Below are 56682 nucleotides of genomic sequence, written 5' to 3' on the forward strand. Positions count from 1 at the left end.
CTGCGGCCGCTCGCTGCCGCACGTCGCCGACGGCGCCGATCTGTCGGTCAACACCACCGACCACCTGATCGCCGACATCGAGCGGCTGCAGGTGTTCCTCGGGGTGGAACGGTGGATGGTGTTCGGCGGGTCGTGGGGGTCGACGCTGGCCCTGGCGTACGCGCAGCGTCATCCCGGCCGGGTCACCGAACTGGTGCTGCGCGGCATCTTCCTGCTGCGCCGCAGCGAGATCGACTGGTACTACAACGGCGGTGCCGGACAGGTGTTCCCGGAGGCCTGGGAGGGTTTCTGCGCGCCGCTCGCGGCCGCGGAACCGGGCGAGCATCCCGTCGACACCTACCACCGGTTGCTGCACTCCCACGACCCGCGGGTCGCGCTGGACGCGGCGGTGGCGTGGTCCACCTGGGAGGGCGCGACGAGCACCCTGCTGCCGCATCCCGAGCGGGTCGCCGAGACCGCCGAGTCGCGGTTCGCGTTGGCGTTCGCCCGCATCGAGAACCACTACTTCCACCACCGCGGGTTCCTCGACGAAGGGCAGCTGCTGCGCGACATCGATGTGATGCAGGACATCCCGGGGGTGATCGTGCAGGGCCGCTACGACGTGGTGTGTCCGGCCCGCAGCGCGTGGGATCTGCACCGGGCGTGGCCGTCGTCGCGGCTGATCGTCGTCGACGACGCCGGGCACTCGGCGCACGAGCCGGGGATCGCCCACCATCTGCTCGAGGCCACCGACGGGTTCCGCTGACCCGGATCAGTCCGCGGTCGGCTGCTCCGGGAGCCGGCCGAAGCCGACGACGGCACCGTCGCCGGCCCAGTCGAGTTCGTGCACGCGGATACGGCCCATCTCGTTGCCGCCCACGGTGATCGCGCGGTCCCCGTCGACGGCGACGACGATGTTGGTGTGTTCGCGCTGCCCGAACCCGACGGCGCTGTGGTACAGCACCACATCGCCGACCTGCGGCCGGTGACCGCTGCCCGCGGGTTCGAAGCGCCCGGTCTGCTCGTAGTACTCCTGCAGGGTGTACACGCCGGGGATGCGCCAGTGCCCTGAGTGCGGATTCGCGAGCGGCACACCGGCTTCCCGCATCACCCAGCTGACGAAGTCGGCGCACCAGGGTTCCTCGACGCCCTCCGAGTAGAAGGTGCCGGGATGCTGCGCGTCGTGCTGGTCGGCGAGCAGGTCGACGATCCGCAACTGGGTCGACGTCAGTGCCGCGCGGTCGATCTCGGGGAAGTCGGCGCTGTCCCAGGGGAGCAACCGGTGCGGGGCGAGCGACCACACCAGCAGGGCCAGGGCAGCGAGCACCGGCACCACCACGGCGGCGACGAACACCGGTCGCCGCCGCGCGGGCGCTCCGCTCGACGGCTCACCGCTCGACGGTTCAGCGCTCCCCGACGGCTCAGCGTTCATGGTCGAAACGGATCTTGCGGGCCCGCGGGTCGGCGAGGGTGAGCCGGACCGGTACGGTGCGGCCTTCCTCCGGGGCACCTCCGCACGGACCGATCACGGTCTCGGCGGCGACGAACACCTCCGCGTCGCGACGGTCCGTGGCCTCCTTCAGCACCGTGGCCTCGAAGATCTCCCCGACGCGCGGACCGAGGACCACCGCTTCGGTGAGGTCGATGCAGGCCCGGTCGACCTTGCCCGCGAGCGAGTCGGTGGACGACATGATGCGCGGGAGGGTCGCGAGTTCCTCACGGACCGGGGCGGGCACCGGTCCGCCGGCCGACACGGCCAGGAACACCTCGGTGGCGTAGCGGTCCGACAGGCGCCGCAGCGGCGCGGTGACGTGGGCGTAGGGCGCGCCGATCGCGCCGTGCAGGGTGGACGACGGCAACTCGCCGTCGAACGCCGTGTAGGACGCGCCGCGCAGCAGCCGCGGGGCCTCGCTCATCAGCACCAGGGTCTCGGGGGCGTTCGCGTCGAGTCCGGCGAGGAACGCACCGACACCGAGGTCGGCGGGCCAGCGCACGCCGAGCGACCCGGCAGTGCGGCGCAGCGCGGCGACGGCTTCCGGGTCGGCGGGCGGCAACGTGCGCAGCAGCCCCACCCGCGCGTCGATCATCAACTGTGCCGCGCACATCCCGGTGAGCAGCGAGACCTGCGAGTTCCAGTCGTCGGCCGCGGTGCGGGGCTCGATCTGCAGCTTCCAGCCGTCACCGTGGGCGACGACGTCCTGGGTGGGCAGTCGCAGTTCGATGGCACCGCGTCGCAGCGCGGCATCCTCCCGCAGCCGGCCGAAGTCGGGCAGGGCGGCGATGGAGGGGTGCAGCGTGCCGCGGTCGGCGTCGTGCTGGACCCCGGCGTAATCGAACCGCGCGACCGAACGGATCAGGGCGCGCCGCACCTGCACCGCGACGGGTTCGGCACGCTCGTCGGTCTCGATGCGCCACACCACCGCGGGCCGGATCTCGCCCGGCAGCAGGCTCGCGGTGCCCTCGGACAGTTCGCGCGGATGCAGCGGGATCGACCCGTCGGGCAGGTAGTAGGTCTGCCCGCGACTGTGCGTCTCCGCATCGAGGGCGCCGCCCGGTTCGACGAGGGCGTAGACGTCGGCGATCGCGTAGTGCAGGACGAAGCCGTGTGCGGTGCGTTCGAGGTGCAGCGCCTGGTCGAGATCCATCGAACCCGGCGGGTCGATGGTCACGAAGGGCAGGTCGGTGCGGTCCTCGCGCGCGTCCGCGTAGCGGTCCGTGGCCAGGCGGGCCTCGGCGAGGGCGTCGTCCGGGAAGTCGCCGGGCAGCTCGAACTCGGCACGTACCTCGGCGAAGTCGATCGCCGGGGCGAAGACGATGGGGGTGGTCACCACCGTGGTCACCTACCCCGCCCGGCGCTCAACCGTTCTGCCACTCGTCGTCCGCCGCGTCGGCCGCCTTGTTCCGTTCGGCGGCGATCTGGAGGGCGCGTCGCGCGGTCTCCTCGTCCGGATAGGGCCCCATGCGGTTGAGGGCGTTGGGGTCCTTGCCCTGGGTGACCTGCCCGGTCCGTACGTCGTAGTACCAGCCGTCGTCGTCGCTCATGGCTCCCAGTGTGCCCGAATAGCGGCATTGTGTGCGGGGAACTCACCGGGGAGGTGCCGCGCCGGACCCCCGGCAGGTACTGTCGTCCGACACGCACATCCGCTGCATTGACGAAGGAGCACGCTTCATGTCCTACATCCTCTTCGACACGTTGCTGCCCTGGCTGGGAGCGGAGGCGTCCTCGTACTGGGCGCATCTGCTGGTGATCGATCCGATCTGATCCGCCGGGATGCGCGGCGTGGGGACAGGGAGCGTGAGCGAACGAGCCGGCCTGTAAGCCGGATCCTGTCCCCCGCCGAGGGCGGGGTGGCGGCCATCCATCTGGGCACACCGTCGCCGGGTACCTCGAGCGGTCCACCCGCAGGCTCGGGCGAGCAGCCCTCGAACACCTGCGCAGACGCACCGCAAGCGGTGCGCCCTTCGACCTTGCTCCGGGCGGGGTTTACCGAGCCACCCCGGTCACCCGGGGTGCTGGTGCGCTCTTACCGCACCGTTTCACCCTTACCTGCCCCGAAGGGCAGGCGGTCTGTTTTCTGTGGCACTGTCCCGCGAGTCACCTCGGGTTGCCGTTAGCAACCGCCCTGCTCTGTGGAGTCCGGACTTTCCTCGACCCGGGGCCTGACACCGTGTGGTGCCGGTTCCCCGTGCCGCGACCGCCCGGCCGACTCGTTCGCTCGACCAGACTAGCCCCCGCCCTGTCGCGGTCGCCAACTACGGTGCATCCATGACTCGATATGCGGCCCTTCTGCGCGGGATCAACGTGGGCGGGATCCGGATCCGGATGGCGGATCTGAAGGACGTCTTCACCGGGCTCGGCCTGACCGAGGTCCGCACGGTGCTCGCCTCCGGGAACGTGCTGTTCGAGTCGCCCGACTCCCCCGAGACCCTCGAGCCCCGGATCGAGGCGGCGCTGACCGAACGGTTCGGCTACGACGCCCACGTGTTCGTCGTGGAGCGGTCGTACCTCGAGCGGGTCGTCGACGCGTTCCCCTTCGACGAGACCCGCGAGGGGTGGCACTCGTACGTGGTCCTCGTCTCCGATCCGGCGGTGCTCGCGCAACTGGACACCCTCGCGGACGGTCTCGACCCGCAGCTCGAGCAGGTCGCGACCGGCGAGGGCGTCCTCTACTGGCAGGTCGAGAAGGGCCGCACCCTCGACAGCGTCGTCGGCAAGCGGTCCGGTTCGGCGAAGCACAAGGCGACGACGACGGTCCGCAACATGAAGACCCTGCGGAAACTGCTCTGATCACGACGGCTCGTCCCATTTTCCGTGATCTGCCCGACCGTGCATACCGATTGCAGGTATCTTCCCCCGCATCGACGACCCGTCCACGAGGACACAGGGGGCAGAATGCGCATCGGTGCCGGAGTGCTGGCCGCGGCCGCAGCCGCGACTCTCGTCGCGGCGGGAGCGACGGGCGTGACACACGCCCACGCCGACCCGGTACCGGACTTCTACACCCCACCGGCCGCCTTCCAGGACTCCGCGCCGGGTGAGATCCTGCGCACCGCCCCGTCGGTCGCCGCGGTCGTCCCGAACACTCCGGCGGTGATCGACGCGTCGGTGACCCGCGTGATGTACCGCAGCACCGACGCGCGCGGCGGCCCGGTCGCGACGGTCGGCACCGTGCTCGTCCCGTCGCAGCCGTGGACCGGGGACGGACCGCGGCCCACCGTCGTGCTCGGCCCCGGCACCCAGGGTATGGGCGACCAGTGCGCCCCGTCGAAGCTCATGACCTTCGGGCAGGAGTACGAGTACATCCACATCGGGCCGATGCTCGCCCGCGGCTACGCCGTCGCGGTCACCGACTACGAGGGTCTGGGCACCCCGGGTGTGCACCCCTATCTCAACCGGGAATCGCAGGGCCGGGCGATGCTCGACCTCGCCCGCGCCACCCGCTCGCTCGACGGGCTCGGGGTGGATCCGGACGGCCCGATCGCGTTCTGGGGCTACTCGCAGGGCGGGATGTCCTCGGCGTCCGCCGCCGAGCTCCTCGCGTCGTACGCGCCGGAACTGCCGGTGGTGGGCGCGGTCGCCGGCTCACCGCCCGCCGATCTCGCCGACCTCGCGGTCGCCGGCGACGGATCCTCGCTGGTCGGCGGCATCGGTTGGGTCGTCGACGGGTTCGTCTCGGCGTATCCGGAGCACCGCGACGAGATGCTGTCGGTGTTCAACGATGCCGGCCTCGACATCCTGCGGCGTGCCGAGACGGCGTGCGTCTTCGACGCCCTGCTGCTGAACCCGTTCATGCCGACCTCGGCGTACACGCGCGACGGCCGTCCCATCGCCGCTCATCTCGACACCGAACCGTGGGCGTCGGTGGTGGAGGAGCAGCGGCTGGGCAACCGCATCCCGTCGGTCCCGGTGTTCGTCGCGCAGAGCACGAACGACGACTTCGTGCTCGTGCAGGGCGTCGACGGCATGGTCGCGAAGTGGTGCGCAGGTGGTGCCGACGTCACCTACCGTCGCTACGACGTGCCGCCGGTGCTCACCAAGACCGGTGCGGGGCACCTGATCGGGATGTTCCCGTCGCTGGTCGAGGGCCTGGACTGGCTCGACCAGCGGTTCGCCGGCGAGCCTCCGGCCTCGGGCTGCGGGGCCTGAGACCCGGGGGTCCGGGAAAAAATTCTGCGGCCCGTGTAACGCCTGTCGCGTGGGCCCGATAGACAGGGTGAGTGGCCGCGCAGGCAATCCCCCGACATGCTTGCGCGGCCACTTTTCGTCTGTCTGCTCCCCTGTTACAGGTGCGAGGTGTCGTTGACCAGCCGCACCGACGAGCCACCGTCCGGATAGAACTCCGCGATGCTCAGCGAGGCCAGGTCCAGGTGCAGGCGGTACAGCAGCGACGGCCCGGATTCGAGCGCGAGCTGCAGGAACGTCTTGATCGGCGTCACGTGGGAGACGACGAGGACGGTCGAGCCGCCGTACTCGGCGAGCAGGTCGTCGCGGACCACCTCGATCCGCTTGGCGACCTCGTCGAAGCTCTCCCCCTTCGGGGGCCGCACCGAGGTGTCGCCCAGCCAGCGACGGTGCAGCTCGGGGTCGCGCTCGGCGGCCTCCCCGAAGGTGAGCCCCTCCCAGTCCCCGAAGTCGGTCTCTATGAGACCGTCGTGCACGGTCAAGGGCAGGCCGAGGGCGTCGGCCGCGGCCGTGGCGGTCTCCCGGGCCCGTCCGAGCGGCGACGACACGACGGCGGCGACACCGCCGCGCGCCCCGATCCGGCGGGCGGCGGCCAGTGCCTGTTCGCGTCCGAGTTCGGTCAGCGGCGGGTTACCGCGCCCCGAATAGCGGCGTTCGACCGACAGCGGGGTCTGGCCGTGCCGCAGCAGCAGCAGACGCGTCGGAGTGCCGGTCGCACCGGTCCAGCCGGGCGAGGACGTCTTCCCGGGATCCGGCGCGGTGGTCCCGCGGGAGTCCTGCACGACGGGATCCTGTGCCGCATCCCCGTCGGCCGACTCGGCGGCCGCATCCCCGCCGGCCGACTCGGCGGCCGCGTCCATCGCCTCGTTGGCGAGGCGGTCGGCGTGGGCGTTCTCGGCGCGCGGGATCCAGGTGAAGCTCACCCGCGCGAAGCGTCCGGCCAGGGCCCGGGCCTCGGCGGCGAGCGGCTTCATGTCCGGATGCTTGACCTGCCAGCGACCGCTCATCTGCTCGACGACGAGCTTGGAATCCATCCGGACGTCCACCTCGTCGGCGCCGAGTTCGGCGGCGGCGGTCAGGCCCGCGATGAGCCCCTTGTACTCGGCCACGTTGTTGGTGGCGCGGCCGACGCTCGCCTGCCGTTCGGCCAGGATCGTGCGGTGGTCGGCGTCGAAGACCACGGCGCCGTAGCCGGCAGGGCCGGGATTGCCCCGGGAACCGCCGTCCGCTTCGACGACGACCCTGGTCACAGGCCGGATTCCTTGGTGCGCACCATGATCGCGTCGCACTCGGGGCAGCGCACGAGCACCTCGGCGGGGGTCGCCGCGATGCGGGCGATCTCACCGCGATCGAGCTCGAGACGGCAGGCGCCGCAGCGGCGGCCCTGCAGCAGGGCGGCACCGATACCCGCCCGCTCCCGCTGCTTCTCGTAGAGGGCCACCAACTCGTCCGGGAACACCGCGAGCAGGGCTTCGCGGTCGCTGCGGCAGCGCTGCTCGGCGACCTCGATGTCGGCGAGGGCCTCGTCGCGGGCCCGCATCGCGTCGGCGATCTGCTCGTCGATCTGCGAGACCTGGGCGCCGGCGTGGTCGTGGTCGGCCTTGGACGCCTCGCGGCGTTCCATCACCTCGAGCAGGTCGTCCTCGAGGACGGACTGGCGGCGTTCGAGGCTGCCGAGCTCGTGCTGCAGTTCGGTGAGCTGCTTGGATCCCACCGAACCGCTCTGGAGCAGCGACCGGTCGCGGTCCGCACGCTTGCGCACGGCCTCGATCTCGCTCTCGAGCTTGCGGATGTCGCGGTCCAGATCGTCGAGGACGATCTCGACGGCGACCGCGGCGTCCTTACGGGCGTTGCGTTCGACCTGGAGCCGGTCCACCTCCTGCTGTTCGGGCAGTGTCCGACGGCGGTGCGCGAGGCGGTTGAGCTCGGCGTCCACGGCAGCGAGGGACAGGAGCTTGGCCTGCACGGTGGGTTCGACGTTCACTCGGGTGGTTCCTGCTTTCGGTGATGATCGGGATGTGTCGGGCGGTGCGGCCACCGGCCCTGCACGGGCGTGTCGTAGCTGATTACCGTACCGCGCGGGCCGCGGTCGTCCAGGGATCGGTACGCAGTTCGCTCACTCGCGACTCCCAGCCGTCGCGCTCGGCGAACGCCCCGTCGAGGACGCCGCGGGCCTGGGCGCACCAGGGATACTCACTCGCCCAGTGTGCGACGTCCACCAGCGCCGGGCCACCCGCACGCAGATGTTCGTCGGCGGGATGGTGCCGCAGGTCGGCGGTGACGTAGGCGTCCACCCCGAGGGCGGCGACGGTCGCCAGGAAGGAGTCACCCGAGCCGCCGCACACCGCGACGGTGCGGATGGGCCGGTCCGGGTCGCCGGCGCCGCGCACACCCCATTCGGTGGCGGGCAGGGCCGCGGCGACGTCGGCGGTGAACTCGCGCAGCGTCCGGGTCTCCGGCAGCTCCCCCACCCGCCCGAGCCCGCGGTCGCTCGGCAGGTCGGCGAGTTCGAGGACGTCGAAGGCCGGTTCCTCGTAGGGATGCGCCGCCCGCAGGGCTGCGAGGACCGCCTTCCGCAGCCGCCGCGGGGCGACGACCTCGATGCGGTCCTCGGGGACGGTTTCGAGGTCCCCGACCGAGCCGATGGCGGGGTCGGCGCCGTCGACGGGCCGGAACTGCCCGGTGCCGCTGGTGCTCCAGCAACACTCGCGGTAGTTGCCGAGTGCTCCGGCGCCGGCGGCGAACAGCGCGGCGCGGACCGTGTCCGCGGCGTCGGTGGGGACCATGACGACCCACTTGTCGGTGGCCGGTTCCGGCTTGGGTTCGAGGGGGCGCAGCCCGGTCAGGCCCAGCACCGCGGCGAGCGCGTCGGACACGCCCGGGTTGGCGCGGTCGGCGTTGGTGTGGGCGGTGAACAACGCGCAGCCACCCCGGATGAGGCGGTGGATCAGAGCGCCCTTCGGGGTGTGGGCACCGACGGTGTCGACGCCGCGCAGCAGCAGCGGGTGGTGCACGAGCAGCAGCTGCGCACCCCAGTCGAGGGCCTCGTCGACGACCGCGGCGGTCGCGTCCACGGCGAGGAGCACCTTGCGGACCGGCTCGGCCGGGTCCCCGGCCACGAGGCCCACCGAATCCCAGCTCTCCGCGAGCGACGGGGGGTAGGCCGTCTCGAGAACGTCGATCACCTCACGCAGCGTCGGCGCCGTCACGTGTCCTCCTCGATTGCTGTACGTGTCCGGTGCAGGAGCCCTCCTGCCGGGCCTCCCACCCGCACGACCCTACGCGGCGCGATGGGCCACGCCCGGGGACAATGGCCCGGTGACCGTTCTCGCAGACACGCATCCCCTCGTCGTTCCCGCTCCGGTCGTGCTGTTCGACCTGGACGGTACGCTCACCGATTCCGCGACCGGGGTGATCAACGGGTTCCTGCACGCGGCCGAGAAGGTCGGCTTCGCGGCGCCGGAGGGCGCGCTCGAACGGCTGCTCGGACCGCCGATGCGCGACACCCTGCAGACCCTCGGTCTGGACGAGCCGCGGATCGCGGCGGGTCTCGCCGCGTACCGGGAGTACTACTCCGCCACCGGCTGGGCCGAGAACGCGGTCTTCGACGGGATCGAGGCGCTGCTGGAGTCGGTGCGGGCGGCGGGCAGCCGGCTGGCGGTCGCGACCTCGAAGTCGCAGACCTTCGCCGAGCGCATCCTCGAGCACTTCGGGCTGGCCGGGTACTTCGAGTTCATCGGCGGGGCCAGCGACGACGGCAGCCGCAGGCACAAGTCCGACGTGGTCGCGCACAGCCTCGCCGCGCTCGGTGTCGTCCCGCGCGACGTCGCGGGGGGCGGCACCCCGGGTGTGGTGATGGTCGGCGACCGCGAGCACGACATCCACGGCGCGGGCCGGTGGGGCATCCCGACCGTCTTCGTGGAGTGGGGTTACGGCACGGACGACGAGGGTCGCGCGGCGGCCCGCACGACCGCGAACGTCGACGAACTGCGCGAGGTGCTCACCGGTGGACGCTGAACACATGCTGCACGTGACGTTCGTGTGCACGGGGAACATCTGCCGGTCCCCGATGGCCGAGAAGATCTTCGCCGAGCACCTGCGCCGGGAGGGTCTCGACCACAGGGTGCGGGTGTCCAGCGCGGGCACGCACGGCTGGCACGTCGGGTCCGAGGCCGATCCGCGTACCAACGCGGTGCTGCAGCAGCACGGCTATCCGACGGGTCACAGTGCCGCGAAGCTCGGCGCCGAGCACCTGTCGGCGGATCTCGTCGTCGCGATGACCACCACGCACGAGCGCACGCTCGCGCAGCTCGGAGTGCCGTCGGACCGGCGGGTGCTGCTGCGCTCGTTCGACCCGGACGCCGACGACGACTCGGTGCCCGACCCCTACTACGGGTCGCTGGCCGAGTTCGAGCTGGTCCGCGAGCAGATCGAGGCTGCGGTGCCGGGTCTGCTCGACTGGGTGCGACGGCAGTGAGACGTACTTCACCGGCTACCGTGGATCTGTGCGCCGATTGACGTTTCTCCTCCGCCCGGGCTGGCTCGTCCTGGCCCTGGTCGTCGTGGGCTTCGCCTATGCGTGCTTCACGGTGCTCGCACCCTGGCAGCTCGGCAAGAACACGGACACCGAGGAGCGCAACGCACGGATCTCCGCGTCGATGGCCCAGGATCCGGTGCCCGTCGGCGACCTGCTGGGCGGTGACGGGCCGACGATCGACGACGAGTGGCGTCGTGTTGTCGCGGAGGGCAGCTACCTGCCGGACTCGGACGTGCTGGTGCGGTTGCGCAGCGTCGAGTCCAAGCCCGCCTACGAGGTGCTGACCCCGCTCGCGCTGAACGACGGCCGCACGATCCTGGTCAACCGCGGTTACGTGCGTCCGGTGCAGGGCACCGAGGTGCCCGAGATCCCTCCGGCGCCGACCGGACCGGTCACCCTCGACGCCCGCATCCGCATGTCCGAGGGCACGGTGCCGGGCAAGGACCCGTTCACCGACGCCGGTTACCAGCAGGTGTACTTCATCGATGCCCCGCAGGTCGCGTCGCTGACGGGTCTCGAGCTCGAGGACGTCTACCTGCAACTCGACGCCGACCAGCCCGGTGGGCTCGGTGTGGTGCCGCTCCCCCAGCTCGATTCGGGTCCGTACCTGTCGTACGGGCTGCAGTGGCTCGCGTTCGGGATCATGGCGCCGCTCGGCCTGGGCTACTTCGTGTGGGCGGAGCTGCGGGAGCGCCGCAAGGCGAAGGCCGCGGCGGCCGGGACCCCGGAGGCGCCCGTCGAGCCGGCTCCGCGCACCACGGCCGAGAAGCTCGCCGATCGATACGGCCGCCCCCGGTGACCGCCCTGCCCCGACTCGAGGAGTCCCCGATGTACGTCACCGTCGACGACTATCTGGCCGACAAGGATCCGGCGGCCGTCGACGTCTTCCGGCGGGTGCGCGCGATGATCCTGGACCTCGGGGACGACGTCACCGAGCAGGTGCACTCGTCGGAGATCTCCTGGTCCCGCACCCGCGTCTTCGCCGCGGCGTTCGTCTATTCGTCGCGGCTGGAGGTCGCGCTGGATCTGCCCAAGCGCGTCCACCATCGCACGCTGCGCGAGGTGTTCCCGAACAAGGGCCCCGTCACGACGCACCGGCTGAGCGTGTCGTCCGTCGACGAGCTCGACGACCATTTCATCGCGCTGCTCGAGGAGGCCTACCGCACCGCCGCAGGCCGTCCCTGACTCCGATCCGGTGTTCTCGACTTCCTCATACGCAGTCGAGAACACCGGATCTCGTCGATCGCTCGGGTGACGAGCCGCTTCATTACTACGGATTACTACGGAGTTGTCACAAGTCGCACTCGGAACGGCTCTGCCCGACCGAATCGCAACCCCCCGCCGACGGCCGTCCGTACCGTTCCCGGAAACGGGCACCGCCCGCCGTGCGTGTCGAGTGGACGGGGAAACCGATGTCCCAACCTCCAGAATCGTCCCAGCCGTCTCCGGGCTTCTATCCCGATCCCAGTGGGGTGATGCGGTGGTGGGACGGCAAAGCGTGGACCGACCGGACGCAGGGCGGTGTTCCTCCGCAGGCACCCCCGCCCAAGAAGTCGCACACCACGCGGAACATCCTGCTCGCGCTGCTCGCCGTGGTCGTTCTCGTCGTCGGCGGATGTGTCGCCTTCCTCGGAGTGGCAGCCAACGAGGTGAACGAGGCCATCGAATCCGGGCAGGCGGAGAACGCCCGGCCGGGTGGCCCCGACAATCCCCTCACCATCGTCGAAGGCCGGCCCTTCGAGGTCGCCGGATTCCGGTACGCACCCGGCTGGGCGGTCGCCGACGACGGGTTGGGTGGCGTCACCGTCGAGAACCTGAAAGTGACGAACTCTCGTGACGACCGGGACGGTGCCCTCGTGGAAATCAAGTTCATGGCGGGCAACGAGGTCGTGGCACTGGTCGACTGCACGACGGAACAGATCCCGGTGGGACAGACCACGACGCTGAACTGCATCAGCAGCGACGACTTCCCGACGGACTACGACCGGATCACCATCAACGACGCGTTCTGAGCCGAGCCGGGAGTTGTGTGGGTCCGGCCCCGCTGAGCGAGGTCGGATCCACCGAAATCGACGTCACCTCTCCGCTGCCGAGTCGAGCAGGCCGCGGTCGGCACTGGCACGGCGGAAGAACCTGTCCGCCCCGAACCACGGGACGACGCGCTCGGCAAGCCGGGGCGCGATCTCGGCGAGCGCCAGGACCGGGCGCACCGGGATCCCGTTGACCTGGACCTCCGGCAGGTCCCGCCGGATCGCGACGAGCGCTTTCCCCGCCACCCGATCGAGTGTCGTGTGGCCGAGCGCCCGCGGCGGCGTCAGCCCCTCGTCCAGGTAACGCTGGAACATTCCGTCACCGGCGACGAAGCCAGGACAGACGACGGAGAACCCCACAGGGGTGCTCGCGTACTCGGTACGCAGGGACTGGACCAGCGTCACGAGACCGGCTTTGCTGGCGCAGTACGGACCCTGATAGGCAGCGCCCCGCTTCCCGGCGACAGAGCTCATGAACACGACGTGCCCCGCCCCTCGCTCGAGCATCCCGGGCAGCACGCGGTGGGTGAGCAGCATCGGCGCGGTGAGGTTCAGGTCGACCGTCGCGGTCAGGTCCTCCCGGGTGCGACGGGTGAACGACGCGCAGCTCTCGACCCCGGCGTTGTTGATCAGCAGGTCGACGGGGCCGAGCGCCTCCTCGGTGCGGTCCACCACGCTGTCGACCCGATCGAGGTCCGCGAGGTCGGCGGGCACCACTGCGGCCCGGACACCTCTGTCGCGCAGGTCCCGGGCCAGCGCCTCGAGGACGTCGGCGCGTCTGCCGGACACAGCGACGTCCACGCCTTCCGTCGCCAGCGCCCGGGCGACGGCGTGCCCGATTCCACCGGAAGCTCCGGTCAGCAGTGCGACCTTGTTGCGCAGGCTCTTCATGGGATCACATCCCTCGTGCGGCGGCTTCACCCACGATCCCATGTTCCGGTACCGACGCCCAGAAAAATCCGGTGGTTCCCGCCCCCGCTCGGCGCGGGCCGGAACCACCGGATTCGATGTCTGGATGTGGGCGCGGAGGGTTTCGAACCCCCGACCGCTGGTGTGTAAAACCAGAGCTCTACCACTGAGCTACACGCCCGGACGGTCGACGGCTGTCGCCGCCGACGTCGCCTCAGGACTTTAGCGCGGCGAGCGCTCTGGCCCAAGCGCCCTGGTCACGGGGCTCTCCGGGCTGGTTCTCCTCGGAGAACCGGATGATGCCGTCCTTGTCGATGACGAAGGTGCCACGGTTCGCGAAGCCGAGCTTGTCGTTGAAGACCTCGTAGGCCTGCGCGACGGCGCCGTGCGGCCAGAAGTCGGACAGCAGCGGGAAGGTGTAGCCCTGCTCGGCGGCCCACACCTTGTGGGTGGGCGATGCGCCCACGGACACGGCGAGGACGGCGGTGTCGTCGTTCTCGAAGGTGGGCAGGTCGTCGCGGACGGCGCACAGCTCGCCCTGGCACACACCGGTGAAGGCGAGCGGGTAGAACACCAGGAGCACGTTCTTCTTGCCCCGGAAGCCGGACAGCGTGACTTCCTGGTTGTTCTGGTCCTTGAGAGTGAAATCGGGGGCTTCGGAGCCCACAGCGAGAGCCATGCTCGGAACAGTCCTTCGTTCGGTGGGGATCTTCGGTCAGCGGCGGGGGCGACCGGACTTCGGCTGCACCAGCCGGCTGCCGATCCAGTCTCCCAGGTTCGCGGTCGACGTCTGGGTGAGGCCGGCGGTGGTCGCGGATTCGGCGATCTCGCTGGGCTCGACGTGGTCGGGGCGACCGGTCTTGGGGGTGAGCACCCACACGACACCTTCGTCGGAGAGCGGGGTGATGGCGTCCATCAGCGTGTCGACGAGATCGCCGTCGCTGTCGCGCCACCACAGCAGAACGACGTCGACGACCTCGTCCGAGTCCTCGTCGAGGAGTTCCGTGCCGGTGATCTCCTCGATGGCGGCTCGCAACTCGTCATCGGTGTCCTCGTCCCAACCGAGTTCCTGCACCACGTGGTCGTGAGTGATACCGAGCTTCGAGACGTAGTTCTTGGCATCCGCCGCGGCGACCACGGTGGCTCCTCCTAACGTTCGTGGTGCGCGATGCGGGTCCGCGTACCGGTGTGTGTCGAGCAATTGGTCAAAGCGAACATCGTCGGCGGGCTCTGCGCAACCCGAATCGCGGGGAAACAGAGGAGAATCTTTCCCACCGGACCGTACGCCCCTCTCTCACGAACCTCCCACACTGTCGGTTCCGTCGTACTCCGACGTGATCCTTCCGGACCGATGGGGGAAGATGAGGGGTGCATCATGTTCAGATGTCGATTGCGTCGGCTCCCACAAGAGCCGACCTACGGAGAGGGCGCCCCACCTGCGCGCCCACCACGATGAGGAGCAGACGTTGACAGACCTGATCCACGGATCCGACTCCCGTGAAGGCGCCGCACCGGGCGCGTCGGGAACGGGTCCCTCGGCCAAGCCTGCGGGCAAGGACAACCGTGTCCGGGTCATCCGCGAGGGTGTGGCCTCCTACCTGCCGGACATCGACCCGGCGGAAACCGAAGAGTGGCTCGAGTCGTTCGACGGGATGCTCGACGCGGAGGGCCCGACCCGCGCACGTTACCTTCTTCTGCGCATGCTCGAGCGCGCGAACGAGCGCAAGGTGTCGCTTCCCGCTCTGACCTCCACCGACTACGTCAACACCATCCCCACCGAGAGCGAACCGTGGTTCCCCGGTGACGAGGAGGTCGAGCGCCGCTACCGCGCCTACATCCGTTGGAACGCGGCGATCATGGTCACCCGCGCGCAGCGCCCGGGTGTCGGCGTGGGTGGCCACATCTCCACCTACGCGTCGTCGGCGGCGCTCTACGAGGTCGGTTTCAACCACTTCTTCCGCGGCAAGGACCATCCGGGCGGCGGCGACCAGGTGTTCATCCAGGGCCACGCCTCCCCCGGCATCTACGCCCGCGCCTTCCTCGAGGGTCGCATCAGCGCGGACCAGCTCGACGGTTTCCGTCAGGAGCACAGCCACGCCTCGTTCGGCGGTGGCCTGCCGTCCTACCCGCACCCGCGGCTGCTCCCGAACTTCTGGGAGTACCCGACGGTGTCGATGGGCCTCGGTCCCATGAACGCCATCTACCAGGCGCGGTTCAACCACTACCTGCACGACCGCGGCATCAAGGACACCTCCGACCAGCACGTGTGGGCGTTCCTCGGCGACGGTGAGATGGACGAGCCCGAGTCGCGGGGCCTGGCGCACGTCGCCGCGACCGAGGGTCTCGACAACCTCACCTTCGTCGTCAACTGCAACCTGCAGCGTCTCGACGGCCCGGTCCGCGGCAACGGCAAGATCATCCAGGAGCTGGAATCGTTCTTCCGAGGCGCCGGCTGGAACGTCATCAAGGTGGTCTGGGGCCGCGAGTGGGACGCCCTGCTGCACGCCGACAAGGACGGCGCGCTCGTCAATCTCATGAACGTCACGCCGGACGGCGACTACCAGACGTACAAGGCGAACGACGGTGCGTTCGTGCGTGAGCACTTCTTCGGCCGCGATCCGCGCACGAAGGAGCTGGTCAAGGACCTCACCGACCAGGAGATCTGGAATCTCAAGCGCGGCGGCCACGACTACCGCAAGATCTACGCGGCCTACAAGGCGGCGATGGAGCACAAGGGTCAGCCGACGGTGATCCTCGCGCACACCATCAAGGGCTACACGCTCGGTAAGCACTTCGAGGGCCGTAACGCGACCCACCAGATGAAGAAGCTCACCCTCGAGGACCTGAAGTACTTCCGCGACCTGCAGCGGATCCCGATCTCGGACGCCGAGCTCGAGAAGGATCCGAAGATGCCGCCGTACTACCACCCCGGTTTCGACGCCCCCGAGATCCAGTACATGCTCGAGCGGCGCAGGGCCCTCGGCGGTTTCCTGCCGGAGCGCCGCACGAACGCGAAGCCGCTGAAGCTGCCCGAGGACAAGACCTACGAGGTGGTCCGCAAGGGTTCGGGCAAGCAGGAGGTCGCCACCACGATGGCGGCGGTGCGTGTGCTCAAGGAACTGTTGCGCGACAAGGAGATCGGCCCGCGCATCGTGCCGATCATCCCGGACGAGGCCCGCACCTTCGGTATGGACTCGTGGTTCCCGTCGCTGAAGATCTACAACCGCAACGGCCAGCTGTACACCTCGGTGGACGCCGACCTCATGCTGGCGTACAAGGAGAGCCCGGTCGGGCAGATCCTGCACGAGGGCATCAACGAGGCCGGTTCGACGGCGTCGTTCACGGCGGTCGGCACGTCCTACGCCACGCAGGGCGAGCCGATGATCCCGGTGTACATCTTCTACTCGATGTTCGGTTTCCAGCGCACGGGCGACGGCCTGTGGGCGGCGGCCGATCAGATGGCCCGCGGTTTCGTGCTCGGCGCCACGGCCGGTCGCACCACGCTGACCGGTGAGGGTCTGCAGCACGCCGACGGGCACTCGCAGCTGCTGGCGTCGACCAACCCGGCGGCGGTGACCTACGACCCGGCGTTCTCCTACGAGATCGCGCACATCTTCCGCGACGGTCTGCGCCGCATGTACGGCGGGACCGAGGGTGTCGACGGGTTCGGCGGTGAGGACGTCTTCTACTACATCACCGTCTACAACGAGCCCTACGCGCAGCCGGCCGAGCCGGAGGATCTCGACGTCGAGGGCCTGCTCAAGGGCATCTACCTGTACAAGCGGGGCCAGGAGTCCGGTCCGAAGGCGCAGATCCTGGTGTCGGGCGTGATGATGCCCGAGGCGCTGCGCGCGCAGGAACTCCTCGCCGACGAGTGGGGTGTCTCGGCGGACGTCTGGTCGGTCACCTCGTGGGGCGAGTTGCGCCGGGACGGTGTCGAGTGCGACCGGCAGGCGCTGCTGAACCCGGGCGAGGATGCCCCGGTGCCGTACGTCGCGTCGGTGCTCAGCGACGCGGCCGGTCCGTTCGTGGCGGTCTCCGACTGGATGCGTGCCGTGCCGGACCAGATCCGCAAGTGGGTTCCGGGCGACTACACGGTGCTCGGTGCCGACGGGTTCGGTTTCTCCGACACCCGTCCGGCGGCGCGTCGTGTGTTCAACATCGACGCCGAGTCGACGGTCGTCGCGGTGCTCGCGGCCCTGGGGCGCGACGGCGCGATCGATCGCGAGAAGGCGGTCGAGGCGGCACGCAAGTACCGCATCGACGACGTCACCGCCGCGCCGGTGTCGATGGCGGATCCCGGCGTCGCCTGAGGTCACCACTCCACGGAGGCTCGTGACCCCGGACACCGGGGCCCTTGGGTAGTTTCGACCCATGGTCGACGAGCCGCCCCGCCGGATCACACGGGTACCGGGTGCTCCCCGTGAGCGCCCGGTACCCCTTCGGCGTCCCGAGCGGGCGCCCCTGCCCGACGCATTGCTCCGCCGGGTCAAGCAGTTCTCCGGACGCCTCGCCACCGAGGCCGTGCACGTCATGCAGGAGCAACTGCCGTTCTTCGCCGATCTCGACGCCTCCCAGCGGGCGACGGTCCAGCTGGTCATCCAGACGTCGGTGGTCGATTTCCTCGAATGGGTCCGCGATCCCGAGAACGACATCCGGTTCGGTTTCGACGCGTTCCAGGTCATCCCGCAGGAGCTGGCCCGGAGCCTGACCCTGCGGCAGACGGTGGAGATGGTCCGCGCCGCGATGGAGTTCTTCGAGCAATGGCTGCCGGCGCTGGCCCGCAACGAGGAGCAGCTGACCGCGCTCACCGAGGCGATCCTGCGGTACGGCCGCGAGCTCGGCTTCGCCGCGGCGGCGGTCTACGCGAGTGCCGCGGAGTCGCGCAGCGCGTGGGACACCCGACTCGAGGCCCTGGTCGTCGACGCGGTGGTGCGCGGTGACCCCGGCCCGGACATGCAGTCGCAGGCGGCGACGCTCAACTGGGACGCGACCGCCCCGGCGACCGTCATCGTCGGCACTCCTCCGCCCGAGGAGGGGGTCTCGGTGGTCACCACGGTGCACGACATCGCCCAGCTGCACGGACGGGCCGCACTGGCCGTGGTGCAGGGCGAGCGGCTGGTGATGGTGGTCAGCGGGGAGCTGCACGGTTCGCCGGAGGCACTGGAGTTCCGCGACGAGCTGATGCGGGCCTTCTCGGAGGATCCGGTGGTGATCGGCCCGACGACCCCGTCACTGGCGTCCGCGCACGCGTCCGCGGTGGAGGCGCTGGCGGGGATGGAGGCGGTGGCGGGCTGGCCGGGAGCTCCGCGACCGGTGCACGCCGGTGAGCTGCTGCCCGAACGCGCGCTGCTCGGCGATCCGGCGGCGATCGCCGCGCTCGACGACTACATCGTGGCGCCGTTGTCGGCGGCCGGGCCGGCGCTGGCCGACACGTTGGACGCATACCTCGACAGTGGGGGTGCTGTCGAGACCTGCGCGCGAAAGCTGTTTGTTCATCCAAATACCGTGCGGTATCGATTGAAGCGGATCACAGAAGTGACGGGTCGGGATCCCACAAATCCGCGCGATGCGTACGTGTTGCGGACAGCCGCTACCGTGGGCCGACTGGCACGAACGCATAACGAAATGAGAACACCTGCACCACCGGTCTCCCGCTTCACAATTCGCAAATCGGACACGTAACACTTCCGGCCCTCGGACCGATTGCCCACGCCGACGTGCAGATTTGTGGGAACCCTACAAAAGTGAGGCCGACGTTTCATCGTCACCGACATCTCGCGGCGGCGGGTCCGGGGTGTTCTCTTGGGATCGTGATTTCGCTGCTCGCCCCCGGTCAGGGGTCTCAGACACCCGGAATGCTCGCCCCGTGGCTCGAGCAGTCCGGCGCGCGTGAGCGCATCGAGAAGTGGTCGAACACGTCCGGACTCGATCTGGAGCGACTCGGCACCACCGCCACCGCGGAGGAGATCACGGACACGGCGGTGACCCAGCCGCTCGTCGTGGCCTCCGCACTGCTGGCCTTCGAGGAGCTCGAGCGGCAGGGCCTGGTCCCCGCGGACACGATCGTGGCCGGACACTCGGTCGGCGAGCTCGCCGCCGCCGCGGTCGCCGGAGTCATCACCGCCGACGACGCCGTCGCGCTCGCCGCGATCCGCGGCGCCGAGATGGCCAAGGCCTGTGCACTCGAACCCACCGGTATGTCCGCCGTGCTCGGCGGCGCCGAGGACGAGGTGCTCGCGCGCCTCGAGGAACTGGATCTGACCCCCGCCAACATGAACGCGGCGGGCCAGATCGTCGCGGCCGGGCGCCTCGACGCGCTCGAGGAACTCGCCGCGAACCCGCCGGAGAAGGCACGCGTCCGGGCACTCCCGGTCGCCGGGGCCTTCCACACCCGATTCATGGCCCCGGCGCAGGACGCCGTGGCCGCCGCCGCGGCGAAGATCACCCCCGCCGATCCGACCCGCACGTTGCTGTCGAACTACGACGGCAAGCCGGTCACGTCCGGGCGCGAAGCGCTCGAGCGGCTCGCCGCCCAGGTCACCCGGCCCGTCCGGTGGGATCTGTGCACCGCTCACCTGCGGGAGGCACAGGTGAGCCGGATCGTCGAGCTGCCCCCGGCCGGCACGCTCGTGGGTATCGCCAAGCGCGAGATGCGCGGCACCCCCACGGTCGCCCTCAAGACCCCCGCGGAGATCTCCGCTCTGGCCGAATCCCTCCAACTCGGTTAGGTTGCTGCGCGCGCCGTCGCACAGCACGGGCACCTCACCGGGACATCCCGGGCCCCGGACGGAAACATCCGGCCGGGTCGATACGACAAAGTCGACAGACGAAGAAGGGAGCCACGTCGTGGCCGCCACTCAGGAAGAAATCATCGCCGGTCTCGCCGAGATCATCGAAGAGGTCACCGGTATCGAGCCCTCCGAGGTGACCATCGAGAAGTCCTTCGTCGACGACCTCGACATCGACTCGCTGTCCATGGTCGAGATCGCCGTCCAGACCGAGGACAAGTACGGCGTCAAGATCCCGGACGAGGATCTCGCCAGCCTCCGCACCGTCGGTGACGCCGTCAACTACATCCAGAAGCTCGAGGCCGACGGCGTCCAGGCCACGAACGACAACGAGTGAGCTCTGCCGTGACCTCCCCTTCTCCTCGGACACTGCGGAACGTCGTCGTCACCAGCCTCGCGGCTACGACGTCGATCGCCGGCGACGTGGACGCCACCTGGAAGGCACTCCTGGCCGGTGAGAGCGGGATCGGCACCATCGAGCGCGACTTCGTCGACGAGTTCGATCTTCCCGTCCGCATCGGTGGCACACTCAAGGTCAGCCCCGACGAGGGACTGTCCCGCGTCGAACTGCGGCGTATGAGCTTCGTCGAGCGCCTCGCGCTCACCCTCGGCCGCACCGTCTGGGAGAACGCCGGGAGCCCGGAGGTCGACCAGGACCGTCTCGGTGTCGTCATCGGCACCGGCCTCGGCGGCGGCGAAGCCCTCATCGACGCGGTCGACAAGCTCCGCGACGGCGGCTACCGCAAGGTGTCGCCGTTCGCGGTGCAGATGATCATGCCCAACGGGCCGTCGGCCACCGTCGGGCTCGAACTCGGCGCCCGCGCCGGGGTCATCACGCCCGTCTCGGCGTGCTCGTCCGGATCCGAGGCGATCGCCCACGCGTTCCGCATGATCGCGTTCGGCGACGCCGACATCGTCGTCACCGGCGGTGTCGAGGGCCAGCTCGACGCGGTCGCCACCGCGGGCTTCTCGATGATGCGGGCGCTGAGCACCCGCAACGACGACCCGAAAGGCGCCTCGCGGCCGTTCGACAAGGATCGCGACGGCTTCGTCTTCGGTGAGGCCGGCGCACTGATGGTCCTCGAGAGCGAGGAGCACGCCAAGGCACGTGGCGCGCGGATCCACGCCCGCCTCCTCGGGGCCGGTATCACCTCGGACGGCTACCACATCGTCGCACCGGATCCGGAAGGCACCGGCGCGGCACGGGCGATGACGCGGGCGATCGAGACCGCGGGCATCACCAAGACCGATGTGGGGCACATCAACGCCCATGCGACGGCGACCCCCATCGGTGACGTGGCCGAGGCCAAGGCCATCAACGCGGCCGTGGGCAACCACGCCGCGGTGTACGCACCGAAGTCCGCACTCGGTCATTCGATCGGCGCGGTCGGTGCACTCGAAGCAGTGCTCACGGTCCTGGCGCTGCGTGACGGGGTCATCCCGCCCACGCTGAATCTCGAGAACCAGGATCCAGAGATCGATCTCGACGTGGTCAAGGGCGAACCGCGTTACGGGCAGATCGATTTCGCGCTGAACAACTCGTTCGGTTTCGGTGGGCACAACGTGGCGCTCGCTTTCGGTCGCGCCTGACCGACTGCGCCCGTTCGCCCCTGCGGTGGGGACTTCCTCCAGGAGGTCCCCGCCGCAGCCCCACCACCACGGCGTCTGCCCGAGGAGCACCCCATGACCGTCCTGGATCCCACCCTCAGCAACACGGCGGTGGACCCACGTGATCCGCTGGCCCGCCTCGAGAAACTGTTCGATCCGGGCAGCCTGGAACTGCTCCACGAACGCGACCGGTCCGGTGTCCTCGCCGCCATCGGCGACATCGACGGCATCCGCACGGTGGCCTACTGCTCCGATGCGACCGTCATGGGCGGCGCCATGGGCGTCGAGGGTTGCCGGCACATCGTCGCCGCCATCGACCTCGCCATCGAGCGCGAGATCCCCGTCGTCGGTGTCTTCCACTCCGGCGGAGCACGTCTGGCCGAGGGCGTCGAGGCCCTCCACGCCGTCGGTCTCGTCTTCGAGGCCATGGTCCGCGCGTCGGGCCTGATCCCCCAGATCTCCGTCGTCCTCGGTTTCGCCGCGGGCGGCGCCGCCTACGGCCCCGCCCTGACCGACGTCGTCATCATGGCGCCCGAGGGCCGTGTCTTCGTCACCGGCCCCGACGTGGTGCGCAGCGTCACCGGCGAGCAGGTCGACATGGAGTCCCTCGGCGGACCCGACACCCACTACAAGAAATCGGGCGTCGCCCACATCACCGCCCACGACGAGCCGGACGCCCTCGACCGCGCCCGCCGCCTCGTGGCCATGCTGGCCGAGCAGGGCGAATTCGACCTCGAGGCAGCCGCTCTCGGCGACACCGATCTGCGCGCGCTGCTCCCCGCGTCCCCGCGTCGCGCCTATGACGTCAAACCCATCGTCCACGCCCTCCTCGACGACGTCGACGGCGAGACGACCTTCGAGGAACTCCAGGGCGGTTGGGCCCGCAGCATCGTCACCGGCTTCGGCCGTCTCGCCGGCCGCACCGTCGGCGTCATCGCCAACAACCCGCTGCGCCTCGGCGGCTGCCTCAACTCCGAGAGCGCCGAGAAGGCCGCGCGTTTCGTGCGGATGTGCAACGCCTTCGGTGTCCCGCTCGTCGTGATCGTCGACGTCCCCGGCTATCTGCCGGGTGTGAGCCAGGAATGGGAAGGCGTCGTGCGGCGCGGAGCGAAGCTGCTCCACGCCTTCGCCGAGGCCCGGGTCCCGCGCGTCACGCTCGTCACCCGCAAGATCTACGGCGGCGCCTACATCGCGATGAACTCCCGCGCCCTCGGTGCCACCGCCGTGTTCGCCTGGCCCGAGGCCGAAGTGGCCGTGATGGGCGCGAAGGCCGCAGTGGAGATCCTGCACCGCAAAGCCCTCGCCGCGGCTCCCGACGACGAGCGGGAGGCGTTGCACGAGCGTCTCGCCGCCGAACACGAGGCCATCGCGGGCGGTGTCGGCCGGGCGATGTCGATCGGCGTCGTCGACGAGATGATCGACCCCGCCGTCACCCGCAGCACCCTCGCCGCTGCGCTCGCCGCGGCTCCCTCGGTCCGGGCGCGGCACAAGAACATTCCGCTCTGACGAGGAGCACGGACGGCACCGGCGCCGCTCGGATTCCGAGCGGCGCCGGTGCCGTGTCCACGAGAGAGCCGTGTCTATGAGAGATAGGGCGTCGAGAGAACGGACGTCCACGACGGAGATGTCCGGGGCAGAGCGGACGCCTTCGACAGAGGAGGCATCCCGGCCGAGGTCCTCGACCGGAGTCAGCCGACGTCGCGTCTGAGCCAGGTCACCTGGGCGCCCTCGTCGCCGCTGCGGTACGGCTCGAGCTCCTCGTCCCAGGCCGTGCCGAGGGCGCGGTGCAGTTCGCTCTCGATGTCGGAGGCGGAGGCGAGGAGGGCCCGCAACCGCATCTCGCCGACGACGACGTCGCCGTTGGCGCTGGTCGTTCCCCGCCAGAGTCCGAGATGCGGTACGTAGCTGAAGCGTTCCCCGTCCACTCCTTCGCTGGGGTTCTCGGTGATCTCGAAACGCAACATCGGCCAGGCACGCAGCGTCTCGGCGAGCCGGGCACCGGTACCCACCGGTCCGACCCACTCCACGCACGTGCGCAGCAGGCCGGGAGCGGCCGGCTGCCCCGTCCAGGTCAGTTCGGGCCGGCAATCGAGGACGGCAGCCAGCGCCCACTCGATATGCGGACACACGGCAGCCGGGGAGGAGTGCACGTAGATCACTCCTGCCGTGGCATCCGCGAACTGATTGGATGCACGCATACATTCACCTCCGATTCGACCAGGACGTCTTCCCCAACGACCCTTGTCGATCAAGGTGCCTCCATGCGGACTGGGTACAAGTGTGCCTGTGTGTCGTGTGTTTCGCCAGAGAACCAGAGAGGTTTATGTGAATTCCGCGATAACCGCTTCCCCGAGGGCCGGCCAGCGCGGTTTCGCCCAGTCTCCGAATGCACGATCAGTAAGTACCACACAGGCAGTGGAGATTTCTGGGTCATTCCAGAGAAATGTCCCCGATTGACCGAAATGTCCGAAAGTTCGGTTCGAATTCGTCGGTGCGGTCCAGTGCGGGTTCTTCTCGCCCCGAATCTCGAAACCCAGACCCCAGTCGTTCGATTTGAAGGAGCCGTAACCCGGCACGATTCCGCGCAATCCGGGGAACTGCACACTGGTCGCCTCCGCGAAGAGTTCCGCGGACACCAGAACCGGGGCGAGCAGTTCGGCCGCGAAGCGCGCCAGGTCGGCCACCGACGACTCGCCACCGTGACCCGCGGGGCCCAGCAGCGCGGAGTTGCGCATCCCGAGGGGCTCGAAGACCGCCTGTTCCAGATATTCGGGGAAGGGGATGTCGGTCTCGGCCTCGACGAGTTCGGCGAGCACCTCGAATCCGGCGCTCGAGTAGATCCGCTTCTGCCCCGGCTCCGCCTGCACGGTGCGCTCGCCGAAGGCGAGTCCGGAGGCGTGGGCGAGCAGATGCCGCACCGTCGAACCGGGCGGGCCCGCAGGCTGATCCAGTTCGATGGCGCCTTCCTCCACGGCCACGAGGGCGGCGTAGGCGACCAGCAGCTTCGTCACCGAGGCGAGAGGGAAGACCGCGTCGAGGTCGCCGGTGGACGCGACCGTGCCGCCGCCGCGGGTCACCACCGCGGCGGCGGCACGGTCGACGGGCCATTCGCTGATCAGATCGAGACTGGACACGCGTTCAGCCTACGAGACGCCGATCGGGCGCGGCCCACCAGTCGGGGTATCCGTGAGCGTGCGGCTCACCGGCCCCGGCTCGTGAGCGTGCGGCTCACCAGTCCGCTTCGGTGTAGCGGATGACACCGCGGATGTTCTTGCCGTCGAGCATGTCCTGGTAACCCTCGTTGATCTGCTCGAGGGTGTAGGTGCGGGTGACCATGTCGGCCAGGTTGAGCTGACCCGACTTGTACAGGTCGAGCAGGTTGGGGATGTCGACGCGGGCGTTGCAGCCACCGAAGATGTTGCCTTTGAGGTCCTTCTGCAGCATGGAGAACAGGAAGGAGTTGAGCTTGACGTCCATGTCGGACATGTAGCCCATCGCGGTCACGACGCAGCGCCCCCCCTTGGCGGTGAGGGTGAGGGCGGGGTCGACGAGTTCACCCTTCATCTCACCGACGGTGATGATCGTCTTGTGGCACATCCGGCCCCAGGTGATCTCCATGATCGGCACAATGGCCTCCTCGATGGAGGCATAGGCGTGGGTGGCACCGAACTTCAGGGCCTGCTCGCGCTTCCACGGCACCGGATCGATCGCGAAGACGTGGCGGGCACCGGACGCGACGGCACCCTGCAGGGCGCTCATGCCGACACCGCCGACGCCGATGATCGCCACCGAGTCGCCGGCCTTGACCTCGGCGATGTTCGTCGCCGACCCCCAGCCGGTGGGCACGCCGCAGCCGACCAGCGCGGCGAGCTCGAACGGCACGTCCTTGTCGATCTTGACGACCTGGCTCTGGTTGACCGTCATGTACGGCGCGAAGGTGCCGAGCAGGCACATGGCGATCACGTTCTGGCCGCGCGCCTGGATGCGGTAGGTGCCGTCGGAGATCGCCTGGCCGCTGAGCAGACCGGCGCCGAGGTCGCACAGGTTCGAGTGCCCCGAGGCACAGGACGGACAGCGTCCGCACGCGGGGATGAAGGACAGCACGACATGGTCACCCACCTCGAGGCCCACGACGCCCTCGCCGACCTTCGTGATCACGCCCGCACCCTCGTGGCCGCCCATCGCGGGGAAGGACGGCATCGGCGTGGCTCCGGTGACGATGTGGTGGTCCGAGTGGCACATGCCGGCAGCTTCCATGCGGATCTGCACTTCACCCGCAACGGGATCACCGAGTTCGATCTCCTCGACCGACCACGGCTCGTTGAGTCCCCACAGCACTGCACCCTTGGTCTTCATCTGGCTCGCCCTCCATCGCATTGCCTGTTGTGCACGTGACGATAGCCACATTCGCACAGAATTGGAACAGGTTCTAGAGGTTGTCCCGATCGGTGGCACCGCCACGCCCCGAGCCGAGGCGACCCGGCATCCTTCCGCGGGCCGCGTCCGGATCGATCTCGATCGAACGCAGGTGCCGTGCTCACGGGCGTCCGGGTGGCGCACCGGCGACGTCCGCCGGGGCCACATCCGACATCCCACCACCCGATACTGTCACCGCAGGTATCACTCACTTCGGCGAAAGCGCCGCATCCACAGTGGAACTCGTTCCCGCGCCCAGTCGAAATGCGAGGTCACCCTTACCCAAACCCCTTGGCACGCCGCGGGTATCCTTCTGCCACGGGTCGAATCGGGGACGACTCGGTCACCATCACCTGCCGAATCGAGGAGTTCCTTCCGTGCGTCGTCCGTCCGCATTCCGCCGTGGCGCAGCAGTTCTCACGCTCGGCATCGCTGTCGCACTGTCCGGCGCCCCGGCCGCACATGCCATCCCCGAGCCCGCGACCGCCTACGTCGAAGGCGTGGAGGAGATCTCGCCCCAGCACTGGAGGGTTCAGGTCTATTCCCCCGCCATGGACACGGTCGTACCGCTCGACGTTCTCCGGCCCGCGGACACGAGCGAATCCCGCCCCGTCGTCTACGCCCTCGGCGGCGCCGGTGTCGGCGTCATCCCCGGGACCGGCTGGATGGAGAGCAGCGACATCGAGGAGTTCTTCGCCGACAAGAACGTCAACGTCGTGGTGCCGGCCACCGGGAACTTCAGCTACTTCACCGACTGGGCCGCCGACGATCCCACCCTCGGCCGCAACCGGTGGCAGACCTTCCTGCTCGAGGAGCTCCCACCGGTCGTCGACGAACTGTTGGACGCCAACGGCATCCAGTCGATCATCGGGATGTCGATGAGTGCCGGGTCCGCATTGGACCTCGCGATCCACGGCGGCGACCTGTACTCGGGTGTCGCCTCCTTCAGCGGGTGCGTGCGCACCAGCGACCCCCTCGGGCAGCAGTACGTCAAGCTCGTCGTCGAGCTCCGCGGCAAGGGCGACGTGCTGAACATGTGGGGTCCGACGAGCGATCCGCGCTGGGCCGAGCACGACGTGTACCTCAACGCCGAGCGGCTGCGTGGCAAGGCGCTGTACCTCACGAGCCGCAACGGTCTCCCCGGGCCCTACGACGTTCCGGGGCAGGAACGGGTGGCGGGCGAGTCGTTCGCGACCCAGATCGTCGCGGGCGGTGCGATCGAGGCGGCCACGCTCCAGTGCACCCAGCAGCTGGCGGAGCGGCTCGACTCCCTGGACATCCCGTTCACCGCAGAGCTGGGTGCCCCCGGTACGCACTCCTGGGGTTACTGGGAGGACGATCTGCGCAATGCGTGGCCGATCCTCGCCGAGTCGATGGACATCGACGAGTGACAGATCGGATCTAGTTCGCTTCCAACAGGATTCGCGCAACAACGGCGCGGTGGTCCGATCCGGGCAGGTCGACCGTGTCCACCTCGAGAGCGGTGCGGTCGGCGACCAGGACGTGATCGATGGCGACGACGGGTGGGATGCCACGGTCGGTCGGATAGGTCGGCGGGGCGCCGACGGCGGGCGCGCACCCTCGGGTCCTCACCGCGGCGGATCGGTCTCCGCCATCGCGGCGAGACGGTGCGCGAGACGTGCGGCGGACTCGCGCAGTTCGGGTGGGTCCAGCAGCACCGATTCGAAACCCATTCGCGCGACGTGCATCACGACCCAGTCGGGATCCTGGGCGCCGACGACGAGGACGCACCAGCCGTCGACGTCGTCCTCGACCCGTCCGATCTGCGGCGGCACCAGGTCGCGGACCTGCTCGGCGGAGGCGCGCAGCCGGATGCGGGCGACGTACCGGTAGGGCGCCTCGGTCACGGCCCGCCGGACGTAGGCCACCGGGTCGGGGTGCGCGCGGGGCCGGAAACGCCGTGTGGTGGAGGCGAGTTCGCGGATCCGGTCGAGCCGGAAGGTCCGCCAGTCGTCGCGGTCGACGTCCCAGGCCATGAGGTACCAGCGTTGCCCGGCGGCGACCATGCGGACCGGTTCCACCGTGCGTTCGCGGTCGGGCTCGTCCCGCGTGGCGTACCGGAACCGCATGCGCGTCGCGTCGCGGCAGCCGCGCGCCAGGGCGGTCAGCACCTCGGCGTCGATCTCGGTCTCCGGCCCGCCGAGGGTCTCCGTGGCCCCGTACACCGCGCACCTCGGCGCGCAGACGTGGGGACATGACCTGGTCCAGCTTGGCCAGCGCCCGCAGTGCGGCCTCGGCGGCGCCGGTGATCGCACTGCCCGAAGCCAGTCGCAGTGCGACGGCCGTCGCGACGACCTCCTCGTCGTCGAGGAGCAACGGGGGAAGCCGGGTGCCCGCGCCGAGCTGGTATCCGCCGCCGACACCGGCGGTCGCGCGCACGGGATAGCCGAGCGCCCGCAGCCGTTCGATGTCGCGCCGGACGGATCGGTCGGTGACGCCGAGTTCTTCGGCCAGGTCGGTGGCGGTCCAGGAGGGCCGGCTCTGCAGCAGTGCCAGCAGCCGCAGGACCCGTTCGGTCGTCGTCTCGACGGTCACGCGGTCATCGTCGCACGGATCACGGACCGAATCTGTCCGCAATATGGCGCACCCTGAGGTCATGACCGCACTCGACTGGAACGAACTGCTCCGCAACCAGCTCACCTACCCGGTGCGCCGCCGACTGCACGGACTCACCGACGACGAGTACTTCTGGGAACCCGCGCCCGGCTGCTGGAGCGTGCGCCCCCGGGGTACGGGCACCGCACCGGTACAGGCCGGAGCCGGGGGAATGACCATCGATTTCGCGTTCCCCCGAACCCGATCCGCCGCCGTTCACCACGATCGCCTGGCGGCTCGGCCACGTGATCGTCGGAGTACTGGCGATGCGCAACGCGAGCCACTTCGGACGACCCCCGACCGACTACACCTCGTTCGAATACGCGGCGACCGCCGACGAGGCCCTGGCCCAGCTCGACACCGAGCTGGCGATCTGGACCGAGGGGGTGGCCTCCCTGGGCGAGGCAGGCCTCGCCCGCCCGTGCGGAGAGGCCGAGGGACCCTACGCGCAGTACCCGATGGCGGCGCTCGTGCTGCACATTCACCGCGAGCTGATCCATCATCTGTCGGAGGTCTGCCTCCTGCGGGACCTCCACCTGCATTCGCACGCCCGGATCACCCAGGAGACGAACTGACATGGCCCGCGACGTCCAGATCACCTTCGACTGCGCCGACCCCGCCGCCCTGGCGGCCTTCTGGGCCGAGGCACTCGGCTACCGGGTGCAAGGTCCGCCACCGGGATTCACGTCCTGGGACGAAGCACTCGACGCGATGGGGGTGCCGGCCGAGCGCCGGAACGACGCGTCGGCGGTCGTCGATCCCGAGGGCACCGGCCCGCGCCTGTTCTTCCAGCGGGTTCCCGAGGGCAAGCAGGCGAAGAACCGGGTGCACCTCGACGTGCGGGCCGCCCCCGGCCTCGACGGTGCGGACCGGATGGCGGCGCTGGAGGCCGAGGCCGATCGCCTGGTCGCGCTCGGGGCCCGTCGCGTGGAGCGGCACGAACCCGCTCCCCCGCTCGGCGCCGGTCACATCGTGATGACCGATCCGGAGGGCAACGAATTCTGTCTGGACTGAACCGGATTCGTCGGGGCCGAATCGTCGGGCCCGTGCCGTCGGGACCGGGTCGTCAGACCTGCACGTCGGCGGGCGGTTCCGACACCCACTGCACGAGCTGCCAGACGAGCCCGTTGGGATCGGCGAACTGGCAGTACCGCTCGCCCCACGGTTCGGTCTCGGGTTCGGTGAGCACCGCCGCGCCGGCCGCCGCAATGCGCGCGAACTCGGCGTCGAGGTCGTCGACCTCGAACACGATGAGCATCCCCTGCCCTGCGGAACCGGCGATCGACGCCGGCTTGAAGGTGCCGAGCCCGGTGCGCAGGAAGACGAGATGGAACCCGGCGTCGGGATGGGCGAGGGAGACGAATCCGTCCGCCGCCATCGCCTCCTCGAACCCGAAGTGACGGCGGGCGAAGTCGGCGGAGGCCGCCGTGTCGGGGACGTTCAGGGACAGTGCGGTCGCGGAAATCTTCACGGGGCGCCTCCGGGGGTAAACTTCGTACGTTGTACAGTGTAAGCGGGGAGGTCGGGATGCGCGAAGGTTTTCTCCATGGCTCGTGAACTGATCGATCTGCTGTGGCGCGACCACCCCGACGCCCCCCGGGGCGGCAGCCGTGGCCCCCGCGCGAAGGTGACCACCTCCCGGGCCGTCGACACTGCCGTCGGCATCGCCGACGCCGAGGGCCTCGACGCGGTGACGATCCGCCGGCTCGCCGCCGACCTGGGGGTGTCCGCGATGGCGCTGTACACCCACGTCGGCTCCCGTGACGATCTGCTCGTCCTCATGGTCGACCGGGTGCACGCCCGGCAGCCACGCCCGCCCTACCCGTCGTCGTCCTGGCGGGAGCGGGTGCGGCAGGTCGCCGAGACCGAGCTCGCCCACTACGCGGCGCACGCGTGGCTCCTCGACGTCGACGACCAGCGCACCGCCCTCGGCCCCGGCACCATCGCGAAGTACGACCACGAACTCCACGCCTTCGACGGCACCGGCCTGACCGACGTGCAGCGCGACGCGGCCCTGACCTTCGTCGCCGATTTCGTCCGGGCCGCCGCACGGGCCCGGCGCCCGGATCCGCACGCCGCCGATATGGCCGAGACGTGGGCGCGCTGGAACGAGAGACTGGCCCACTATCTCGGCGACGCGCATCCGCTCGCGCAGCGGGTCGGCGGCGCGGCGGGTGAGGCGATGAACGCCACCTACAGTCCCGACCACGCCTGGACGTTCGGGCTGCAGCGGGTCCTCGACGGTCTCGACGCGCTCGTCGCGGCTTCGGTGGACTGAGCCCCGCTATGCGGGGTCGGATCCACCGAACTCCTCGAGCCGCCGGATGAGGGTGGCCGCGTCGAAGGGCCCGGTGTGCCGGAGCAGGTCCGATCCGGTGGCACCGAGATAGAAGGTCGGGGTGCCGGAGACGTCGCCGGTCTCGGCGTCGAGTTCGTCGTCCTCGACCCGGTGCCGGTACCGCCCCACCCGCAGGTCCTCGTCGAACCGGTCCATGTCGAGCCCGAGGCGTTCGGCGTGCTCGTAGATCTCGTCGCGGGACAGGGCGTCGCTGTGCGCGAACAGATGGTCGTGCATCTCCCAGAACCGGCCCTGCGCAGCGGCCGCCTCCGAGGCCTCGGCCGCGACGCGCGCGTGCGGGTGTTCATGGTCGAGCGGCAGGTGGCGGAAGACGTAGCGCAGGTCGTCGCCGAAGTGGTCGTGCACGTCGCGGATGCTGCCGGTGGCCCGGCTGCAGAAGGGACACTCGAAGTCGCCGTACTCGACGAGGGTGAGCGGCGCGTCGTGCCGCCCGCGCACGTGGTCGCGGTCCGGGTCCACCGGGCGCAGCAACACGAGCCCGGCCGGCCCCTCGGGCGGGTGGCGGCGGTCGGCCAGCCGGAACAGCGCCCAGCCCAGCGCGGTGGCCAGCACCGCGGCGGCGAGCACACCGATGCGGGCGTCGTCGGCGGCGTCGGGTGACTCGATCGCCAGGTCCACGATGAACAGCGAGATCGTGAACCCGATACCGGCGAGCGCCGCGCCCCCACCGATCTGCGAGAGCGTCAATCCCGGCGGCAGACTTCCCGGACGCAGCCTGGCGAAGATCGCGGTGGCCGCCGTGATCCCGACCAGTTTGCCGACCACCAACCCGACGACGACGCCCCAGGTGATCGGCGACCGCACCGCGGCGGCGAGGGTCGCGGCGGTGATTTCCACCCCGGCGTTGGCCAGCGCGAAGATCGGCACCACGAGGAAGGCCGTGTAGGGGCGGTAGAGACGCAGCAGCCGCTCGTTGACGGACACCGCGCGCAGCACCCCGAGCTGAGCGGCCCGCGCGTAGTCGGAGTTGGGCGACTGCCGGAACGCGCGGGTGAGCTCGTGCGCGCGTTCCACCTCGGTGCGACGCGGCGGGTAGACGGGAAGGATCAGTGCGATCAGCACCCCGGCGAGGGTGGGGTGGACGCCCGACTCGTAGAACGCCACCCAGGTCGCGGCCGCGACGACGAAGTAGACGACACCCCGCCACACCTCGAGTCGGCGGAACTGGAGGATCAGCAGCAGGCCGAGCGCGGCGGGGATCAGGAAGACCGGCCGCAGGTGGTCGGTGTAGACGAAGGCGATGATGCCGAGCGCACCGATGTCGTCGGCCACGGCGAGGGTCAGGACGAACACCCGGAGCCGCGCCGGGCAGCGGGGGCCGACCAGGGCGAGCGCGCCGAGCACGAATGCGGTGTCGGTGGAGACCACCACTCCCCATGCACCCGCTTCCTCGCCACCGGGGTTGAACAGCAGGAAGAGCAGGGCGGGCAGCACCAGGCCGGCGACGGCCGCCACCAGCGGAACCGCGGCGCGGGTGCGGTCGGTGAGTTCCCCGAGGGTGAGTTCACGTTTGACCTCGAGGCCGACGACGAAGAAGAACAGGGTCATCAGCGCGTCGTTGACCCAGTGCTGCAGGTCGAGGTCGATGCCGTAGTCGCCGATGCGGATGCTCACCGGCGTGTGCCAGAACGCCTCGTAGGAGCCGCCGAGGTTGGCCCAGATCAGTGCCGTGAGGGTGGCGGCGAGCACGACCTCTGCGGCGAGGGTGTCGTCGTCGGTACCGCCGCGGACCCCGGCGAGGAGATCGCCCACGCGGCGCAGCTTCGTCGGATTCTCGTCGACCGTCATGGGTCCCCTCGTTCCGCTGTCCGTCCCCCGACGCCGGTGGGTGCGCCGACGACTGCTCACAACGCCGCGCCCGTCGTCGATTATTTCCGGCGGCCGATGTTCCCGGCAGGCCATTGCGTTCCCGTCCCGTTCTGCGGGCCGCCGCGCAAGGGTGAAAAATGAGGGCGAATTAATGGGGGCGGCATCCTCGTGAAATTGAGAATTCGGCACGCGAAGGCAGGTCAGATGAGCCTTCTCCGTGGGGATCTCGTGGAGATCGCAGCGTTTTCACCACCCGTCTGCCACCTTCGTGGATAATGCCGAATCGGCCGATGCGGGACCACCCTGTCAAAGGCCTGCGTAATGACAATTTGCGGTATAACCAAAATCCATGACGACTACCATCCTGCACAATGCCCGGTTGATCGACGGCACGGGCGCGGATCCGGTTGCGGACGCGGTCGTGGTGATCGAGGACGACAAGATCACCTACGCGGGAGCGGCCGACGGCGCGCCACAGATCGACGACGCGACGAAGCCGGTGAGGGTGGACGTCGGCGGCAACACGATCTGCCCGGGATTCTTCGACTGCCACGTGCACCTGTCACTGCCGGGCACCAAGGGCTCCCCCATCATGGCAGCGATGGTTCCGCCGTCCTACCGCTACTTCGAACTCATCGATCGGCTGAAGACCACCATCGGCGCCGGCGTCACCACGGTGCGCGACCTCATGGGCGTCGACGTCGGTGTCCGCGACGCCGTCGCGCACGGTCTGGTTTCCGGTCCGCGTCTGCTGGTCGCCGACAAGATGTTCAGCCAGACCGGCGGCCACGCCGATTTCCACATCCCCTCGGGCCTCGACGGCACCGGGCTCGTCGGTGGCCTGATCGTCGACACCGTCGACGAGGCACGCCGCGAGGTGCGTGCGCTGCTGCGCAACGGCATCGACGTCGTCAAGGTGGCCTCGAGCGGTGGTGTCACCTCCCCCAGCGACGACCCGGACTGGCTGGGTGCGCGCACCGAGATCGTCGCCGCGCTGGTCGAGGAGGCCGAGAACTACGGCGGGCGTAAGGTCGCCGCGCACGCGATCGGCTTCGCGGGCATCCGGGCCGCCGTCCAGGGCGGCGCCCACTCCATCGAGCACGGTTACGCCCTCACCGACGAGCTGCGCGCCGAGATGGTCGACCGGGGCCAGTTCCTCGTCCCCACCCTCATCGAGACCCTCAAGCCCGACACCGCGACCCCTCAGGCGGTCGCCAAGAGCACCAAGTGGCACGCCCTGGCGCACGAGTCCATCGCCGCCTCCGTCGAGGCGGGCATCAAGGTCGCCGTCGGCACCGACGCCGGTCTCGTCCCCGATCACGGCGCGACCCTCGAGGAACTCGGCTGCCTGGTGAAGTTCGGCGGCATGACCCCGATGCAGGCCATCGTCGCCGGCACCCGCACCTCCGCCGAACTGTGCGGTGTGGAGGACAAGCTCGGCACCCTCGAGGCCGGCAAACTCGCCGACGTCGTCGTGGTCAAGGGCGATCCGCTGGCGAACATCGAGTCGCTGGCCAACCACGACAACATCCTCCTCGTACTCAAGGAGGGCAAGGCCGCCAGCAACCGCGGCGGATACGCCGTCTGACCCGGCACTCGAAGGCTCCGGGCCGCGCAGCCACCCGCTGCGCGACCCGGAGCCTTCTGCTGTCGCACGGAAACCGATTTCGGTGGATCGAGCCCTGCTTTCCGGGGTCGGATCCACCGTAATCGGATGAAGGTGGGGCGGGCGGGGCTCGAACCCGCGACCAGCGGATTATGAGTCCGCGGCTCTAACCGACTGAGCTACCGCCCCGTCGCGACCACTCGTCGCATCGCCGCCCTCATCGGGCGGCGCGTTGGAATGCTACCCGGATACGACGGGCCGCACTCCCCAGGGTGCGACTTCGACGTGATCACACCGCTCTCGCGGGGCCGGATCTCCTACCCCACATACAAGGAATCCTCCCACCCGGATCGGGTGGGAGGATTCTGTCCGCTCCCCCGGCTGGACTCGAACCAGCAACCGTTCGATTAACAGTCGAATGCTCTGCCAATTGAGCTACAGGGGATCGTCCTGCGGTGCTCCGCGGTTTCCCTCGGTGCGTGAAAAACCATAGCGTCCCACCCGCCTCAGCACCAAATCGCCTGCATATGGGCATGATGACTACAGTTCGGGCAGGATGGAGCACACGCGCAAGCACAGGGTGGAAGGACAACACATTGATGCGTTTGTTGATCGGCGTCGCCGCGGGGTACGTACTCGGCACCCGGGCGGGCCGGGCCCGCTACGAACAGATCAGCAAGACCGCCCGGGCGGTGGCGGCGAGCCCCGTCACGAAGAAGGCGATCGAGGTGGGGCGGCAGAAGCTCGCCGACAGTCTGAGTCCGCAGCCGAAGCTCGAACCGATGAAGCCGATCGACGAGACCACCACGATCATGGTCCCGCACGATCAGCTCAAGCGCTGACGCGCGACGAGGGGCTCTAGCCGGCCAAGCCGTCGCCGATGGCCTGATCGAGCAGGCTCCGGCGGTACTGCTCGAGCGCCATGAGGTCGCCGAGGAGGGCGTGGAACTCCTCCGACTCGGTCGCCGGGGAGATGCGCTGGAGTTTGGACTTCAGTTCGGCGACCTGCTCCCCGACCCACACCTCCTGCAGCCGGGCCAGCACGCCCCCGACGTAGCGGGGCAGGCGGTCCTCCTCGGCGGGGATGGGTTCGACGGCGAGTTCCATCACGAGGGAGTGCGCGACCGGGTCGGTGGCGGCGCGTCCGACGGCGTCGACCCATTCGGCGCCCCCGAGTCCGACCGCGGTGCCGCCGGCGTCGGCGACGGCCTTGCGAACGGCGGCGTAGGCCGGGTCGGTGAACGTCTCCTCCGGCAGGGAGTCGAACACGGTGCCCGCGATACCGGGGTACTGCAGTACGGCCTTCAGAGCGTCCCTCTGGGGCCACAGCGCCGGATCGTTGGGCCGGGGCCGCCGCAGCGCCGACGCGGTCTCGCGGGCCGCCGGACGAGCCTTCGCCTCGGGGGCGCGGGTGCCGCGGCGGGCCTCCTCCTGGACGCGTCGCCGCACGGCGGGGATGTCGTCCCAACCGGTCCAGTGCGCGAGCTGCACGGCGTAGTTGTCGCGGATCGTGCGGTCCTTGATGCGCGCCACCACCGGCACACACCGTCGCAGTGCCTCGACCCGCCCCTCGACGGTGTCGAGATCATGCTCGGCGAGAATCGATTTCACGACGAACTCGAACATCGGGGTGCGCCGCGCGACGAGATCGCGCACGGCTCCGTCACCGGAGGCCTGACGCAACTCGCACGGGTCCATGCCCTTCGGTGCGATCGCGACGTAGGTCTTCGCAGCGGTCTTCTGATCCCCCTCGAAGGCCTTCATCGCTGCGGCGCGACCGGCCTCGTCACCGTCGAAGGTGTAGATGACCTCGCCACGGAAGAAGCTGTCGTCCATGAGAAGTCGGCGCAGCAACGCAAGATGTTCGTCACCGAATGCCGTACCACACGCTGCCACAGCGGTTTTCACTCCCGCCAGATGCATGGCCATGACGTCGGTGTACCCCTCGACGATCACCGCCTGGTGCGACCGGGCGATCTCCCGCTTGGCGAGGTCGAGCCCGAACAGCACCTGAGATTTCTTGTACAACACCGTTTCCGGTGTGTTCATGTACTTCGCGGTGATCTGGTCGTCGTCGTAGAGCCGGCGGGCACCGAAGCCGATGACGTCGCCCGCGAGGTTGCGGATCGGCCACAGCAACCGGCGGTGGAAGCGGTCGATCGGTCCGCGCCGCCCCTGCCGCGACAGTCCGGCCGCCTCGAGTTCCGAGAACTCGAAGCCCCGGCCCAGCAGATGCTTGGTGAGCGCGTCCCAGCCGGCGGGCGCGTAGCCGCAGCCGAACATCTCGGCGGCGGCGGTGTCGAAGTTGCGTTCGGTGAGATAGTCGCGGGCGGCCTGCGCGTCGGGGGTGCGCAACTGCTCGGCGTAGAACTCCTGCGCCGCGGCGTTCGCGGCGACCAGCCGGGCGCGGGTGCCGCGGTCACGCTGGACGGACGGTCCCCCGCCCTCGTAGTTCAGGGTGTAGCCGACCCGCTCGGCGAGCTGCTCGACCGCCTCGACGAAGCTGATGTGTTCGATCTTCTGCAGGAACGAGTAGACGTCGCCGCCCTCGCCGCAACCGAAGCAGTGGAAGTGACCATGATTGGGCCGCACGTGGAAAGAGGGTGACTTCTCGTCGTGGAAGGGGCACAGCCCCTTGAGCGAATCGGCGCCGCCCCGCTTGAGGGCGACGTACTCGCCGACGATGTCCTCGATGCGCACGCGGTCGCGAACGGCCGCGATGTCCCTGTCTGAAATACGGCCCGCCACGCTGCGAGTCTAAGCCGCCGCGCCGACCTACCCCCAGCTGGCCTGCGCAGCGAGACTGTCGCGGTCGATGCGTTCGAGCCGGGACTCGGTGCACGACGCGATCTGGTCCACCACGACCCGCACCTTCGCGGCGTCGTCCGGCGCCGCCTTCCACGCGGCGGCGAAGATCGGGTCGAGTCCCACCGGCGCGGTGCGCAGCAGCCACTCGGCGACGCGGTGGATGCGTTCGCGCTGCGCCTCCTGCCGCGCGCGGTGCGCCTGGTTCGACATGACGAACTGCAGCGCCATCGTCTTGAGCAGCGCGACCTCCGAGGCCACCACCGCGGGCACCACCAGATCGGCGTCGTAGCGGGTGACGGACCGCCCCTCGGTGGCCTCCCGGGTGCCGAGGATCGCCGCGGTCGCGAACCGGCCGACCAGCTCGCTGGTGAGCCGCTTGAGCGCCACGGAACTGGCGAGGGTGCCGTCGTAGGTTCCGACGTCGAGGACCACCGGCATGGACGACAACCGGTCGGCCGCCTCGACGAGCTCGTCCGGGACGAGTCCGGAGAACTCGCGCATGCCGAGTTCGATGAGCGCGGCGACGGCGTCGGGGTCCTTCAGTACCCGCAGGTCGATGCGGCCGTCGATGACCCCGTCCTCGAGGTCGTGCACGGAGTACGCGACGTCGTCGGACCAGTCCATGATCTGCGCCTCGAGGCACTTGCGCCGCTCGGGTGCACCCTCGCGGACCCAGTTCAACACGTCGACGTCGTCGTCGTAGGCCCCGAATTTCGCGCCCGGCGACGGGCGGGTCCAGGGGTACTTCAGGGTCGCGTCGAGGGAGGCGCGGGTGAGGTTCAGGCCCGCGCTCGATCCGTCCGGATACAGGACCTTCGGTTCGAGGCAGGACAGGATGCGCAGGTTCTGCGCGTTGCCCTCGAAACCACCGCAGGCGGCCGCGACCGCGTCGAGCGCCCGCTCACCGTTGTGGCCGTAGGGCGGGTGCCCGATGTCGTGGGCCAACCCGGCGAGTTCGACGAGGTCCGGGTCGGCGCCGAGACCCTCGGCGATGCTGCGGCCGATCTGCGCGACCTCCATCGAGTGCGTCAGCCGGGTGCGAGGCGTGTCGCCGTCGCGGGGCCCGACCACCTGGGTCTTGTCGGCCAGCCGGCGCAGCGCGGCGCAGTGCTGCACGCGCGCACGGTCGCGCGCGAAGGCGGTGCGTTCGGAGGCCGCCACCTCCGCCCCGGCGAGCGCCGAGCGCTTGCGCGGCTCGGCGACCCGGCGTTCGAGATCGTGTTCGCTGTAACCCTGCATCCCACTGCCCTCCGTCACCGAAGACCCTACGTTCCCGTCACCGCCCCGTCGCGTCACTGCCCTGTCGCGTCACTGCCCTGTCGCGTCACTGCTCGGCGGTGTACGGGAAGTCCGCGGAGAAGTGGGTGAGCTGGTACCAGATCAACGCCCCCGTCTCGCGGGCGATCCCGTGCACCTGCGACTCGCGGGTGAACACCGCCGGTCCCTGACGGGTGGGGGCGGTCCACGCGTCGAGCCCGGCGTCGCGCGCCATGGTGCGGGTGCGCAGCGAGTGCCAGGGGTCGCTGACGAGCACCACCGACGACAGGCCCATCTCCCCCATCTCCCGGCTGACGGCCTCGACGCTGAGCAGGGTGTCCGAGCCCTCTTCGACCGCGACGATCGCGTCCTCGGGCACCCCACGGGAGACGAGATAGTTCTTGCCCGCGGCGGCCTCGGTGTACAGGTCGCCCTCCTGTTTGCCGCCCACCGTCACGATGCGGGGCGAGACGCCCGCCTCGTAGAGCTTGCGGGCCTGCTCGAGCCGCGCCTCGAACACCGACGACGGGGTGCCGGAGTACTGGGCGGCTCCGAGCACGACGATGGCGTCGGCGGGGGTGCGGTCGTCGATCCGCGCGACCTGCCACACCCGCAGGGCCGTGCCGGCGACGAGCAGGAGCGCGGCGAGCAGGGCACCGACGATCAGTCGCCGGACCCAGCGCGCGGCGCGGGCGCCGAAGCCGAGTTCGTCCCCGGTGGGTGTCGATGCGGTACTCACTCCCCGATTCTGCCAGTGTCCGCGACGGGCCCGTCCGGATGACGCGCCGATCACACTCGGGGCGGGCACGCACTAGATTCGGTCCCATGCCACACGTACCGGCCGCATCCTCTCGACGCGCTACGCGTTCCGTGCTCGCATTCGTCCCCGCCCTGCTGGCAGTGCTCGCGTGGTGGGCGCTCCCCGCGGTGGCCTCGGCCGAGCCGCCCTCACGGCTGCCGCAGCCGATCACCGACACCGCCGGGGTGCTCGACGCCGCGGACCGCGCGCGGATCCAGGAGGCCACGGACGCGCTGTACGACGAACACGGTCTGCAGCTGTGGGTGGCGTACGTGTCCAGCTTCGACGGCCGCGACTACGACAGCTGGGCGCAGGCCACGGCGAAGGCCAGCAACTTCGGTTCGGACACCGCGCTGCTGGCGGTGGCGACCGGCGACCGGGAGTTCGCGCTGTGGACGCCCGACGGGTCGAAGATCTCCGAGCGCGAGCGCGACCGGATCAGCACGTCCGACATCGTGCCCGCGCTGCGGAAGGACGACTGGGCCGGCGCCGCGGTGGGTGCGGCGGACGGCCTGGGTGACGCGCTGTCGTCGTCGGGTGGGTCGGCGACGACGCTGCTCGTCGGGGGCGGTGTGATCGCGGCCGGCGGCGCCGGTGTCTACGCCTACAGCCGGCGGTCGAAGCGCAAGCGGGCCGAGGCCGGCGCGGCGCAGGCCGCGCAGATCGACCCGTCCGACACCACCGCGCTGCGGGCCCTGCCCGTCGAGGGACTCGACCAGTACGCGCAGACCCTGCTGGTGGAGACCGACAACGCGGTCCGGTCCAGCGCCGAGGCGCTCGACCTCGCCCGCGGGGAGTTCGGGGACGCGGCGGTGGAACCGTTCGACCGCGCCTACCGGCAGGCGCAGGCCGCGCTGGCGCACGCCTTCGAGATCCGGCAGCGGCTCGACGACGACATCCCCGAGACCCCGGAGCAGCAGCGCGACATGCTCGTGCAGCTGGTCTCGTCGTGCGGGCAGGCGCACCGCGAGCTCGACGCGCAGATCGAGGCGTTCGACAAGATGCGCAATCTGCTGCTCGACGCGCCCGCCCGGCTGGATGCACTGACCCAGCGGGTGATCACCCTGCAGGCGCGTCTGCCGCAGGCCGAGCAGACCCTCGCGCAGCTGCACACCGAGTTCCCCGCCGAGGCGCTGGCGCCGGTGGCCGACAACGTCACGCTCGCGAAGGAGGAGATCGCCTTCGCGGAGAACGCGATCGATCAGGGCCGCACCGCTGCCGCCCGGCCGGTGGGACAGCAGGGCGACGCCGTCCGGGCCATCCGCGACGCCGAGCGCGCCCTCGGACACGCCACGACGCTGCTCGACGCCCTCGACCACGCCCAGCAGGACATCCGCCGGGCCATCGCGACGCTGCCCGCAGCGATGGAGGACGCCCAGCAGGGCGTCGTCGACGCCCGGCAGTTGCTCGGGGCGGGCGGTCCCGAGCTCGCCGAGGCGCTGCACGCGGTGGAGGAGGCGCTCGCCCAGGCCCGCGCCGGGCAGCACAGCGACCCGCTGGGCAGCTTCACCCGGGTGGTCGAGGCCGACGCCCGGCTCGACGAGCTGCGCGCGCGGACGCGTCAGGCGCAGCAGGAGGCCGCCGAGCTGCAGCGCCGGCTCGAGCAGGATCTGACCGCGGCCCGCTCGCAGGTCACCGCGGCGGCCGACTTCATCGGCACCCGCCGCGGGGTGGTGGGCGCGCAGGCCCGCACCCGCCTGTCGGAGGCCGAGCGCTACCTGCAGACCGCCCAGCAGACCGCGCAGACCGATCCCGCGGCCGCGATCCAGCACGCCCGGCAGGCGGCGTCGCTCGCCTCACAGGCGTTGCGGTCGGCGCAGAGCGACGTGCAGCGGTGGGATCGTCAGCAACGGCCGCCGCGCGGTGGGTCGTCCGGCGGCAACGTCGCCGGCGCGGTTCTCGGCGGCATCATCATCAACAGCATCCTCAGCGGCGGGGGCGGTCACCGCGGCGGGGGCGGCGGATTCGGCGGTGGTGGATTCGGCGGCGGTGGATTCGGCGGCGGTGGATTCGGCGGCGGTGGTGGCGGATTCGGCGGGTCGAGCGGCGGACGGTTCTAGACCGATGCATCCGCTGGCAGCCCGCGCCCTGCGCACCGGTCTCGCCTCGGCGCGCCGGGTGTTCGACACCGCCGACCGGTCGGACGGAAAACCGTTCTCCGAACCCGACATCCTGCGGCCGCACGTCGACTCGCGGCGGTTCGGGTGGGTGCACTACGGGGTGATGATCCCGGATCTGCCCGAGCCGCACCGGTTCTTCTCGATGATGTCCCTCATCGGTGCCACCGGGTCGCTGGCCTTCGACAACGACGACGCGCTCGTCGCCCCGCCCCGCCGCAACGCCTCGGTGGTGGCGGGGACGGCGGCGTCGCATCCGGCGCACGTCGGGAACTACGCGATCGGAGACGATTTCGTCTCCTCCCCCGACGGGTCGCTGGTGCGGTTCGGCGACGACCTGACGCTCACCGGACGCTATCCGCACTACGAGTTGGTGGGCCGGCTCGGCGAGGTGGACGTCGCACTGACGCTCACCAACACCGGCACGGTGTCGTGGTTCTTCCGCAGCCCGGTCTACAAGCACTTCGGGTTGCTCACCGAATACGCGGGGACCTTCACCCACGGCAGGACGAGCGTCTCGGCCGAGGGACTGTGTTCGTTCGAGTACGGCGCGATGCCGAGTCCGTATCTGGCGCGGTCCACTCCCCTGCCGCCCGCGGCGAAGGCACCGCTCGACCAGTTCGTCTACCAGATCGTCGATCTCGATCCGGACACGCAGATCCTGTTGAGCCGCTACGGAATCGGCGGCGCTCCGTTCATGACGACGGCGATCCTGCGCACCCGCGAGGGAGCCGGACGGCGGTTCGCCGACGTCGATTTCGAGGTGCTGGAGGTGCGGCCCGATCCGGAGCCGACGCCCTACGGCGTCCCGATGCCGGTGCCGCAGCGTACCCGTTTCCTCGTGCGGGACGACAGCGGCCGGCCCTGGCTGGACCTCGAGGCGGACATGGACACGCCGTTCACCTACGGACTCGGTACCGGGTTCGTCACCGGCTTCGCGTTCTCGGCGACCTGGCGCGGCGAGACGATCTCCGGTCGCGGCTACTGCGAATACATCGACCGCCGCGGGGGATAGCCCCGACACACGACGGTGCCCTCCGATCCGGACGGATCGGAGGGCACCGTCGGAGAAGGATCGTCAGCAGCCGAGCAGACGCTGCGCGAGGTAGCCCTCGACCTGGTCGAGGCTCACGCGCTCCTGCGCCATGGTGTCGCGCTCGCGGATCGTGACGGCCTGGTCCTCGAGGGTGTCGAAGTCGACCGTGATGCAGAACGGGGTACCGATCTCGTCCTGGCGACGGTAGCGGCGGCCGATGGCGCCGGCGTCGTCGAACTCGATGTTCCAGTTCTGGCGCAGCTTCGCGGCGAGATCCTTGGCCTTGGGGCTCAGGTCGGCGTTGCGGCTCAGCGGCAGCACCGCGGCCTTGACCGGCGCGAGACGACGGTCGAGGCGCAGCACGGTGCGCTTGTCGACACCGCCCTTGGCGTTGGGGGCCTCGTCCTCGGAGTAGGCGTCGACGAGGAAGGCCATGAGCGAGCGGGTCAGGCCGGCCGCCGGCTCGATGACGTACGGGGTGTAGCGCTCGTTGGTGGCCTGGTCGAAGAAGCTCAGGTCGGTGCCGGAGTGCTTCGAGTGGGTGGACAGGTCGAAGTCGGTGCGGTTGGCGACGCCCTCGAGCTCACCCCACTCGCTGCCCTGGAAGTGGAAGCGGTACTCGATGTCGACGGTGCGCTTCGAGTAGTGGGACAGCTTCTCCTTCGGGTGCTCGTACAGCCGCAGGTTGTCCTTGTTGATACCGAGATCGATGTACCAGTTCATCCGGTAGTCGATCCAGTACTGGTGCCACTGCTCGTCCTCGCCCGGCTTGACGAAGAACTCCATCTCCATCTGCTCGAACTCGCGGGTGCGGAAGATGAAGTTGCCGGGGGTGATCTCGTTGCGGAAGCTCTTGCCGATCTGGCCGATGCCGAAGGGCGGCTTCTTGCGCGAGGTGGTGAGCACGTTGGCGAAGTTCACGAAGATGCCCTGGGCGGTCTCGGGACGCAGGTAGTGCAGCCCCTCCTCGCTCTCGATCGGACCGAGATAGGTCTTGAGCATCATGTTGAAGTCGCGGGGCTCGGTCCACTGGCCCTTGGTGCCGCAGTCCGGGCAGACGATCTCGCTCATCGGCACGGAGTCGGGGTCGTCGACCTTGTTCTTCTCCGCGTAGGCCTCCTGCAGGTGGTCCTGCCGGTGCCGCTTGTGACAGCTCAGGCACTCGACGAGCGGGTCGTTGAACACGCCCACGTGGCCGGACGCGACCCACACCTGACGCGGCAGGATCACCGACGAATCGAGGCCGACGACGTCCTCGCGGCTGGTGACCATGTTGCGCCACCACTGCTTCTTGATGTTCTCCTTGAGCTCCACACCGAGCGGCCCGTAGTCCCAGGCCGACCTGGTGCCGCCGTAGATCTCGCCGCAGGGGTAGACCAGACCCCGGCGCTTGGCGAGGTTGGCGACGGTATCGATCTTGGATTTGGGTGCCACTCGGTTCTCCATCTTCGATGCGGGTTTTCGCAGCATGCGTCGTCGTGTAAGCCTATCGCTCCGCGATCCGGGCCCGAATTCGCGCCGGTTGACATGCACATCTGCGCATATCAAAATGGAATCGGTTTGCAATAAGACGGTGGTTCCCGCCGTCCACCCATCCACAGCCGAGGAGCCTCGTGAGCGTCGACGCCGATCCACGCGATTGCAGCAGCACGACGCCGACCGGCCGCCCTCCCGGGCCCGGAGAACTCCTGCCCGCCGCCCGGGTCTCCCCCGACACACTGGTCGCCGCCGGCGAACTGCTGCGGGCCCTGTCCGCACCGGTCCGCATCTCCATCGTGCTGGAGCTGCGCGAATCGGCCCGCTGCGTGCACGAACTCGTCGGAACCCTCGGGGTCACCCAACCCCTCATCAGCCAGCACCTGCGGGTCCTCAAGTCCGCCGGGGTGGTCCGCGGCGAACGCGCAGGCCGCGAGGTGCTGTACCACCTGGCCGACGACCACCTCGCCCGGATCGTCGTCGATGCCGTCGCTCACGCCCAGGAAGGACGTTCGCAGTGACCTCCGCTCGCAAACCTCTCGTGGGGGTCCGCTCGACCCGTCAACGCAGCGCGATCGTGGATCTGCTCGAGAACACCGAGGAGTTCCGCTCCGCGCAGGACCTGCACGACGAGCTGCGCAAGCGGGGCGAAGGCATCGGCCTGACCACCGTCTATCGCACCCTGCAGTCCCTCGCCGAAGCCGGGGTCGTGGACGTGCTGCGCACCGACACCGGCGAGTCGCTGTTCCGGCACTGCTCGTCGGGACACCACCATCATCTGGTGTGCCGGCACTGCGGCTTCACCGTGGAGGTCGACGGCCCCGAGGTGGAGAAGTGGGCGCACGAGGTCGCCGAGTCCAACGGGTTCGTCGACGTCAGCCACACCGTCGAGATCTTCGGCAGCTGCCGGGACTGCGCCGTCGCGAGCAACTGACGGCTCAGCCGCAGGTGCACTCCCCGCAGCCGCACCCGCCGGCCAACAGGTTCGGTGCGTCCACGCCGGTCTCCTCCTCGAACACGCACGCCGCCCCACCGAGGCGCGTCGCCAGGGTCTGCACCTGCGCGACGAGCGCGGGCAGGTCCCCCACCACCTGCTCGAGCAGGGACACCTCGAGGGGCGCGTCGACCTGCCGTTCGGCCAGGAGACGATCGCCGTCGACGACGAACGCGAAGCCCGGGAAGTCCCGGTGCAGGTCGGCGAGCACCGCGTCGGCGGGTTCGGTGACGCCCTCGACCAGATAGGTGGTGAACACCACACGGCTCGTCTCGGCATCCGGGCTCGCGCAGGTCGGCACGTCCCCGACCCAGATCAGGACGTCGCCGTCCTCGTCGATCTCCGGCGGCTCGTCGAGCACCCCGATCGAGGCGGTGGCGATCACCTCCCGCAGGTCGTCCGCGACGGTCACGGCGTCTCCTCCGAATCGGGTGTCCCGGCGACGGCGCCGCGCGCGTCGGCGGCGCCGTCGAGCACGAGCAGCAGCATCGTGGTCAGTGCGGTGTCGTTCAGGCCGGTCGCGGGGAACGAGTACCGCAGCACCACGTCGGCGTCGGCGTCGCGTTCGATCAGGTGCACCGAGCCGAACTGCAGGGCGTCGGCGGCGGCCGCGACCCGCGACCGCACCTGCGCGTCGAGCGGGAGGTCCCAGGCAAGCACCCCGGTGACGGACACCACGTCGAGACCCTCGGTGAGGGTGACCACCTGCAGCGCGAACGGCACCGCGCCGTAGTCGAATCCGAACGAGCCGTCGCCGTTCTCCGGCGCCGTGGGGGTGCGGACGTCGACGAACGGCGCGAGGGCGGTGCCGATGCGTTCGCGCAGCGTGGTCACTTCACGCCTCCGAACCGGCGGTCGCGGGAGGCGTACTCGACGCAGGCCGCCCACAGGTCGCGCCGGTCGAAGTCGGGGAACATCTTGTCCTGGAAGACGAACTCCGCGTAGGCCGACTGCCACAGCAGGAAGTTCGAGGTGCGCTGTTCACCGGACGGCCGCAGGAACAGGTCGACGTCGGGCATGTCGGGTTCGTCGAGATAGCGGGCGACGGTGGCCTCGGTGATCCGCTCGGGGTCGAGCTGTCCCGCGGCGACGCGACGCGCGATCTCCCTTGCGGCGTCGGCGATCTCGGCGCGCCCACCGTAGTTGACGCACATCGTCAGGGTGAGGACGTCGTTGTCCTTCGTCAGTTCCTCGGCGATCTCGAGTTCCTTGATGACGCTGCGCCACAGTCGCGGACGGCGACCGGCCCAGCGGACCCGCACGCCCATCTCGTGCATCTCGTCGCGGCGGCGGCGGATCACGTCGCGGTTGAAGCCCATGAGGAAGCGGACCTCGTCGGGGCTGCGCTTCCAGTTCTCGGTGGAGAAGGCGTAGGCCGAGAGCCACTTGACGCCCATCTCGATGCATCCGCACACGGTGTCCATGAGCACGGCCTCGCCGCGTTCGTGCCCGGCGGTGCGCGGCAGGCCGCGTTCCTGGGCCCAGCGTCCGTTGCCGTCCATCACCAGCGCGACGTGCTGCGGGATCAGCTCGGGCTGCAGCACGGGAGGCTTCGCCCCCGACGGGTGCGGGTCGGGCGGCCGGATCACCCGCTCAGACGATGGGGGCGTGGTACGTCGTCGAATCACGCTCCCCATCCTGCCGGACGCCTTCGGCGGCGTCATCAGCCCGGTTGGTGGTGCCGCGTTCGACGAGCGGCAACGAGCGCAGTTGCCGTTCGAGATGCCACTGCAGGTGCGCGGCGACCAGGCCGCTGGCCTGACGCCGCACCGCGGTGTCGGCGGTCTCGGCGTCGGCCCAGCGTCCCCGGTCGAGGGCGTCGAGCAGCGCGAACACCTCCGGGGAGGGGGTGGCCGCCCCGGGCGGGCGGCAGTGCACGCAGACCGCGCCGCCGGCGGCGACGTGGAAGGCGGTGTGCGGGCCGGGGCGGTCGCACCGCGCGCAGCGGGTGATCGCGGGCGCCCAGCCGGCGTAGGTCATGGCGCGCAGCAGGTAGGCGTCGAGGATCAGCTCGGGTGGGCGGACCCGGTCGCACACCGCGCGCAGTGCCCCGACGGTGAGGGCGTGCAGCCGGGGCACGGGGGCCCGCTCCTCGCCCGCGAGCCGTTCGGCGGTCTCGAGGATCGCACAGGCGGTGGTGTAGCGGGAGTAGTCGTCGACGATGCCGACGGCGAAGGCGTCGAGGGTCTGCACCTGGGTGACGACGTCGAGGCTGCGGCCGGGGTGGAGCTGGACGTCGATGTGGGCGAACGGCTCGAGGCGGGCACCGAACTTCGAGCGGGTGCGGCGCACCCCCTTGGCGACGGCGCGGACCAGACCGTGCCGGCGGGTGAGCAGGGTGACGATGCGGTCGGCCTCGCCGAGCTTGTGCTGGCGCAGCACCACCGCGTTGTCCCGATACAGCCTCACGCCCCCGAGTCTGTCACGTGGCGGCGACACCGCGGCCGTCACCTGCTCCGGCGGCGGCGCACAATGGACGTCAGGAGGTCGTCATGGGTGCCCTCAAAGGTCTGCTCGACGTGGTGGTGGGGCTCCTCACCGCGGTGCTCGGGACCGTGCTGGCGATCGTCGCGGGGGTGGTCGTGCTCGTCGGTGCGGTGCTGTGCGTGACGATCCTGCTGATCCCGCTGGGTCTGCCGGTTATCCGGCTCGGACGCCGGTTGTTCACCCTGGCCCGCAAGCTGATGCACGTGCCCTGATCTGCGCTCTTCCCGTCGGAGTCTCGACAGGAAGAACGAGAACACGTTACTGTTCGTTCGAACGAACAGAGGGGGACTTCCATGGACGCGCGCACCGACCTTCCCGACCTCACCTCGACCGTCGAGGCCCTCGACCGGGGCGAGACCACCTCGGTCGAGCTGGTGACGACTTGCCTGGACCGCATCGAGGAGGCCCAGCCGGCGCTCAACGCCTTCCGGGCCGTCCGCCGCGCCGCTGCACTCGCCGAGGCCCGCGAGGCGGACCGGCGCCGCGTCGCCGGGGAACTCCGCCCCCTGCTGGGTGTGCCGATCGCGATCAAGGACGACACCGACATCGTGGGCGAGACGACGATGTTCGGCTGCGCCGGCGACTTCGAACCGAAGACGGCCGACGCGGAGGTGGTGCGCCGCCTGCGCGAGGCCGGGGCGGTGATCGTCGGCAAGACCCACACCCCCGAACTCGGTCAGTGGCCCCTCACGAGCGGCGACGCCTTCGGGCACACCCGCAGCCCGTGGTCGCGCGAGCACTCCCCCGGCGGCTCGTCGGGCGGCAGCGCCGCGGCCGTCGCCGCACGTCTCGTCCCGGCCGCACTCGGTTCCGACGGCGCCGGTTCGGTGCGCATCCCCGCCTCGTGGTCCAATCTCGTCGGCATCAAACCGCAGCGGGGCCGGGTGTCGATGTGGCCCGATCCCGAGGCCTTCTTCGGGATCACCACCCACGGCCCGCTCGCCCGCACCGTCGCCGATGCGGCGCTGCTGCTCGACGTCGTCTCCGGCAACCACCCCGACGATCTGCACACCCGTCCCCCGCTCACCGTGTCCGACGCGGTCGGCCGCGATCCGGGACAGCTGAAAATTGCTCTGTCACTGAAGATTCCGTTCTCCGGCACCCCCGCGAAGCTCGATCCCCGGGTGCGCACCCGCATCGCCGCCCTCGCCACGGTGCTGCGGGATCTCGGGCACGAGGTGACGCTGGCGGATCCCGAATACGGTCTGCAGTTCGGGCTGGCCTTCCTGCCGCGGTCGATGGCCGGGATCGAGCAGTGGCTGAACCGGCTGCCCGATCCGGCCCTCGCCGACGCCCGCACCCGCAGCAACGCCCGGCTCGGCCGGCTGCTGCGGGGCCTGCCCTTGCAGGCGTCGCGCGCCGCCGAACCGCGGCTGCAGCGGCGGGTGGGCCGGATCTTCGAGGAGTTCGACGTGGTGCTCGCCCCCACCACCGCGACACCGCCGCTGCCGGTGACCGCCATCGACGGGATCGGCGGCTGGGCGACCGACAAGGTCGTCACCGGGGCGTGCCCCTACGCGTGGCCGTGGAACGTGCTGGGCTGGCCCGCGGTGAACGTGCCGGCGGGGTTCGTCGACGGGCACCTGCCGGTGGGTGCCCAGCTCCTCGGTCCGCAGGACTCCGAACCGCTGCTGATCTCCCTCGCCTCCCAGCTCGAATCGGTGCTGCGGTGGCACGAGCAGGCCCCGGAGCGCTGGTGGTGACCACCGGCGACGACGCGCGCTCGAAGATCCTGCGCGCCACCCTGCAGCTCGTCGGCACGCACGGGGTGCCGGAGGTGACCAACCGGCGCATCGCCGCGTGCGCCGGGGTGTCGCTCGGGTCGATCACCTACCACTTCCCCACGCAGGCCGACCTGCTGCGCGCCGCGCTGGTGTCGTTCGTCGACGACGAGACCGCGCGGCTGCGCGAGCTGGCCGAGCAGTACCGCTCGCAGGCGCTGTCGCTGGCCGAGGCCGCCGATCTCACCGAGCGGATCGCCCACGACCTGGCGTTCACCGCCGAACGGATCGCCCCGTTCGAGCTGTACGTGCAGGCCGGGCGCGATCCGGATCTGCGGCCCGCCGCGGATCGCTGCTGGCGCGCCTACGACGCGTTGACGGTCGCGGTGCTCATCGCGCTGGGGGTGCAGGCACCCGAGGCGATCGCCCCGACCCTGGTGGCGACCGTCGCGGGCATGCAGCTGCGCCGCCTGTCGACGGGGGCGCAGACCGACGTGGCCGCGGCGGTGCTCACGCTCCTGCGGGGAGCCGCAGGAACCGGGTGATCACAGGAGCCGGGTGATCAGAAGCCGAGGCGGCCGAGCTGCTTGGGATCGCGCTGCCAGTCCTTGGCGACCTTCACGTGCAGATCGAGGTAGATCTTCACGCCGAGCAGCTTCTCCATCTGCCGGCGCGCGGCGGTGCCCACCTCGCGCAGCCGGGCGCCGCCCTTACCGATGACGATGCCCTTCTGGCTGGGTCGTTCGACGTAGAGCAGGGCGTGGACGTCGAGCATCGGGCCCTGCTTCTCGGTGCGGCCCTCGCGTTCGGTGACCTCCTCGATGACCACGGCGAGGGAGTGCGGCAGCTCGTCGCCGAGTCCTTCGAGTGCGGCCTCGCGGATGAGCTCGGCCATGAGGGTCTCCTCCGGCTCGTCGGTGAGCTCCCCGTCGGGATAGAAGGCCGGGCCGGGTTCCATGTGGGAGGCGATCACGTCGACGAGGACCTCCACCTGTTCGCCGGACGCCGCGGAGACCGGCACCACGTCGCAGTCCTCGCCGAGGAGGCGGGAGACCGCGAGCAATTGGGCCGCGACCTGCTCCTTGCCCACCTTGTCGATCTTCGTCACGATACCGACGAGCGGGGTCTTCGGCGCCACGTGCCGCACCTGCTCGAGGATCCAGCGGTCGCCGGGACCGATCTTCTCGTCGGCAGGGAAGCACATGCCGATCGCGTCGACCTCGGAGTAGGTGTCGCGCACGAGATCGTTCAGGCGCTGCCCGAGGAGGGTGCGCGGCCGGTGCAGACCGGGGGTGTCCACCAGCACGAGCTGCGCGTGGTCGCGGTGGACGATGCCGCGGATGGTGTGCCGGGTGGTCTGGGGGCGCGACGAGGTGATGGCGATCTTGCTGCCGACCAGCGCGTTCGTCAGCGTCGACTTACCCGTGTTGGGTCGTCCGACGAAACAGATGAATCCGGAACGGAATTCGGGGTCGGTCATGCGTGCTCCTCGGTCGTGTCCTGGTCGATGTCGGTCTCCTTCTCCTCGGGTATCCGGCTCACGTGGACGGTGCTCACCCGCACCCGCCCACGCACGTCGGGTCCACCCTCGCCGCGCAGCAGCAACCCGTGGCTCCGCACCTCCGAGCCCGGCAGCGGGACGCGGCCGAGTTCGTGGCCGAGCAGGCCACCCACGGTGTCCACCTCGTCGTCGTCGATGTCGATGTCGAACAGCTCACCGAGATCCTCGACGGCGAGGCGGGCCGAGACCCGGTAGGTCCCGTCGCCGAGATCCTCCACGTCGGGGATCTCGGCAATGTCGTACTCGTCGGCGATCTCGCCGACGATCTCCTCGATGATGTCCTCGATCGTCACCAGCCCGGCGATACCGCCGTACTCGTCGACGAGCACCGCCATGTGGTTGCGGTCGCGCTGCATGTCGGCGAGCAGGTCGCCGAGCCGCTTCGAATCGGGCACGAACACCGCCGGCCGCATGACGTCGGCGACGGCGACGCTGCGTCCGCCGTCGCGGTGGTAGTAGGTCTGCCGGACGAGATCCTTGAGGTAGACGACGCCGCGGATGTCGTCGACGTTCTCGCCGATCACCGGGATGCGGGAGTGACCGCTGCGCACGGCCAGGGAGGTGGCCTGCCCGGCGGTCTTGTCCTGTTCGATCCACACCATCTCGGGGCGGGGCACCATCACCTCACGGGCGGTCGTGTCGCCGAAGTCGAAGACGGACTGGATCATCCGGCGTTCCTCGTCGGCGACGACACCGCGCTCCTGGGCGAGGTCGACGAGTTCCCGCAGTTCGATCTCGTTGGCGAACGGGCCGTTCCGGAATCCCTTACCGGGAGTGACGGCGTTGCCGACGCTGATGAGGATGCGGCTTATCGGGCCGAGGAGCACACCGAGGATCCGCAGCGGACCGGTCGCGGCGAACGCGATCGGATAGGCGTGCTGACGTCCGAGCGTGCGCGGGCCGACACCGATGACGACGTAGTCGACGATCACCATCACGGTGGCACCGACGATCAGCGCCCACGTCCGGTCGAGCACCGCGAGGAGCGCACCGACGAGCACCACCGTCGCGGTGATCTCGCACAGGATGCGCAGCAGGACGGTGAGATTGACGTAGCGCGGGCGGTCGTCGAGCAGGCCGAGCAACCGGCGGGCGGCGGCACGGCCGTCCTTCGCGAGTTCCTCCGCACGCGCGGTGGAGACGGTGTTGAGGGCCGAGTCGACCGCGGCGAACAGTCCTCCGAGCACCACCAGGACGACGGCGAGGACGACGAGGGACACGGTGTTCACGCAGCCGCTCCTCCCCTACCGGGTCCGGGCGCGGCGCTGTCGTCGACGGGGCCGCTCATGATTCGGGGTTGTCGACGAAACCGGCCTTGCCGAGCAGTTTCCGATCACGTTCGGCGAGCAGCGCCTCGTGTTCGGCGCGGCGCAGTTCCTCGTACCACTCGGCGAGGAGCTGGTTCTGCAGGCCGAACATCTCCTTCTCCTCCTCGGGCTCGGCGTGGTCGTAGCCGAGCAGGTGCAGCATGCCGTGCACGGTGAGCAGCGCGAGTTCGTGTCCGACCGAATGTCCGGCCTTGGCCGCCTGATCCGCGGCGAACTGCGGGCACAGCACGATGTCGCCCAGCATCGACGGTCCCGGTTCGGGTGCGTCGGGACGGCCACCCGGTTCGAGTTCGTCCATGGGGAAGGACATCACATCGGTGGGGCCGGGCAGATCCATCCACCGCACGTGGAGATCGGCCATGGTGTCGAGGTCGACGAGCACCATCGACAGCTCGGCGGCCGGATGCACGTCCATCCGGGCGATGACGAAACGAGCGACGTCGAGGAGGTCCTCCTCCGCGACGTCCATACCCGATTCGTTCGAGATCTCGATGCTCATGACTGGCGTTCCTTCTGCACGACGGGGTGGGGACGAGAGGGGTTGGTGCTCACCGGCGCTGCGCCCTGTGCTGGGTGGCGCGGCGCTGCGCGCGGTTTCCGCCGGCGCCGTCGTCGCGGGTCGCCTCGAAGCGGTTGTACGCGTCGACGATGTCGGAGACCAGGCGGTGGCGGACGACGTCGCTGCTGTCGAGGCGGGCGATGTGGATGTCGTCGATGCCGTCGAGGATCTCGGTGGCGGCGGCCAGGCCCGAGCGGGCCCCGCCCGGCAGGTCGATCTGGGTGATGTCGCCGGTGACGACGATCTTCGACCCGAAGCCGAGGCGGGTGAGGAACATCTTCATCTGCTCGGCGGTGGTGTTCTGCGCCTCGTCGAGGATGATGAACGCATCGTTCAACGTGCGGCCACGCATGAATGCCAGGGGTGCGACCTCGATGACGCCGGCCTGCATGAGCTTCGGGATGGCCTCGGGATCCATCATGTCGTGCAGCGCATCGTGCAGCGGACGCAGATAGGGGTCGATCTTCTCGTACAGGGTGCCCGGCAGGAAGCCGAGCCGCTCGCCGGCCTCGACGGCGGGCCGGGTGAGGATGATGCGGTTGACCTGCTTGGTCTGCAGCGCCTGGACGGCCTTCGCCATCGCGAGGTAGGTCTTGCCGGTGCCTGCGGGGCCGATACCGAAGACGATGGTGTGCGCGTCGATCGCGTCGACGTAGCGCTTCTGGTTCAGGGTCTTGGGCCGGATCGTCTTGCCGCGCCGCGACAGGATGTCGAGGCTGAGGACGTCGGCCGGGGACTCCGACAGGCCCTGGGTGAGCATGCCCACGGTGCGGCGCACGGCGTCGGGTCCGAGGGGCTGGCCGCGGCGTACCAGGGTGACGAGTTCGGCGAGGGCGCGTTCGGCGAGGGCGACGTCGGCCGGGGCTCCGGTGAGGGTGACGGCGTTGCCGCGCACGTGGATGTCCGCCGCAAGGAGGCCCTCGAGGGCGATCAGGTTCTGGTCGGCCGCTCCGAGCAGGGCCGCTGCGGCCTCCGGGGGGAGGTCCAGGCTGGACCTGACCGTGGTCGGTTCGAATTCGGCGGGCCCGTTGGGTCGGTCTGGTTCGCTCACGTGGACGGTACGTCCTGCTTTCGGGTCGGCTCCGGCACGACGGCTGTCGTGTCCGTGCCAGTCTAGCGCCGCGACGACCCCCGCCTCCGCGCTATAGCGTGCGTCACCGCAGTTCGGTGGGTGCGTCCCCGGCCGGGATCCGCGCCGTCCACGTCCGCGCGCCGGCGAGGACCTCCCGCGCGCGCTCCGGGGGCATGCCCGCCAGCACCAGGTTGCCGAGCACGACGGTGTCGCCGGCGTCGTTCACCAGACCGAGATTGGCCTGTTCGAGAGTGGCCATCGTCAGGCCCTCCATCATCCCGACGAGCACGGGCACCGGGAGGTAGTCGGAGAACTGACCGGTGGCGCGGCCCCGCTCCACGTGGGCCAGGGCGCGGGAGCGGACCGGGGCGACGAGATCGGCGATGCGCTGCTCCCCCAGTTCCTTGCGGGCGAAGGACAGCAGCACGCGGTAGCGGTCACCGACGGGCCAGGTGCGCAGGACCTCCACGGCCAGCGCGACGGCCGGGTCGTCGGGTTCGGGATGGTCGAGGGCGGCGGCGAGGGCGGTGGAGGCATCGTCGGCGAGACCTTCGACGAGGGCGTCACGGTTAGGGAAGTGCGCGTAGACGGTGCGGCGCACCACTCCGGCGGCCTTGGCGACGTCGTCCATGCTCGCATCGGGATCCGCGGCGAAACAGGCCATCGCTGCTTCGAGGATCCGGGCGCGGTTCGCGTTGAATCGGGTGCGCGATCGGGCGACCGGGTGCTCCACGCTGTACTACCTCTTCCACCGAGATGTGATCTGGATTCCATTCTAGTTGCACACGAATGTGCAAAGAATTAATTTGCACATCGATGTGCAAGTTGGGCTCGTCGCCCGTTCCAGCGTTCCACGCCGCATCCCAGGAGGACCGATGACCACGACCGTCACCCCGGCGGGCAGAACCGCGGAGGCCGAACCCTATCGGCGACGCTGGGCCGGCCTGCTCGTGCTGTGCCTGAGCCTGCTCATCGTCGTCATGGCGAACACTTCGCTGATCGTTGCGGCCCCGAGCATGCTCCGCGAACTGCAGCTCACCAGCACCGACATGCAGTGGATCATCGACGGCTACACCGTCCCGTACGCCGCACTGATGCTGCTGTGCGGCGTGCTCGGCGACCGGTACGGCCGTCGCGGCGCCCTCCTCGCCGGGCTCGCGACCTTCGCGGCGGGCGCGATCCACGGCTCCCTGGCCGACAGCGCCGTCGACGTCGTCGTCGCCCGCATCGTGATGGGGGTCGGCGCCGCGGTGATCATGCCCGCGACGCTGTCGCTGCTCGTCGCGATGTTCCCCTCCCACGAACGCGCCCGCGCGATCGCGGCGTGGGCCGCCACCTCGGGGCTCGCGATCGCCCTCGGGCCGCTGCTCGCCGGCTGGCTCCTCGAGTGGAACTCGTGGGGTTCGACCTTCCTCATCAACGTGCCGATCGCCGCGCTCGCGGCCGTCGCCTCGCTCGTCCTCGTCCCCGCATCCAGGGCCGAGGGACTCACCCGCATCGACTGGATCGGCGGCGCGCTGTCGGTCGCCGCGGTCGGCGGCATCGTCTACGCGATCATCGAGGGCTTCCACTTCGGTTGGGCCGGAAGCGCTCTCGTCGCACTGGTCGGTTCGGTCGTCGCGGCGGCGGTGTTCGTCGCGTGGGAACTGCGGTGTCCGCGACCGCTCCTGGACCTGCGGCGGGTCGCCGACCGGACCGTCGGCAGCGCCTGCCTCGCCGTGCTGCTGCTGTTCCTCGTCACCTTCGGAGTGATCTACTTCGTCGCCCAGCAGTTCCAGTTCGTGCTCGGCTACGCCCCGCTCGAGACCGGCCTGCGGCTGCTGCCCCTCGCCGTGACCGTCTCGCTCGGCGCCGCGCTGAGCGGACGGCTCGCCCCACGCTTCGGTGCGCGCCTCGCGGTGGCGGGCGGCACGATCGCCGCCGCGGCCGGGGTGCTCGTGCTCGCGATCCTCGACCTGTCGGCCGGTTATCCGCCGTTCCTGACCTCGTTGCTGCTGGTCGGTTTCGGCATCGGCCTGGCCACGCCCCCGTCCACGGATCTGATCATGGGCGGTTTCCCCGAGGACGATCTCGGTGCGGCGGGCGGCCTCAACGACACTGCGGTCGAGTTCGGCGGCTCCCTGGGCATCGCCCTGCTCGGCTCCGTGCTCGCGACCACCTACCACCGGGAGATCTCCGTGTTCCTCGACGGGCTGCCGCTGGACACGGTGAGCGGGCCGATGGCCGAGCAGGCCTCCACCGCGATCGAGGCGGCGGGCGACTCGGTCGGCGGCGCGGCGATCGTCGCGGAGGAACTCGCCGCCCACCCGTTCGCGAAGACCTACGCGCAGCCCCTGCTCGACGCGTCGTCGGCGGCGTTCGGGCAGGCCATCTCGTCGGCGAGCCTGGTGGCGGGCATCGTGCTGCTCGTCGGTACGGTGGCCGTGGCGGTGCTACTCCCCCGCCGAGCGGGCCTGCAGATCCGCGACGAAGCCGAGGTCCGCGGCTGAATCCACGGTGAGCAGCTCGAGCGAGCGGGCCCACGCACGGGTTGTCCGGTTCAGGAAGGCGACGTGGTCCTCACCGTCGAACTCCTCGTCGGACACCGGATCCCCCGCCGCGCGCGCGGCCTCGGCGTAGCGGCGGGCCACGCTCACCGGCACCTGCTCGTCGGCGTCACCGTGCAGCACGACGACCGGCACGCCTATCGGGACCCGGTGCATCGGGGACGCCGACCGGTAGGTCTCGGGAGCCCCGTCGTACGGGGCACCGAAGAGCAGTTCGAACTGCTCCACCCGGCGGCCCCGTTCACCCGCCGACACGAGGTCGAGCGCCCCGGCCTGCGAGACGACGAATTCCGGTCGCCGCGAGGTGGTCTCGCCGGCCAGCCACACCGCGAGCTGGCCACCGGCGGAATGCCCCACCAGCCGGATCCGGTCGAGGTCGACGTCGATGCCGGCCTGCCGCGCGTGCGGCGCGACCAGCGTGGTGATCGCCTCGAACGCCGCGACGATGTCGGCGGACATCTCCGGCCACGCCCCGCCGGCCCCGAGGCGCCGGTACTCGACGTTCCAGACCACCAGGCCGCGCCGGGCGAGTTCGGCGGCCAGGGCCGTGCCGAGGGTGAGTCCGTAACGGGCGTGCC

The 56682-nt window shown here is 70.0% G+C and carries 56 protein-coding genes, 3 tRNA genes, 1 other RNA gene and 2 pseudogenes (2 of these 62 running past the window's edge); 28 read left to right on the forward strand and 34 right to left on the reverse strand.

What is annotated here, in order from left to right; translation table 11 throughout:
• On the forward strand, positions 1-745 hold the 3' portion of the coding sequence (gene pip / locus OED52_RS12525; RefSeq protein WP_264151212.1) for a prolyl aminopeptidase. It extends 215 nt beyond the left edge of the window; 745 of the gene's 960 nt are visible here — the last part of the coding sequence; its start codon lies off the left edge, out of view; the stop codon is at positions 743-745.
• A gap of 6 nt (positions 746-751) precedes the next feature.
• On the opposite strand, the gene OED52_RS12530 is transcribed toward pip, so the two are convergent.
• The 4 genes from OED52_RS12530 to rnpB form a co-directional block, all read right to left on the reverse strand.
• Positions 752-1411: a CHAP domain-containing protein gene (locus OED52_RS12530; protein WP_264151213.1), complete on the reverse strand. Its 660-nt coding sequence runs from the start codon at positions 1409-1411 to the stop codon at positions 752-754.
• Entirely contained in the window at positions 1401-2810 is a 1410-nt protein-coding gene (locus tag OED52_RS12535; protein WP_264151214.1) for an RNB domain-containing ribonuclease, read from the reverse strand. Before OED52_RS12535 ends, OED52_RS12530 begins: the two co-directional genes overlap by 11 nt.
• 25 nt (positions 2811-2835) lie before the next feature.
• The gene (locus OED52_RS12540) at positions 2836-3021 is read right to left on the reverse strand and encodes a hypothetical protein (protein ID WP_264151215.1); all 186 of its coding nucleotides are present in this window, start codon (positions 3019-3021) and stop codon (positions 2836-2838) included.
• A 258-nt stretch (positions 3022-3279) separates the two neighbouring features.
• Positions 3280-3690: RNase P RNA component class A (gene rnpB, locus OED52_RS12545), an RNA gene on the reverse strand.
• A 55-nt stretch (positions 3691-3745) separates the two neighbouring features.
• Here rnpB and OED52_RS12550 point away from each other — a divergent pair.
• Complete coding sequence (locus OED52_RS12550; RefSeq protein WP_264151216.1) at positions 3746-4267, forward strand: DUF1697 domain-containing protein; 522 nt, start codon at positions 3746-3748, stop codon at positions 4265-4267.
• Positions 4268-4372: 105 nt separating this feature from the next.
• Positions 4373-5626 carry a lipase family protein gene (locus OED52_RS12555; protein ID WP_264151217.1) on the forward strand — a complete coding sequence of 418 codons (1254 nt, stop codon included), beginning with the start codon at positions 4373-4375 and terminating at the stop codon, positions 5624-5626.
• 134 nt (positions 5627-5760) lie between these two features.
• Here OED52_RS12555 and OED52_RS12560 read toward each other — a convergent pair whose 3' ends face one another.
• From OED52_RS12560 to OED52_RS12570, 3 genes are all read right to left on the reverse strand, one after another.
• Positions 5761-6912 (reverse strand): bifunctional RNase H/acid phosphatase, encoded by a 1152-nt coding sequence (locus OED52_RS12560; RefSeq protein WP_264151218.1) that lies wholly within the window; start codon positions 6910-6912, stop codon positions 5761-5763.
• Positions 6909-7646, reverse strand: a complete 738-nt coding sequence (locus OED52_RS12565) for a zinc ribbon domain-containing protein (protein ID WP_264151219.1) — start codon at positions 7644-7646, stop codon at positions 6909-6911. Before OED52_RS12565 ends, OED52_RS12560 begins: the two co-directional genes overlap by 4 nt.
• Positions 7647-7728: 82 nt before the next feature.
• Positions 7729-8871: a Nif3-like dinuclear metal center hexameric protein gene (locus tag OED52_RS12570; protein ID WP_264151220.1), complete on the reverse strand. Its 1143-nt coding sequence runs from the start codon at positions 8869-8871 to the stop codon at positions 7729-7731.
• Between the two features lie 109 nt (positions 8872-8980).
• Here OED52_RS12570 and OED52_RS12575 point away from each other — a divergent pair, with 109 nt between their 5' ends.
• The 5 genes from OED52_RS12575 to OED52_RS12595 all read left to right on the forward strand — a co-directional run bounded on the left by OED52_RS12575 (position 8981) and on the right by OED52_RS12595 (position 12211).
• Positions 8981-9679 (forward strand): HAD hydrolase-like protein, encoded by a 699-nt coding sequence (locus OED52_RS12575; protein WP_264151221.1) that lies wholly within the window; start codon positions 8981-8983, stop codon positions 9677-9679.
• Between the two features lie 4 nt (positions 9680-9683).
• The gene (locus tag OED52_RS12580; protein ID WP_264154686.1) at positions 9684-10139 is read left to right on the forward strand and encodes a low molecular weight protein-tyrosine-phosphatase; all 456 of its coding nucleotides are present in this window, start codon (positions 9684-9686) and stop codon (positions 10137-10139) included.
• 28 nt (positions 10140-10167) lie between these two features.
• Positions 10168-10998 (forward strand): SURF1 family cytochrome oxidase biogenesis protein, encoded by an 831-nt coding sequence (locus tag OED52_RS12585; protein ID WP_264151222.1) that lies wholly within the window; start codon positions 10168-10170, stop codon positions 10996-10998.
• A 29-nt stretch (positions 10999-11027) separates the two neighbouring features.
• Complete coding sequence (locus tag OED52_RS12590) at positions 11028-11384, forward strand: DUF5655 domain-containing protein (protein WP_264154687.1); 357 nt, start codon at positions 11028-11030, stop codon at positions 11382-11384.
• Positions 11385-11611: 227 nt separating this feature from the next.
• The gene (locus tag OED52_RS12595; protein ID WP_264151223.1) at positions 11612-12211 is read left to right on the forward strand and encodes a DUF2510 domain-containing protein; all 600 of its coding nucleotides are present in this window, start codon (positions 11612-11614) and stop codon (positions 12209-12211) included.
• Between the two features lie 63 nt (positions 12212-12274).
• Here the strand turns inward: OED52_RS12595 and OED52_RS12600 are convergent, their stop codons facing one another.
• The 4 genes from OED52_RS12600 to OED52_RS12615 all read right to left on the reverse strand — a co-directional run bounded on the left by OED52_RS12600 (position 12275) and on the right by OED52_RS12615 (position 14276).
• Positions 12275-13120: an SDR family NAD(P)-dependent oxidoreductase gene (locus tag OED52_RS12600; RefSeq protein WP_264151224.1), complete on the reverse strand. Its 846-nt coding sequence runs from the start codon at positions 13118-13120 to the stop codon at positions 12275-12277.
• A 127-nt stretch (positions 13121-13247) separates the two neighbouring features.
• Positions 13248-13319: transfer RNA gene (locus OED52_RS12605), tRNA-Val, on the reverse strand.
• A gap of 33 nt (positions 13320-13352) precedes the next feature.
• Positions 13353-13817 carry a peroxiredoxin gene (locus tag OED52_RS12610; protein ID WP_264151225.1) on the reverse strand — a complete coding sequence of 155 codons (465 nt, stop codon included), beginning with the start codon at positions 13815-13817 and terminating at the stop codon, positions 13353-13355.
• A gap of 36 nt (positions 13818-13853) precedes the next feature.
• Positions 13854-14276 carry a DUF3052 domain-containing protein gene (locus tag OED52_RS12615; protein ID WP_264151226.1) on the reverse strand — a complete coding sequence of 141 codons (423 nt, stop codon included), beginning with the start codon at positions 14274-14276 and terminating at the stop codon, positions 13854-13856.
• 328 nt (positions 14277-14604) lie between these two features.
• Between OED52_RS12615 and aceE the strand changes: the two genes are divergently transcribed.
• The 6 genes from aceE to OED52_RS12645 all read left to right on the forward strand — a co-directional run bounded on the left by aceE (position 14605) and on the right by OED52_RS12645 (position 23043).
• A complete protein-coding gene (gene aceE / locus OED52_RS12620; RefSeq protein WP_264151227.1) occupies positions 14605-17451 on the forward strand; it encodes a pyruvate dehydrogenase (acetyl-transferring), homodimeric type in 2847 nt (948 codons plus the stop codon).
• A gap of 61 nt (positions 17452-17512) precedes the next feature.
• Positions 17513-18823, forward strand: a complete 1311-nt coding sequence (locus OED52_RS12625; RefSeq protein WP_264151228.1) for a PucR family transcriptional regulator — start codon at positions 17513-17515, stop codon at positions 18821-18823.
• A 128-nt stretch (positions 18824-18951) separates the two neighbouring features.
• Positions 18952-19869 (forward strand): ACP S-malonyltransferase, encoded by a 918-nt coding sequence (locus OED52_RS12630; protein WP_264151229.1) that lies wholly within the window; start codon positions 18952-18954, stop codon positions 19867-19869.
• Between the two features lie 118 nt (positions 19870-19987).
• On the forward strand, positions 19988-20266 hold the full coding sequence (gene acpM, locus OED52_RS12635; RefSeq protein ID WP_264151230.1) for a meromycolate extension acyl carrier protein AcpM: 279 nt from the start codon (positions 19988-19990) through the stop codon (positions 20264-20266).
• Positions 20267-20274: 8 nt separating this feature from the next.
• Complete coding sequence (locus OED52_RS12640) at positions 20275-21519, forward strand: KasA/KasB family beta-ketoacyl-ACP synthase (RefSeq protein ID WP_264154688.1); 1245 nt, start codon at positions 20275-20277, stop codon at positions 21517-21519.
• 93 nt (positions 21520-21612) lie between these two features.
• Positions 21613-23043: an acyl-CoA carboxylase subunit beta gene (locus OED52_RS12645; protein WP_264151231.1), complete on the forward strand. Its 1431-nt coding sequence runs from the start codon at positions 21613-21615 to the stop codon at positions 23041-23043.
• A gap of 182 nt (positions 23044-23225) precedes the next feature.
• On the opposite strand, the gene OED52_RS12650 is transcribed toward OED52_RS12645, so the two are convergent.
• The 3 genes from OED52_RS12650 to OED52_RS12660 all read right to left on the reverse strand — a co-directional run bounded on the left by OED52_RS12650 (position 23226) and on the right by OED52_RS12660 (position 25893).
• Positions 23226-23735: a DUF3145 domain-containing protein gene (locus OED52_RS12650; RefSeq protein ID WP_264151232.1), complete on the reverse strand. Its 510-nt coding sequence runs from the start codon at positions 23733-23735 to the stop codon at positions 23226-23228.
• A 123-nt stretch (positions 23736-23858) separates the two neighbouring features.
• On the reverse strand, positions 23859-24671 hold the full coding sequence (locus tag OED52_RS12655) for a serine hydrolase domain-containing protein (protein ID WP_264151233.1): 813 nt from the start codon (positions 24669-24671) through the stop codon (positions 23859-23861).
• Between the two features lie 94 nt (positions 24672-24765).
• Positions 24766-25893: an NDMA-dependent alcohol dehydrogenase gene (locus tag OED52_RS12660; protein ID WP_264151234.1), complete on the reverse strand. Its 1128-nt coding sequence runs from the start codon at positions 25891-25893 to the stop codon at positions 24766-24768.
• A gap of 437 nt (positions 25894-26330) precedes the next feature.
• Between OED52_RS12660 and OED52_RS12665 the strand changes: the two genes are divergently transcribed.
• Positions 26331-27344, forward strand: a complete 1014-nt coding sequence (locus tag OED52_RS12665; RefSeq protein WP_264151235.1) for an alpha/beta hydrolase — start codon at positions 26331-26333, stop codon at positions 27342-27344.
• Between the two features lie 10 nt (positions 27345-27354).
• On the opposite strand, the gene OED52_RS12670 is transcribed toward OED52_RS12665, so the two are convergent.
• Together OED52_RS12670 and OED52_RS12675 are read right to left on the reverse strand one after the other, a co-directional pair.
• Entirely contained in the window at positions 27355-27546 is a 192-nt protein-coding gene (locus tag OED52_RS12670) for a hypothetical protein (protein WP_264151236.1), read from the reverse strand.
• Positions 27543-28509: pseudogene (locus tag OED52_RS12675) on the reverse strand (helix-turn-helix transcriptional regulator). Before OED52_RS12675 ends, OED52_RS12670 begins: the two are co-directional and overlap by 4 nt.
• 61 nt (positions 28510-28570) lie before the next feature.
• Between OED52_RS12675 and OED52_RS12680 the strand changes: the two are divergent.
• Both OED52_RS12680 and OED52_RS12685 read left to right on the forward strand, forming a co-directional pair.
• A pseudogene (locus OED52_RS12680) lies at positions 28571-29144 on the forward strand (DinB family protein).
• Position 29145: 1 nt separating this feature from the next.
• On the forward strand, positions 29146-29583 hold the full coding sequence (locus OED52_RS12685; protein WP_264151237.1) for a VOC family protein: 438 nt from the start codon (positions 29146-29148) through the stop codon (positions 29581-29583).
• 52 nt (positions 29584-29635) lie between these two features.
• On the opposite strand, the gene OED52_RS12690 is transcribed toward OED52_RS12685, so the two are convergent.
• Entirely contained in the window at positions 29636-30040 is a 405-nt protein-coding gene (locus OED52_RS12690; RefSeq protein ID WP_264151238.1) for a VOC family protein, read from the reverse strand.
• A gap of 75 nt (positions 30041-30115) precedes the next feature.
• Between OED52_RS12690 and OED52_RS12695 the strand changes: the two genes are divergently transcribed.
• Positions 30116-30847, forward strand: a complete 732-nt coding sequence (locus tag OED52_RS12695) for a TetR/AcrR family transcriptional regulator (protein ID WP_264151239.1) — start codon at positions 30116-30118, stop codon at positions 30845-30847.
• A 6-nt stretch (positions 30848-30853) separates the two neighbouring features.
• Here OED52_RS12695 and nhaA read toward each other — a convergent pair whose 3' ends face one another.
• Positions 30854-32716, reverse strand: coding sequence for a Na+/H+ antiporter NhaA (gene nhaA, locus OED52_RS12700; protein WP_264151240.1), 1863 nt, complete (start codon positions 32714-32716; stop codon positions 30854-30856).
• A gap of 370 nt (positions 32717-33086) precedes the next feature.
• Between nhaA and OED52_RS12705 the strand changes: the two genes are divergently transcribed.
• Positions 33087-34325 (forward strand): metal-dependent hydrolase family protein, encoded by a 1239-nt coding sequence (locus OED52_RS12705; RefSeq protein ID WP_264151241.1) that lies wholly within the window; start codon positions 33087-33089, stop codon positions 34323-34325.
• Positions 34326-34458: 133 nt separating this feature from the next.
• Here OED52_RS12705 and OED52_RS12710 read toward each other — a convergent pair.
• Both OED52_RS12710 and OED52_RS12715 read right to left on the reverse strand, forming a co-directional pair.
• A tRNA-Ile gene (locus tag OED52_RS12710) sits at positions 34459-34532 on the reverse strand.
• 183 nt (positions 34533-34715) lie between these two features.
• Positions 34716-34788, reverse strand: a tRNA-Asn gene (locus OED52_RS12715).
• A 151-nt stretch (positions 34789-34939) separates the two neighbouring features.
• Here OED52_RS12715 and OED52_RS12720 point away from each other — a divergent pair.
• Positions 34940-35185: a hypothetical protein gene (locus tag OED52_RS12720; RefSeq protein WP_264151242.1), complete on the forward strand. Its 246-nt coding sequence runs from the start codon at positions 34940-34942 to the stop codon at positions 35183-35185.
• Positions 35186-35201: 16 nt separating this feature from the next.
• Here the strand turns inward: OED52_RS12720 and dnaG are convergent, their stop codons facing one another.
• The 3 genes from dnaG to OED52_RS12735 form a co-directional block, all read right to left on the reverse strand.
• Entirely contained in the window at positions 35202-37091 is a 1890-nt protein-coding gene (gene dnaG, locus OED52_RS12725; RefSeq protein ID WP_264151243.1) for a DNA primase, read from the reverse strand.
• Positions 37092-37118: 27 nt separating this feature from the next.
• Positions 37119-38390: a deoxyguanosinetriphosphate triphosphohydrolase gene (locus OED52_RS12730; protein ID WP_264154689.1), complete on the reverse strand. Its 1272-nt coding sequence runs from the start codon at positions 38388-38390 to the stop codon at positions 37119-37121.
• An 85-nt stretch (positions 38391-38475) separates the two neighbouring features.
• Positions 38476-39147 (reverse strand): YdcF family protein, encoded by a 672-nt coding sequence (locus tag OED52_RS12735; RefSeq protein WP_264151244.1) that lies wholly within the window; start codon positions 39145-39147, stop codon positions 38476-38478.
• A gap of 86 nt (positions 39148-39233) precedes the next feature.
• Between OED52_RS12735 and OED52_RS12740 the strand changes: the two genes are divergently transcribed.
• Positions 39234-41267 carry a TPM domain-containing protein gene (locus tag OED52_RS12740; protein ID WP_413247657.1) on the forward strand — a complete coding sequence of 678 codons (2034 nt, stop codon included), beginning with the start codon at positions 39234-39236 and terminating at the stop codon, positions 41265-41267.
• Positions 41268-41271: 4 nt separating this feature from the next.
• The gene (locus OED52_RS12745; RefSeq protein ID WP_264151246.1) at positions 41272-42339 is read left to right on the forward strand and encodes a DUF6670 family protein; all 1068 of its coding nucleotides are present in this window, start codon (positions 41272-41274) and stop codon (positions 42337-42339) included.
• 63 nt (positions 42340-42402) lie between these two features.
• On the opposite strand, the gene OED52_RS12750 is transcribed toward OED52_RS12745, so the two are convergent.
• Complete coding sequence (locus OED52_RS12750) at positions 42403-43794, reverse strand: glycine--tRNA ligase (RefSeq protein ID WP_264151247.1); 1392 nt, start codon at positions 43792-43794, stop codon at positions 42403-42405.
• Positions 43795-44048: 254 nt separating this feature from the next.
• Between OED52_RS12750 and OED52_RS12755 the strand changes: the two genes are divergently transcribed.
• Both OED52_RS12755 and OED52_RS12760 read left to right on the forward strand, forming a co-directional pair.
• Entirely contained in the window at positions 44049-44357 is a 309-nt protein-coding gene (locus tag OED52_RS12755) for an ArsR/SmtB family transcription factor (protein WP_264154690.1), read from the forward strand.
• Positions 44354-44770, forward strand: a complete 417-nt coding sequence (locus OED52_RS12760; RefSeq protein WP_264151248.1) for a Fur family transcriptional regulator — start codon at positions 44354-44356, stop codon at positions 44768-44770. The genes OED52_RS12755 and OED52_RS12760 overlap by 4 nt, the downstream gene beginning before the upstream one ends.
• Positions 44771-44774: 4 nt before the next feature.
• Here OED52_RS12760 and OED52_RS12765 read toward each other — a convergent pair whose 3' ends face one another.
• From OED52_RS12765 to recO, 4 genes are read right to left on the reverse strand one after another with little or no spacing between them, the layout of a single operon-like run.
• Positions 44775-45242 carry a T3SS (YopN, CesT) and YbjN peptide-binding chaperone 1 gene (locus tag OED52_RS12765; protein WP_264151249.1) on the reverse strand — a complete coding sequence of 156 codons (468 nt, stop codon included), beginning with the start codon at positions 45240-45242 and terminating at the stop codon, positions 44775-44777.
• Positions 45239-45664 carry a hypothetical protein gene (locus OED52_RS12770; RefSeq protein WP_264151250.1) on the reverse strand — a complete coding sequence of 142 codons (426 nt, stop codon included), beginning with the start codon at positions 45662-45664 and terminating at the stop codon, positions 45239-45241. Before OED52_RS12770 ends, OED52_RS12765 begins: the two co-directional genes overlap by 4 nt.
• Positions 45661-46467, reverse strand: a complete 807-nt coding sequence (locus OED52_RS12775) for an isoprenyl transferase (RefSeq protein ID WP_264151251.1) — start codon at positions 46465-46467, stop codon at positions 45661-45663. Before OED52_RS12775 ends, OED52_RS12770 begins: the two co-directional genes overlap by 4 nt.
• Entirely contained in the window at positions 46424-47239 is an 816-nt protein-coding gene (recO, locus tag OED52_RS12780; protein ID WP_264151252.1) for a DNA repair protein RecO, read from the reverse strand. The genes OED52_RS12775 and recO overlap by 44 nt, the downstream gene beginning before the upstream one ends.
• Positions 47240-47322: 83 nt before the next feature.
• Between recO and OED52_RS12785 the strand changes: the two genes are divergently transcribed.
• The 3 genes from OED52_RS12785 to OED52_RS12795 all read left to right on the forward strand — a co-directional run bounded on the left by OED52_RS12785 (position 47323) and on the right by OED52_RS12795 (position 49583).
• A complete protein-coding gene (locus OED52_RS12785) occupies positions 47323-47529 on the forward strand; it encodes a hypothetical protein (protein ID WP_264151253.1) in 207 nt (68 codons plus the stop codon).
• Positions 47530-47610: 81 nt separating this feature from the next.
• Entirely contained in the window at positions 47611-49020 is a 1410-nt protein-coding gene (locus tag OED52_RS12790) for an amidase (RefSeq protein WP_264151254.1), read from the forward strand.
• A complete protein-coding gene (locus OED52_RS12795; protein ID WP_264151255.1) occupies positions 48987-49583 on the forward strand; it encodes a TetR/AcrR family transcriptional regulator in 597 nt (198 codons plus the stop codon). Before OED52_RS12790 ends, OED52_RS12795 begins: the two co-directional genes overlap by 34 nt.
• A gap of 17 nt (positions 49584-49600) precedes the next feature.
• Here OED52_RS12795 and era read toward each other — a convergent pair whose 3' ends face one another.
• From era to OED52_RS12820, 5 genes are all read right to left on the reverse strand, one after another.
• Positions 49601-50518, reverse strand: coding sequence for a GTPase Era (gene era, locus OED52_RS12800; protein ID WP_264151256.1), 918 nt, complete (start codon positions 50516-50518; stop codon positions 49601-49603).
• Positions 50515-51828, reverse strand: a complete 1314-nt coding sequence (locus OED52_RS12805; protein WP_264151257.1) for a hemolysin family protein — start codon at positions 51826-51828, stop codon at positions 50515-50517. Before OED52_RS12805 ends, era begins: the two co-directional genes overlap by 4 nt.
• Before the next feature lie 55 nt (positions 51829-51883).
• The gene (gene ybeY, locus OED52_RS12810) at positions 51884-52426 is read right to left on the reverse strand and encodes an rRNA maturation RNase YbeY (RefSeq protein ID WP_264151258.1); all 543 of its coding nucleotides are present in this window, start codon (positions 52424-52426) and stop codon (positions 51884-51886) included.
• 49 nt (positions 52427-52475) lie between these two features.
• Positions 52476-53537: a PhoH family protein gene (locus OED52_RS12815; protein WP_264151259.1), complete on the reverse strand. Its 1062-nt coding sequence runs from the start codon at positions 53535-53537 to the stop codon at positions 52476-52478.
• A gap of 103 nt (positions 53538-53640) precedes the next feature.
• Complete coding sequence (locus OED52_RS12820) at positions 53641-54291, reverse strand: TetR/AcrR family transcriptional regulator (protein WP_264151260.1); 651 nt, start codon at positions 54289-54291, stop codon at positions 53641-53643.
• Positions 54292-54433: 142 nt separating this feature from the next.
• Between OED52_RS12820 and OED52_RS12825 the strand changes: the two genes are divergently transcribed.
• Positions 54434-56047 (forward strand): MFS transporter, encoded by a 1614-nt coding sequence (locus OED52_RS12825; RefSeq protein ID WP_264151261.1) that lies wholly within the window; start codon positions 54434-54436, stop codon positions 56045-56047.
• On the opposite strand, the gene OED52_RS12830 is transcribed toward OED52_RS12825, so the two are convergent.
• Positions 55991-56682: the 3' portion of an alpha/beta hydrolase family protein gene (locus OED52_RS12830; protein ID WP_264151262.1), read on the reverse strand. Its footprint extends 121 nt past the window's final position; the window shows 692 of its 813 coding nt (coding positions 122-813); its start codon lies beyond the right edge, outside the window; it ends in the stop codon at positions 55991-55993. The two genes, OED52_RS12825 and OED52_RS12830, sit on opposite strands and share 57 nt — an antisense overlap.

The sequence above is a fragment of the Rhodococcus sp. Z13 genome (assembly GCF_025837095.1).
In the GTDB taxonomy this organism is placed as follows: Bacteria; Actinomycetota; Actinomycetes; order Mycobacteriales; family Mycobacteriaceae; genus Rhodococcus; species Rhodococcus sacchari.

Excerpts from the sequence above, each read along its gene's own strand:
- OED52_RS12530 (WP_264151213.1), bottom strand. The coding sequence starts at position 1,411 with ATGAACGCTGAGCCGTCGGGGAGCGCTGAACCGTCGAGCGGTGAGCCG.
- OED52_RS12540 (WP_264151215.1), bottom strand. The coding sequence starts at position 3,021 with ATGAGCGACGACGACGGCTGGTACTACGACGTACGGACCGGGCAGGTC.
- OED52_RS12550 (WP_264151216.1), top strand. The coding sequence starts at position 3,746 with ATGACTCGATATGCGGCCCTTCTGCGCGGGATCAACGTGGGCGGGATC.
- OED52_RS12555 (WP_264151217.1), top strand. The coding sequence starts at position 4,373 with ATGCGCATCGGTGCCGGAGTGCTGGCCGCGGCCGCAGCCGCGACTCTC.
- OED52_RS12580 (WP_264154686.1), top strand. The coding sequence starts at position 9,684 with ATGCTGCACGTGACGTTCGTGTGCACGGGGAACATCTGCCGGTCCCCG.
- OED52_RS12590 (WP_264154687.1), top strand. The coding sequence starts at position 11,028 with ATGTACGTCACCGTCGACGACTATCTGGCCGACAAGGATCCGGCGGCC.
- OED52_RS12595 (WP_264151223.1), top strand. The coding sequence starts at position 11,612 with ATGTCCCAACCTCCAGAATCGTCCCAGCCGTCTCCGGGCTTCTATCCC.
- OED52_RS12600 (WP_264151224.1), bottom strand. The coding sequence starts at position 13,120 with ATGAAGAGCCTGCGCAACAAGGTCGCACTGCTGACCGGAGCTTCCGGT.
- OED52_RS12610 (WP_264151225.1), bottom strand. The coding sequence starts at position 13,817 with ATGGCTCTCGCTGTGGGCTCCGAAGCCCCCGATTTCACTCTCAAGGAC.
- OED52_RS12625 (WP_264151228.1), top strand. The coding sequence starts at position 17,513 with ATGGTCGACGAGCCGCCCCGCCGGATCACACGGGTACCGGGTGCTCCC.
- OED52_RS12645 (WP_264151231.1), top strand. The coding sequence starts at position 21,613 with ATGACCGTCCTGGATCCCACCCTCAGCAACACGGCGGTGGACCCACGT.
- OED52_RS12650 (WP_264151232.1), bottom strand. The coding sequence starts at position 23,735 with ATGCGTGCATCCAATCAGTTCGCGGATGCCACGGCAGGAGTGATCTAC.
- OED52_RS12660 (WP_264151234.1), bottom strand. The coding sequence starts at position 25,893 with ATGAAGACCAAGGGTGCAGTGCTGTGGGGACTCAACGAGCCGTGGTCG.
- OED52_RS12685 (WP_264151237.1), top strand. The coding sequence starts at position 29,146 with ATGGCCCGCGACGTCCAGATCACCTTCGACTGCGCCGACCCCGCCGCC.
- OED52_RS12695 (WP_264151239.1), top strand. The coding sequence starts at position 30,116 with ATGGCTCGTGAACTGATCGATCTGCTGTGGCGCGACCACCCCGACGCC.
- nhaA (WP_264151240.1), bottom strand. The coding sequence starts at position 32,716 with ATGACGGTCGACGAGAATCCGACGAAGCTGCGCCGCGTGGGCGATCTC.
- OED52_RS12705 (WP_264151241.1), top strand. The coding sequence starts at position 33,087 with ATGACGACTACCATCCTGCACAATGCCCGGTTGATCGACGGCACGGGC.
- OED52_RS12730 (WP_264154689.1), bottom strand. The coding sequence starts at position 38,390 with ATGCAGGGTTACAGCGAACACGATCTCGAACGCCGGGTCGCCGAGCCG.
- OED52_RS12740 (WP_413247657.1), top strand. The coding sequence starts at position 39,234 with ATGCCACACGTACCGGCCGCATCCTCTCGACGCGCTACGCGTTCCGTG.
- OED52_RS12745 (WP_264151246.1), top strand. The coding sequence starts at position 41,272 with ATGCATCCGCTGGCAGCCCGCGCCCTGCGCACCGGTCTCGCCTCGGCG.
- OED52_RS12775 (WP_264151251.1), bottom strand. The coding sequence starts at position 46,467 with ATGGGGAGCGTGATTCGACGACGTACCACGCCCCCATCGTCTGAGCGG.
- OED52_RS12785 (WP_264151253.1), top strand. The coding sequence starts at position 47,323 with ATGGGTGCCCTCAAAGGTCTGCTCGACGTGGTGGTGGGGCTCCTCACC.
- OED52_RS12790 (WP_264151254.1), top strand. The coding sequence starts at position 47,611 with ATGGACGCGCGCACCGACCTTCCCGACCTCACCTCGACCGTCGAGGCC.
- era (WP_264151256.1), bottom strand. The coding sequence starts at position 50,518 with ATGACCGACCCCGAATTCCGTTCCGGATTCATCTGTTTCGTCGGACGA.
- ybeY (WP_264151258.1), bottom strand. The coding sequence starts at position 52,426 with ATGAGCATCGAGATCTCGAACGAATCGGGTATGGACGTCGCGGAGGAG.
- OED52_RS12825 (WP_264151261.1), top strand. The coding sequence starts at position 54,434 with ATGACCACGACCGTCACCCCGGCGGGCAGAACCGCGGAGGCCGAACCC.